56 protein-coding genes (1 of these 56 running past the window's edge) are annotated in these 56492 nt (G+C 70.0%); 35 read left to right on the top strand and 21 right to left on the bottom strand.

What is annotated here, in order from left to right:
• The 10 genes from VMS22_18435 to VMS22_18390 all read left to right on the top strand — a co-directional run.
• A protein-coding gene (locus VMS22_18435; GenBank protein ID HXJ36015.1) for a ZIP family metal transporter crosses the window boundary here: on the top strand, nucleotides 1-10 show its 3' end. 719 nt of this gene lie to the left of the window's left edge; the window shows 10 of its 729 coding nt (coding positions 720-729); the start codon falls outside the window, past its left edge; the stop codon is at nucleotides 8-10.
• 115 nt (nucleotides 11-125) lie between these two features.
• Nucleotides 126-461: a hypothetical protein gene (locus VMS22_18430; GenBank protein ID HXJ36014.1), complete on the top strand. Its 336-nt coding sequence runs from the start codon at nucleotides 126-128 to the stop codon at nucleotides 459-461.
• Between the two features lie 70 nt (nucleotides 462-531).
• Nucleotides 532-1908: a hypothetical protein gene (locus VMS22_18425; protein HXJ36013.1), complete on the top strand. Its 1377-nt coding sequence runs from the start codon at nucleotides 532-534 to the stop codon at nucleotides 1906-1908.
• Between the two features lie 11 nt (nucleotides 1909-1919).
• Nucleotides 1920-2837, top strand: a complete 918-nt coding sequence (locus tag VMS22_18420; GenBank protein HXJ36012.1) for a metal ABC transporter substrate-binding protein — start codon at nucleotides 1920-1922, stop codon at nucleotides 2835-2837.
• Complete coding sequence (locus tag VMS22_18415; protein ID HXJ36011.1) at nucleotides 2837-3550, top strand: metal ABC transporter ATP-binding protein; 714 nt, start codon at nucleotides 2837-2839, stop codon at nucleotides 3548-3550. The genes VMS22_18420 and VMS22_18415 overlap by 1 nt, the downstream gene beginning before the upstream one ends.
• Entirely contained in the window at nucleotides 3547-4431 is an 885-nt protein-coding gene (locus VMS22_18410; protein ID HXJ36010.1) for a metal ABC transporter permease, read from the top strand. Before VMS22_18415 ends, VMS22_18410 begins: the two co-directional genes overlap by 4 nt.
• Nucleotides 4428-6941, top strand: coding sequence for a fused MFS/spermidine synthase (locus VMS22_18405; GenBank protein HXJ36009.1), 2514 nt, complete (start codon nucleotides 4428-4430; stop codon nucleotides 6939-6941). Before VMS22_18410 ends, VMS22_18405 begins: the two co-directional genes overlap by 4 nt.
• Complete coding sequence (locus VMS22_18400) at nucleotides 6941-7531, top strand: hypothetical protein (GenBank protein ID HXJ36008.1); 591 nt, start codon at nucleotides 6941-6943, stop codon at nucleotides 7529-7531. The genes VMS22_18405 and VMS22_18400 overlap by 1 nt, the downstream gene beginning before the upstream one ends.
• A 289-nt stretch (nucleotides 7532-7820) precedes the next feature.
• Nucleotides 7821-8414, top strand: coding sequence for a hypothetical protein (locus VMS22_18395; protein HXJ36007.1), 594 nt, complete (start codon nucleotides 7821-7823; stop codon nucleotides 8412-8414).
• 44 nt (nucleotides 8415-8458) lie between these two features.
• Nucleotides 8459-8959 carry a hypothetical protein gene (locus VMS22_18390; GenBank protein HXJ36006.1) on the top strand — a complete coding sequence of 167 codons (501 nt, stop codon included), beginning with the start codon at nucleotides 8459-8461 and terminating at the stop codon, nucleotides 8957-8959.
• A gap of 3 nt (nucleotides 8960-8962) precedes the next feature.
• Here VMS22_18390 and VMS22_18385 read toward each other — a convergent pair whose 3' ends face one another.
• Entirely contained in the window at nucleotides 8963-9505 is a 543-nt protein-coding gene (locus tag VMS22_18385) for an acyl carrier protein (GenBank protein ID HXJ36005.1), read from the bottom strand.
• A gap of 224 nt (nucleotides 9506-9729) precedes the next feature.
• Between VMS22_18385 and crcB the strand changes: the two genes are divergently transcribed.
• Together crcB and VMS22_18375 are read left to right on the top strand one after the other, a co-directional pair.
• A complete protein-coding gene (gene crcB / locus VMS22_18380) occupies nucleotides 9730-10095 on the top strand; it encodes a fluoride efflux transporter CrcB (protein HXJ36004.1) in 366 nt (121 codons plus the stop codon).
• Nucleotides 10096-10288: 193 nt separating this feature from the next.
• Complete coding sequence (locus VMS22_18375; GenBank protein ID HXJ36003.1) at nucleotides 10289-12073, top strand: malectin domain-containing carbohydrate-binding protein; 1785 nt, start codon at nucleotides 10289-10291, stop codon at nucleotides 12071-12073.
• Between the two features lie 299 nt (nucleotides 12074-12372).
• Here the strand turns inward: VMS22_18375 and VMS22_18370 are convergent, their stop codons facing one another.
• The 3 genes from VMS22_18370 to VMS22_18360 form a co-directional block, all read right to left on the bottom strand.
• Nucleotides 12373-14622 carry a sulfatase-like hydrolase/transferase gene (locus tag VMS22_18370; protein ID HXJ36002.1) on the bottom strand — a complete coding sequence of 750 codons (2250 nt, stop codon included), beginning with the start codon at nucleotides 14620-14622 and terminating at the stop codon, nucleotides 12373-12375.
• Between the two features lie 138 nt (nucleotides 14623-14760).
• The gene (locus tag VMS22_18365; GenBank protein ID HXJ36001.1) at nucleotides 14761-16020 is read right to left on the bottom strand and encodes a VCBS repeat-containing protein; all 1260 of its coding nucleotides are present in this window, start codon (nucleotides 16018-16020) and stop codon (nucleotides 14761-14763) included.
• A gap of 44 nt (nucleotides 16021-16064) precedes the next feature.
• A complete protein-coding gene (locus VMS22_18360; GenBank protein HXJ36000.1) occupies nucleotides 16065-16952 on the bottom strand; it encodes a cytochrome c in 888 nt (295 codons plus the stop codon).
• Between the two features lie 271 nt (nucleotides 16953-17223).
• Between VMS22_18360 and VMS22_18355 the strand changes: the two genes are divergently transcribed.
• The 10 genes from VMS22_18355 to VMS22_18310 all read left to right on the top strand — a co-directional run bounded on the left by VMS22_18355 (nucleotide 17224) and on the right by VMS22_18310 (nucleotide 25233).
• Nucleotides 17224-17433, top strand: a complete 210-nt coding sequence (locus VMS22_18355) for a hypothetical protein (protein ID HXJ35999.1) — start codon at nucleotides 17224-17226, stop codon at nucleotides 17431-17433.
• Nucleotides 17434-17541: 108 nt separating this feature from the next.
• The gene (locus VMS22_18350) at nucleotides 17542-18540 is read left to right on the top strand and encodes a sulfate ABC transporter substrate-binding protein (GenBank protein HXJ35998.1); all 999 of its coding nucleotides are present in this window, start codon (nucleotides 17542-17544) and stop codon (nucleotides 18538-18540) included.
• A gap of 12 nt (nucleotides 18541-18552) precedes the next feature.
• The gene (gene cysT, locus VMS22_18345; GenBank protein ID HXJ35997.1) at nucleotides 18553-19377 is read left to right on the top strand and encodes a sulfate ABC transporter permease subunit CysT; all 825 of its coding nucleotides are present in this window, start codon (nucleotides 18553-18555) and stop codon (nucleotides 19375-19377) included.
• Entirely contained in the window at nucleotides 19370-20263 is an 894-nt protein-coding gene (gene cysW, locus VMS22_18340) for a sulfate ABC transporter permease subunit CysW (GenBank protein HXJ35996.1), read from the top strand. Before cysT ends, cysW begins: the two co-directional genes overlap by 8 nt.
• On the top strand, nucleotides 20260-21318 hold the full coding sequence (locus VMS22_18335) for a sulfate ABC transporter ATP-binding protein (GenBank protein ID HXJ35995.1): 1059 nt from the start codon (nucleotides 20260-20262) through the stop codon (nucleotides 21316-21318). Before cysW ends, VMS22_18335 begins: the two co-directional genes overlap by 4 nt.
• Before the next feature lie 15 nt (nucleotides 21319-21333).
• On the top strand, nucleotides 21334-21525 hold the full coding sequence (locus VMS22_18330; GenBank protein ID HXJ35994.1) for a DUF2292 domain-containing protein: 192 nt from the start codon (nucleotides 21334-21336) through the stop codon (nucleotides 21523-21525).
• On the top strand, nucleotides 21525-22187 hold the full coding sequence (locus tag VMS22_18325) for an XRE family transcriptional regulator (protein ID HXJ35993.1): 663 nt from the start codon (nucleotides 21525-21527) through the stop codon (nucleotides 22185-22187). The genes VMS22_18330 and VMS22_18325 overlap by 1 nt, the downstream gene beginning before the upstream one ends.
• A 105-nt stretch (nucleotides 22188-22292) precedes the next feature.
• Nucleotides 22293-23810: a putative porin gene (locus VMS22_18320; GenBank protein HXJ35992.1), complete on the top strand. Its 1518-nt coding sequence runs from the start codon at nucleotides 22293-22295 to the stop codon at nucleotides 23808-23810.
• A 107-nt stretch (nucleotides 23811-23917) separates the two neighbouring features.
• Nucleotides 23918-24445: a hypothetical protein gene (locus VMS22_18315; GenBank protein HXJ35991.1), complete on the top strand. Its 528-nt coding sequence runs from the start codon at nucleotides 23918-23920 to the stop codon at nucleotides 24443-24445.
• An 83-nt stretch (nucleotides 24446-24528) separates the two neighbouring features.
• Nucleotides 24529-25233 carry a hypothetical protein gene (locus VMS22_18310; protein HXJ35990.1) on the top strand — a complete coding sequence of 235 codons (705 nt, stop codon included), beginning with the start codon at nucleotides 24529-24531 and terminating at the stop codon, nucleotides 25231-25233.
• A 94-nt stretch (nucleotides 25234-25327) separates the two neighbouring features.
• On the opposite strand, the gene VMS22_18305 is transcribed toward VMS22_18310, so the two are convergent.
• From VMS22_18305 to kdpF, 6 genes are read right to left on the bottom strand one after another with little or no spacing between them, the layout of a single operon-like run.
• Nucleotides 25328-26653 carry a sigma-54 dependent transcriptional regulator gene (locus tag VMS22_18305; GenBank protein ID HXJ35989.1) on the bottom strand — a complete coding sequence of 442 codons (1326 nt, stop codon included), beginning with the start codon at nucleotides 26651-26653 and terminating at the stop codon, nucleotides 25328-25330.
• Between the two features lie 5 nt (nucleotides 26654-26658).
• A complete protein-coding gene (locus VMS22_18300) occupies nucleotides 26659-29655 on the bottom strand; it encodes an ATP-binding protein (GenBank protein ID HXJ35988.1) in 2997 nt (998 codons plus the stop codon).
• A gap of 11 nt (nucleotides 29656-29666) precedes the next feature.
• Nucleotides 29667-30239: a potassium-transporting ATPase subunit KdpC gene (gene kdpC / locus VMS22_18295; protein HXJ35987.1), complete on the bottom strand. Its 573-nt coding sequence runs from the start codon at nucleotides 30237-30239 to the stop codon at nucleotides 29667-29669.
• Nucleotides 30240-30255: 16 nt separating this feature from the next.
• A complete protein-coding gene (kdpB, locus tag VMS22_18290) occupies nucleotides 30256-32346 on the bottom strand; it encodes a potassium-transporting ATPase subunit KdpB (protein HXJ35986.1) in 2091 nt (696 codons plus the stop codon).
• A gap of 25 nt (nucleotides 32347-32371) precedes the next feature.
• Complete coding sequence (gene kdpA, locus VMS22_18285) at nucleotides 32372-34174, bottom strand: potassium-transporting ATPase subunit KdpA (protein HXJ35985.1); 1803 nt, start codon at nucleotides 34172-34174, stop codon at nucleotides 32372-32374.
• Complete coding sequence (kdpF, locus tag VMS22_18280) at nucleotides 34174-34284, bottom strand: K(+)-transporting ATPase subunit F (GenBank protein ID HXJ35984.1); 111 nt, start codon at nucleotides 34282-34284, stop codon at nucleotides 34174-34176. Before kdpF ends, kdpA begins: the two co-directional genes overlap by 1 nt.
• 296 nt (nucleotides 34285-34580) lie before the next feature.
• Here kdpF and VMS22_18275 point away from each other — a divergent pair, with 296 nt between their 5' ends.
• From VMS22_18275 to VMS22_18245, 7 genes are all read left to right on the top strand, one after another.
• Entirely contained in the window at nucleotides 34581-34904 is a 324-nt protein-coding gene (locus tag VMS22_18275) for a hypothetical protein (GenBank protein HXJ35983.1), read from the top strand.
• Between the two features lie 413 nt (nucleotides 34905-35317).
• Complete coding sequence (locus VMS22_18270) at nucleotides 35318-36034, top strand: sulfite exporter TauE/SafE family protein (GenBank protein HXJ35982.1); 717 nt, start codon at nucleotides 35318-35320, stop codon at nucleotides 36032-36034.
• A 2-nt stretch (nucleotides 36035-36036) separates the two neighbouring features.
• On the top strand, nucleotides 36037-36738 hold the full coding sequence (locus VMS22_18265) for an urease accessory protein UreH (protein ID HXJ35981.1): 702 nt from the start codon (nucleotides 36037-36039) through the stop codon (nucleotides 36736-36738).
• A complete protein-coding gene (locus tag VMS22_18260; protein HXJ35980.1) occupies nucleotides 36735-37289 on the top strand; it encodes a sigma-70 family RNA polymerase sigma factor in 555 nt (184 codons plus the stop codon). Before VMS22_18265 ends, VMS22_18260 begins: the two co-directional genes overlap by 4 nt.
• Nucleotides 37282-38004: an anti-sigma factor gene (locus VMS22_18255; GenBank protein HXJ35979.1), complete on the top strand. Its 723-nt coding sequence runs from the start codon at nucleotides 37282-37284 to the stop codon at nucleotides 38002-38004. The genes VMS22_18260 and VMS22_18255 overlap by 8 nt, the downstream gene beginning before the upstream one ends.
• Before the next feature lie 10 nt (nucleotides 38005-38014).
• The gene (locus VMS22_18250; GenBank protein ID HXJ35978.1) at nucleotides 38015-38665 is read left to right on the top strand and encodes a glutathione S-transferase family protein; all 651 of its coding nucleotides are present in this window, start codon (nucleotides 38015-38017) and stop codon (nucleotides 38663-38665) included.
• A 65-nt stretch (nucleotides 38666-38730) separates the two neighbouring features.
• Nucleotides 38731-39150: an aspartyl protease family protein gene (locus VMS22_18245; protein ID HXJ35977.1), complete on the top strand. Its 420-nt coding sequence runs from the start codon at nucleotides 38731-38733 to the stop codon at nucleotides 39148-39150.
• Between the two features lie 185 nt (nucleotides 39151-39335).
• On the opposite strand, the gene VMS22_18240 is transcribed toward VMS22_18245, so the two are convergent.
• Together VMS22_18240 and VMS22_18235 are read right to left on the bottom strand one after the other, a co-directional pair.
• Nucleotides 39336-41117, bottom strand: coding sequence for an ATP-binding protein (locus tag VMS22_18240; GenBank protein ID HXJ35976.1), 1782 nt, complete (start codon nucleotides 41115-41117; stop codon nucleotides 39336-39338).
• A gap of 193 nt (nucleotides 41118-41310) precedes the next feature.
• Nucleotides 41311-41742 (bottom strand): Csp1 family four helix bundle copper storage protein, encoded by a 432-nt coding sequence (locus tag VMS22_18235; protein ID HXJ35975.1) that lies wholly within the window; start codon nucleotides 41740-41742, stop codon nucleotides 41311-41313.
• 665 nt (nucleotides 41743-42407) lie between these two features.
• Here VMS22_18235 and VMS22_18230 point away from each other — a divergent pair.
• Both VMS22_18230 and VMS22_18225 read left to right on the top strand, forming a co-directional pair.
• Nucleotides 42408-43700: an ATP-binding protein gene (locus VMS22_18230; GenBank protein HXJ35974.1), complete on the top strand. Its 1293-nt coding sequence runs from the start codon at nucleotides 42408-42410 to the stop codon at nucleotides 43698-43700.
• Nucleotides 43697-44248 carry a response regulator gene (locus VMS22_18225; GenBank protein ID HXJ35973.1) on the top strand — a complete coding sequence of 184 codons (552 nt, stop codon included), beginning with the start codon at nucleotides 43697-43699 and terminating at the stop codon, nucleotides 44246-44248. The genes VMS22_18230 and VMS22_18225 overlap by 4 nt, the downstream gene beginning before the upstream one ends.
• Before the next feature lie 74 nt (nucleotides 44249-44322).
• On the opposite strand, the gene VMS22_18220 is transcribed toward VMS22_18225, so the two are convergent.
• From VMS22_18220 to VMS22_18210, 3 genes are read right to left on the bottom strand one after another with little or no spacing between them, the layout of a single operon-like run.
• Nucleotides 44323-44874 carry a hypothetical protein gene (locus VMS22_18220; protein HXJ35972.1) on the bottom strand — a complete coding sequence of 184 codons (552 nt, stop codon included), beginning with the start codon at nucleotides 44872-44874 and terminating at the stop codon, nucleotides 44323-44325.
• Nucleotides 44875-44924: 50 nt separating this feature from the next.
• Nucleotides 44925-45893, bottom strand: a complete 969-nt coding sequence (locus VMS22_18215; GenBank protein HXJ35971.1) for a hypothetical protein — start codon at nucleotides 45891-45893, stop codon at nucleotides 44925-44927.
• Nucleotides 45890-47095: a hypothetical protein gene (locus VMS22_18210; GenBank protein ID HXJ35970.1), complete on the bottom strand. Its 1206-nt coding sequence runs from the start codon at nucleotides 47093-47095 to the stop codon at nucleotides 45890-45892. Before VMS22_18210 ends, VMS22_18215 begins: the two co-directional genes overlap by 4 nt.
• A gap of 213 nt (nucleotides 47096-47308) precedes the next feature.
• On the opposite strand from VMS22_18210, the gene VMS22_18205 reads away from it, so the two are divergent.
• A complete protein-coding gene (locus VMS22_18205; protein ID HXJ35969.1) occupies nucleotides 47309-48322 on the top strand; it encodes a hypothetical protein in 1014 nt (337 codons plus the stop codon).
• The gene (locus tag VMS22_18200) at nucleotides 48310-49320 is read left to right on the top strand and encodes a hypothetical protein (GenBank protein HXJ35968.1); all 1011 of its coding nucleotides are present in this window, start codon (nucleotides 48310-48312) and stop codon (nucleotides 49318-49320) included. The genes VMS22_18205 and VMS22_18200 overlap by 13 nt, the downstream gene beginning before the upstream one ends.
• Nucleotides 49321-49335: 15 nt before the next feature.
• Here VMS22_18200 and VMS22_18195 read toward each other — a convergent pair whose 3' ends face one another.
• From VMS22_18195 to VMS22_18170, 6 genes are all read right to left on the bottom strand, one after another.
• On the bottom strand, nucleotides 49336-49620 hold the full coding sequence (locus tag VMS22_18195; GenBank protein HXJ35967.1) for a hypothetical protein: 285 nt from the start codon (nucleotides 49618-49620) through the stop codon (nucleotides 49336-49338).
• 89 nt (nucleotides 49621-49709) lie between these two features.
• Entirely contained in the window at nucleotides 49710-50699 is a 990-nt protein-coding gene (locus VMS22_18190) for a hypothetical protein (GenBank protein HXJ35966.1), read from the bottom strand.
• A 10-nt stretch (nucleotides 50700-50709) separates the two neighbouring features.
• Complete coding sequence (locus VMS22_18185; GenBank protein ID HXJ35965.1) at nucleotides 50710-51255, bottom strand: hypothetical protein; 546 nt, start codon at nucleotides 51253-51255, stop codon at nucleotides 50710-50712.
• 25 nt (nucleotides 51256-51280) lie between these two features.
• The gene (locus VMS22_18180; protein ID HXJ35964.1) at nucleotides 51281-52069 is read right to left on the bottom strand and encodes a hypothetical protein; all 789 of its coding nucleotides are present in this window, start codon (nucleotides 52067-52069) and stop codon (nucleotides 51281-51283) included.
• Between the two features lie 49 nt (nucleotides 52070-52118).
• The gene (locus VMS22_18175; GenBank protein HXJ35963.1) at nucleotides 52119-52562 is read right to left on the bottom strand and encodes a CHRD domain-containing protein; all 444 of its coding nucleotides are present in this window, start codon (nucleotides 52560-52562) and stop codon (nucleotides 52119-52121) included.
• 16 nt (nucleotides 52563-52578) lie between these two features.
• Nucleotides 52579-53532, bottom strand: a complete 954-nt coding sequence (locus tag VMS22_18170) for a hypothetical protein (protein ID HXJ35962.1) — start codon at nucleotides 53530-53532, stop codon at nucleotides 52579-52581.
• 315 nt (nucleotides 53533-53847) lie between these two features.
• Here VMS22_18170 and VMS22_18165 point away from each other — a divergent pair, with 315 nt between their 5' ends.
• Nucleotides 53848-54276, top strand: a complete 429-nt coding sequence (locus VMS22_18165) for a hypothetical protein (GenBank protein HXJ35961.1) — start codon at nucleotides 53848-53850, stop codon at nucleotides 54274-54276.
• A gap of 72 nt (nucleotides 54277-54348) precedes the next feature.
• A partial coding sequence (locus tag VMS22_18160; GenBank protein ID HXJ35960.1) for a TonB-dependent receptor plug domain-containing protein occupies nucleotides 54349-56492 on the top strand: 2144 nt, incomplete at its 3' end.

Genomic DNA, 56492 nt, shown 5'->3' with positions numbered 1-56492 from the left:
CATGGGGTGAGGAGGTGCACGAAAGGGCAGCCGAGGCGTTGCGTGCGGGCGCTCATGCCCGCCCGATGACAGCCGACAATACTCCGGAAGTATGCACTACCGAGGAGCGTAGCTCGCTTGACAGCGTGCCAGGCGCGGTCTACCTGCCCTTCGGTTCCATGATCCTCGCGCGGCAGCGGCTGCTCCGACTCGCTGGACCGATCCTCCTGATCGGTCTGCTGCTCGTGCCGGTCGTCGCGGGTGCACACCATCACGCGGCGCACTCGGCGACACAGCCGTGCGCCACCTGCGCCGTCACGCAGCACACGCCTGCGGTGAGTGTGCCGGTCGTCTCCGTCCCTGCTTCGTCGCAGCTCGTCGTTCGCGTCGAGCTCGTCGGACTGGCGGCCCCAGTGGTGTCGGCGGTTGGCTTGCCGACCAGTCGCGGACCGCCCACGATCCTTCTCGCGCTAGAAGCGTAGCCCCACCCCGCACGTCGTCACCGACCGCCGGGGTGGTCACACGTCCCGTGGCAGCAGGAGGAGGCAGGCGATGGCAGCATGGCAGAGGGGCATCCGCACGGTGAGCGCCCTGCTCGTCGTGACCGCGATCCTCGAAGCGCGCGCCGCGTCCGCGGCCGATCAAGGCACCGTGGAGCAGCTCATGCGCGACTTCGAGGCGATGAAGCGCAGGCTCGAGAAGGTGGAGAAGCAGACCCAGGAGCAGCAGGAGGTCATCCGGCGGCAGAACGAGAAGATCCAGCAGCTGACCGGGCAGAGGGTCGCGCCACCCCGCAAGGCTGCCGCGCCCGTCGTCGCGACCGAGGCGCCGACCACCACGCGCGAGGAAGAGCTGAAGAACGAGGTCACGGAGAACATCATGCGCCGCATCCAGCCGAGCCTGGCGGCGGCCAACAAGACGTTCGCGTCACAGTTCAACCCGGCGATCGGCTTCGTCATCGACAGCGTCGCATCGTATAACGACAAGGAGGGCGGCAACTTCGAGTTCCGCTCCGGCGAGATCGGCATCTCGGCGTCGGTCGATCCGTTCGTGCGCGGCTACGGCATCTTCAACGGCACGAACGACGGCGTCGAGGTCGAGGAGGCGGCGATCGTGACGACGTCGTTACCCTACAACCTCGCGTTGAAAGGGGGACGTTTCTTCGCCGACTTCGGACGGCTGTCCAAGTTCCACGACCATGACCTGCCGTTCGTAAACCGCCCGCACGTGCTCGACGAATACGTCGACGGGGAATCGCAGGGCGACGGTATCGAGGCGAGCTGGCTCGTGCCGATCCCGCAGTACCTCACGCTGACGGCGGGGGCGTACAACAAGATCGGCGCCGAGAACGAGCGCGTCAACAACAACGTGCCGCGCAACTACTCGGAGTTCACCTACCTCGGGCGGGCGTTCACCTTCCTGTCTCTCTCGGATTCGAGCTCGATCGACTTCGGCGTGAGCGGCGGCTTCACGCCGGTGGTGAAGGAGGACCAGCGTGACACACGGATTCTCTCCGGCATCGACGTCACATATCGCTACACGCCCCTCAGCCAGGCATCCTACCGCGGTCTGGTGTGGGGCACCGAAGTGCTCATGAACTCCGAGAATCGCCCCATCGGCGGTTTCGGGGACGGCAATACGCCCCTCGTCTTTCGGCACCAGAACGCCGTCGGGCTCTATAGCTACATCGAGCCGCGTCTGACACGCCGCTTCTACCCCGGCTTCCTGTTCGAGTGGGTCCAGGACATCAACCCGGGCGTGGGCGAGACGCTCGCGTACTCGCCGTATCTCACGGTGTGGGCGTCGGAGTTCCAGCGAATTCGCCTACAATACACGCGGCTCGAGTCGCCGGGCGAGCACGCCAACGAATTTTTCCTGCAGTGGACGGTCGTTCTCGGTAGCCACGTCCACAGCTTCAAGGACCGGTGAGGAGGAATCACATGACACGTCCACTGTTCGCTCTCATCGTCGCGGCCGCGCTCGTCGTCCCAGGGCGCGTTCCGGCCGCCGACAAGCTGAAGATCGTGACCACCATCCCCGACCTAGCCGACATGACGCGCCAGGTGGGCGGCGATCGCGTCGACGTGACGAGCCTCGCGACCGGCGTCGAGGACATCCACGCCGTGCCCATGAAGCCGAGCTTCGCGGTCCTGCTGAATACGGCCGACGCCGTCGTGGTCGTGGGCCTCGAGGCCGAGCACGCGTTCATGCCGGCGCTGCTCGAGGCGTCGCGCAACCCGAAGATCCAGCGCGATCAGCCGGGCTACATCGACACCTCGGTCTATATCACACCGCTCGAGGTGCCGGGCCGCATCGACCGCTCGCTCGGCGACCAACACCCGATGGGGAACCCGCACATCAACCTCGACCCGGTGATGGGAAAGGACATGGTGCGGGCGATCGCCGACGGGCTCTCGCGCCTCGACCCCGCGAACGAGGCCACCTACAAGGCGAACCTGGCCGCCTACACTGCGAAGCTCGACGCAGCGATCGCGCGCTGGGAGAAAGAGGCCGCACCGCTTCGCGGCAAGAAGCTCGTGAGCTACCATCCAGACATGGTCTACTTCGCCGAGCGATTCGGGATGGAGCCCGTGGGCACGATCGAAATCCGCCCCGGCGTCGACCCGACTCCGGGACACATCGAGGAACTCGAGGCGCAGATGCGTCGCGAGAAGGTCGACATCGTCGTACGCGAGCTCCACTACCCCGCCACCTTGGCGGAGAGCGTGGCGCAGGCCACCGGTGCCAAGCTCGTCGAGCTGCCCGCGATGGCCGGCGGGCTTCCCGATACGAAGGATTACATCAGCTTCGTCGACCACAACGTGCGGACCATGGTGCAAGCCGTCAAAGGAGGGTGATGTCGAAGCCGATCCTGGCGCTCCATGACGTTAGTCTCGGCTACGACGGCCGCCCGGTGCTGCAACACCTGACATTCGAGGTCGAGGAGGGCGAGTTTCTCGCTCTGCTCGGCCCGAACGGGGGCGGGAAGAGCACACTCCTACGTGGCATCCTCGGACTCATGGCGCCGCTGACCGGGCGCATCGAGCACGGGCTCGACCGCAAGGCGTCGCCCCCGGGATACGTGCCCCAGCGCGACACCCTCGACCCGATCTTTCCGCTGACGGCGTCCGAGGTCGTCCTCATGGGCACGTATGCCCGGTTGGGACCGCTCCGCCCGGTCGGCCGCAGCCAGCGTCGCATCGCCGCGACCGCGATCGAGCAGGTAGGTCTCACGAGCATCGCGGATGCGCCTTTCTGGGCGCTCTCCGGCGGCCAGAAGCAGCGCGTGCTGATCGCGCGCGCGCTCGCGGCCGAGCCGCGCGTGCTCCTGCTCGACGAGCCGACGGCCGGCGTCGATCCGGGCGCGGCCGCGGCCATCATGGAGGTGATCTCGCGCCTCAATCGCGAGCAGGCGATGACGGTGATCCTCGTCACGCACCAGCTCCGCCAGGCCCGCCCCCTCGTCCGTTCCGTCATCTGGGTGGAGGACGGAACGGCCAGGAAGGGGCCCACGGCAACCATGCTGTCGCCCGAGCGCATCGCCGAAGTCTTCGGCGCCGGCGTCGGATGAGCACCTTCGTCCAGATCCTTCGGCCCGACTTCCTGTTGCGGGATGCGCTGATCGGGAGCGTCGTCGTCGGCCTCGTTTGCCCGCTGGTCGGCGCCTATTTCGTCCTGCGGAGGATGATCTTCCTCGGCGTGGCGCTACCGCAGCTCTCGGCGGCGGGCATCGCGTTCGCGTTCCTCGTCTACGGGATGACGTTCGGGCAACACGAGCACGGCGCCATGGGCGAGCGAGCGCTCGCCATGATCGGGTCCTTCGCCTTCACGCTGGGAGGGCTGATCGCGCTGGCGGCACTCGAGCGCCGAGGGCGGGAGACCATCGACGGCCGGATCGGTCTCACCTACGCGATCGCTACCGCGCTCACGATCCTCTTCCTGGCCAGCGATCCCTACGGCGAGGCCCAGATGGTGAACCTGCTGAAGGGCGACTTCCTGGCCACCACTGCCACGAGCCTCCGCGGCGTCGCCATGGTGCTGGCCGCCGTGGTGGTCGTGCTACTGGCGTTTCGGAAGGAGCTGCTCCTGGTCTCCTTCGATCGCGAGCTGGCGCTCGTGTTCGGGAAGCGCGTCTGGGTGTGGGACGGCCTCCTCTATCTCGTGATGGGCGTCACCATATCGCTCGGCGTCACCACGGCCGGACCGATCGTCGCCTTCGGCTTCCTCGTCGTGCCGCCCCTGACGGCGCGGCTCGTGACGCGGCACATGCTGACGTTCTCGCTCGCCGCCTCGGCGTTCGGGGGGTTCTCCGCGTTCGCCGGGTTCTATCTCGCATATCTGGCCGATCTCCCGCTCGGCCCGACGCAGGTGGCCTTCGCCGTGCTCCTGCTGGCTGTGGTCGCGTCCGCGACGACGCTGCGTCGGGCGGCCCTGCGATGGAGCGCCGCGTGACCGCCGTCCTCTGGGCCTGCTTCGTCGTCTCGGGCGCGGCGGCGCTCGCGCTCGAGATGCTGTGGATGCGCTCGGCGTCCCTCGTCTTCGGCGGCACCGCGGCGACGGCCGCGAGCGTCCTCGCGTGCTACTTCGTGGGCCTCGCAGCCGGTGCGCTCCTTGCCAGCCGCGGCAGCGCGCGGCCGGTGCGCCGCTACGGCGCGCTCGAGCTCGGCGCGGCGGCCGGCGCCGCGTGGTCGGTCGTCGCGTTCGCCCTCCTCGGAGGCGAGGATGCGCAGGCCGCGCTAGCCGGAGCGGGCCCGCTCGCACAGCTCGGGGCCGCCGCGTGCGCGATCCTTCCGGCGACGATGTGTCTCGGCGCCACGCTTCCGACCCTCGGCCACGCGCTCGCGCGCGACGCGGTCGGGCGGCGCGGTGGCCTTCTCTACGCCCTCAATACCCTCGGGGCCGCGGCGGGCGCGGCCGCGGCGGGCTTCGGGCTTCCGGCGTTCGTCGGCGTGCGGGCGAGCTATGCGATCGCGATCCTTTGCGGCGCCGGCGCGGGCGCGGCGGCCCTCGTCGTCGGCGACCGGACGACCCGGTGCGCACCTGACGCGCGACCGCCCGCGCGGGACCCGCTGCCCGCGCGCCTCGTCCTGGTCGCGGCCGCGACCGGAGCGCTCGGCCTCGGTCTCGAAGTGCTGTGGACGCGCATCTTCGCGCAGGTGCTCCACAACTCGGTGTACTCCTTCACCACCGTCGCGCTCGTCTTCCTCGTCGCCATCGCCGCCGGCGCGGCGCTGGCGGGACTGCTCCTCGCCCGCGTTCCGGCAGAGCGCATCGCGGCGACGGCGCTCGTCGTCGCCGGCGTGGGCACCGTCGGCGGCTACTGGCTCTTCGTGTGGCTCACCGATGGCCTCGCATACGTCGGCATGAAGGCAGGCCTCGCGGAGTACGTCGGCCGCATCGTCGCGTTGGCCGCCGCGACCGCAGGCCCGGCGGCGCTGGCTGGCGCCGCGGTCCTCCCGGCGCTGTGGGAGGAATTCGGCATCACCAGGGGACCGGCGCGGCCGATGGGTCTCCTCACCGCCGCGAGCTGTCTCGGCGGCGCAGCCGGGGCGCTCGTCGCGGGCTTCGTCGTCGTGCCGGCGCTCGGTGTACGCGGTGGCCTCCTGCTCGCCGCGGTCGGCTACGTCGTGCTCGCCGACGTCGCGTCGCCGGCGCGCGGGACCTGGCGGCTCCTCGCCTACGCCGGTCTCCTCGCCGTCATCGTCGCCGATCCGCTCCGCGCCCCGCTGACGCACCTGCGGAATTCCGTCGAGACGATTCGCGCCACGCTCGAAGGTCCGTCGGGTATCGCCACGGTCGTCGACAGCGGCGTCGACACGCAGCTCCGCCTCGACAGCTTCTACACGCTCGGCGGCAGCGCCTCGGCCGCCAACGAGCGACGCCAGGGGCTCGTCCCGCTGCTCCTGCATCCCGATCCGCACCGCGTCGCCTTCATCGGCCTTGCGACCGGCATCACCGCGAGCGCGGCGCCGGCGCTGGGCGTCCGCGAGACGACCGTGATCGAGGTCGTCCCCGAGGTGGCGACGCTCGCGCGCACGCACTTCGGCGTCTGGAACGACGGGCTGCTCGAGCGCGACGGCGTGCGCCTCGTCGTCGGCGACGGGCGTCGCCATCTCGCCGCGAGCGACGAGCGCTTCGACGTCGTCGTCTCCGACCTCTTCATACCCTGGCACGCCGGCGCGGGCAGCCTCTACGCCCGCGAGATGTACGAGACGGCCGCGCGCCGGCTTGCGCCGGGCGGGCTCTTCTGCCAGTGGCTGCCGCTCTATCAGTTGACGCGCGAGGAGCTCGACGTGATCGCGCGTACCTTCCTCGCCGTCTTCCCCCACGTGACGCTGTGGCGGGACGACTTCTACGCGGACCGGCCCGTCGTCGCGCTCGTCGGCCTGCTCGAGCCGCGCACGCTCGATCTGGAGCAGGTGGGCGAGCGTATCGCGGCGCTGCCCGAGGCCGCGCGGGACACCGTCGTCCAGTCGCCGCGCGGGCTCGCCATGCTGTATGCCGGCGACCTCACGGCCGCGGCCGACCTCTTCACCGCCGCACCGCTCAACACCGACGACCGGCCGGTGATCGAGTTCCTGGCGCCGCGTCTCACACGCATGTCGAGCGCCGGCGACAAGGACTGGTTCACGGGCGAGGCGCTGGAAGCCTTCTATGCATCGCTGGCCGACCAACCGCCCGCGCTGCTGCCCCCAACCGACGACACCGGGCGCGGGCGCCGCGCGGGCCTCGCGCTCTTCCGCTACGCGCTCGCGAGCGCGCGCCACGACGACCAGGCGGCGGCACGCCATCAGGCGGACGTGCAGCGCCTCGTGCCCGAGGTGGTGGCGGCGGCCGACCGCTCGCCGGCGGTCGACCCTGATGACGCGTTCGCGCGCCTCCGCCGCGAGGAGTCCCAGCTTCGGCGCCAGGTGAGCGAGATGGAGCGGCGCCTCGCCGATCTCGCGGGAGGTGACGAATGATGTCCCGTGCGCTGACGTACCTGCTGCCGGCGCTGCTCCTCGCATGCGCGGCGCCCACGCCGGATCCCCCTCCGAGCACGGTACGAACGATCGCCGTCATGCCGCCGGGCAACCGGACCGGCGACGGCCTCCTCGTTACGGGCACTTCGCTCCTCGAGAAGTACGCCTTCGACACCGCCCGCACGACGGTCGGCGACGTCCTCGCCGCGGAGCTCCGCATGCAGCTCGCGCGCCGGGGGTTCGCGGTCGTGCGGCCGGACGTCGTCCAGGAGGCCACGCAGGGCCGGGCGGTCGGCAGCCCCGACGCGGCGGTCGAGATCGCCCGTCACGGGCATCTGACGGAAACGCTGCTCGTGGTCGCGATCGAGCAATGGGAGCCGAACGGCGGCACGAATCCCGACTTCGTCATCGTGGCGCTCGAGGCGTCGCTCGTCGATCCCGGCACGGGCGCCGTGCTGTGGCACACGCACCGGCGCGCCAGCCCGATCCCGACGCCGGGCTCGGTGACCCTCGCGTCGGGCTACGAGATCGCCGCCGCGAAGGCGGCCGAGGAGCTGGTCGGGTCGTGGCAGGCGCCCGCGGGGCCGTAGGCTCGTCTCGGACTGCCTGCAATCGCCTGCTGCGCAACGCCCCGCGCATCGCCTGGTCGGCGTCATCGTTCACCACGGGTGACGCGAGCGCGCGACATGACGACGGCGCGGCGGAACGCTATCAAGAGGATGTGCGCCGCCTCGTGCCCGGAGTCGTAGCTGCAGCCGAAGGTCCACCCGCGATGGATCCGGACGACGGGCTCGTGCGCCTGCGGCGCGAGGAATCGCAGCTTCGCAGTCAGGTGAGCGAGATGGAGCGGCGCCTCGCAGAGCTGACGAGAGGAGACGAATGACGTCGCGCGCCACGCTGCTGCTGTTGCCGCTCCTCCTCATGGGTTGTGCGCTGCTGGCACCCGCCCCTCCTGCGGACCCGATGCGAAGAATCACGGTGCTGCCACCCGGCAACCGCACCGGCGACGACCTCCTCGTCGAGGGCGCGGCGCTCCTCGAGAAGTACGCTCCCGATACGGACCGCGTGACCGTGGGCGACGTCCTCGCCGCCGAGCTGCGCGCGAGACTCGCGAAGCGCGGCTTCGCGGTCGTGGCGCCGGACGTCGTCCGCAAGGCGACCGAAGGGCGCGGCGTCGCCAGCCCCGAGGCGGCCGTCGAGCTCGCGCGCAACGGACACCTGACCGCTCCGCTGCTCGTCGTGTCGATCGACCGATGGGAGGCGAAGCCCGGCACGCATGCCGACTTCGTCATCGTCGGGCTCGACGTGTGGCTCGTCGATCCGGCGAGCGGCGCCGTGGTGTGGCACGCGCACCGCCGTGCGAACCCGATCGCTACGCCGGGCGCGGTGACGCTCGCATCGGCCTACGAGATGGCGGCCGCGAAGGCGGCCGAGGAGCTGGTCGGGTGGCTGGGTGCGCCCGGGCCGTGGTAGCCCCCGCGGGGCTCGCAGTCCCCTGGGGCCCCGTGCTAGCACGCGTGATCCCTCGACTTCTCGGCATTGCCATCGTCGCGGCTCTCGCCGGCTGCGGCGCCGCGCCGACGCTCCCACCGCCACCGACCGACGTCACGGCGGTTTCCGTAGCGCCGGTCGTGAACAAGACCAAGTGGGAGCTCGTCACCTCGGGCGACTTCATCGGCGCCAAGTTCCTCGGCGTCTCGAAGAAGACGGTGATGGACGTCATGCGCGAGGACACGGGCAAGATGCTGCGCGATCGCGGCATCAAGGTCGACGTGGCCGGCGCACCCGTTTTGAAGATCACGCTCCAGCACTTCGATCTCAATACGCCGCAGCTCGACTGGGTCGACGTCGGGCTCACGGTGACGCTCACCGATCCCGACGGCACGGTGCGCTGGAGCGCCGAACGATCGAACTGGCTCGTATCGACGCAGCTCTCGCCGTCGATGCCCGCGGCCTACGAGACCGCGGCGCATGCGGTCGTGCGCCAGCTCTTCGAGGACTGGGGTACGAAGTCCTGAGGTTCAGGCGACGGCGCGTGCCTGCGCCGTGCGGTGCACCCACACCTGCACGCCGCGCGCGCCGAGCGTGCCGAGGCGACCGCAGAAGCCGACGAGCGAGCTCCACGATGTGTCGGCCGGCACCCAGACGTCGACGCGGCCGCCCGTAGCGAGCCGCCGGGCGTCGTCGACGGCCGTCGCCGTGAGATAGGGCGTCAACACCCCGACGTGCTCCACGAAGGGCGCGGTCGCCGCAGCGGCGGTCGTGAGGCGCACGCGCACCATCGGCGTGGGCTCGTGCTCGGTTCGACGGTGCCCGAGGGCGCGCACGATCGCGTCGACCAGATCGGCCTGCGTCCGCACGCGACCCAGCACCTGGGTCGGAAGGTCGACGCCGAACGCGTGGCCGATCTCGCCGGCCAGGCGCGCGAGGTCGGCGGGCGTCGCGCCGAGATCGTCGCGGAGCCGCGTCGTTGGGCGCACCTCCTCCCACACCCGGCCGAAGTAGCCGCACACGATGCGTCGCAGGCTCGGCTCGACGTGCTCCTCGAGCCCGAGCCAACCCATCGCGCCCGAGCGCTCGGGCGCGTGGGCGGTTCGGTGCGGAGTGGGGCGGGTGGACAGCGCGGGCATGCTCCTTCAGCACGCAGCGTGCCGGCGCGAAATCTCGAGATGCTGCGCGGTCGGCCGCGTTTGGCGGGGCGAAACCGTCCGCACGGGGCGCTTCGACACGGCGATGATTCCACATCGCGTTGCCCTGTCCACCGTCCGTCCACTACAAGCAGGCGCGAATGAACTACCTCCTCGTCGGCGTCGGCGGCTTCGTCGGTGCCAACGCCCGCTACATCGTCGGCCTCTGGCTCGCGACCGCTCTGGGCGCCGCCTTCCCGTACGGCACGATGGCGGTGAACCTCACCGGCAGCTTCGTTGCCGGCGTTCTCCTGGGCGTAGGCGACACGCGCGGCCTGGCCGACGAATCCCGCCTGCTCCTCGTGACCGGGTTCCTCGGCGGCTATACCACCTTCTCCGCCTTCACCGTCGAGACGATGCGGCTCGCCGAGCAGAGCGGGATCGCAGCGGGGATCAACGTCCTCGCGAGCGTCGGCGTCGGGCTGGTCGCCGCGGTGGCCGGCCTCTACGTCGGGCGCGGGCTCTGAGGCAGCCCGGAAGGCCCGTCGCACACCTATGAGGCGCGTGATCGGACGGCCTCGGGGTGTCCCCAATCCGGGCTGACCAACTGCGCGAGAGGCTTCCTTTCTCGGCAGATCGGCATGGGGAATGACCCCCCGCGTCACTCGGGGAGCTATCTTGCGCGGCGAGGACCTGATCGCGTACACCAAATGGAGACCCGTGAAGGACCTACGACCGACCGTCCTCGCCGTCCTCGCGTGTCTCGCGATCGCAAGCCCGTTCGTCTCGTCTGCGGGAGCCGTCGCCATAGACGCCGGGGGCGCGGGGTCCGGCTCGTTTTCGGCCGACGCGTTCTTTTCTGGCGGCTCGACCGGTCGCTCCACGACGACGTTCGATCTGAGTGGCGTCGCCGACCCGGCGCTCCAGGACGTCTACCAGTCGATCCGCTTCGGGACCTTCTCCTATTCGTTTCCCGGTCTGGCACCCGGCGCGTCGTACCGGGTCCGCCTGCACTTCGCGGACAGCTTCAACACCGTTCCCGGGCGGCGCGAATTCGACGTCGCGATCAACGGCGCCCAGGTCCTGACCGACTTCGACATCGTCCGCACTGCGGGCGGGCCACGCCGTGCCGTGGTTCAAGAGTTCGTCGCCCAGGCCACCGCAGGAAACATCGTCGTCAGGTTCACGCCCGGTTCCGTCGGTAATCCCCAGGTGTGCGGGATCGAGGTCCTCGCGATCGCGTTGCCGCCCCCCGACATCGACCTCGCCCTGTCTCGGAGCGTGATCCGGATGGGCCGTCCCGGAAGCGCGACGGCAGGCGTCACGGTCACCTCACTGAACGGCTTCGACGGCGACGTCGCGCTCGTCGCCTCCGGCTTGCCGGCGGGCACGACCGGCACGTTCACGCCGGACCACCTCCTGCAGGGAGGCGCCTCGGTCCTCACCTTCACCACGTCCCCGACCACACCCTCGGGCGCGTATCCCGTCGTGGTCTCGGCGACGTCGGGGAACGTCACCCACACGGCCGGCCTGACGCTCAACGTCATCCAGGCCCGGAGCTTCGACCTGTTCGCGTCGCCGCAGTCACAGTCGCTCGATCCGGGAGTCGCCGCGGTCATCGACGTCGAGCTCGACGCGATCAACGCCTTCACCAGCACCGTGGCGTTGAGCGTGCGCGGCATTCCGGCCGGCGCGGTCGGCTCCGTCGCCCCGAACCCCGCGCCCGTCCCGGGCACCTCCATGATCCTCGTCGCCACCGCGTCGACGACGCCGCCGGGCTCCTATGCGTTGACGATCACCGGCAACGGTGGAGGCGTGTCCCGCACGCAGGACGTCACGCTGGTCGTGACGGCGCCGGGCGGAGAGAACCCGCCACCCCCACCGCCCGGCGATTTCACGTGCACCGAGGTCATCGGCTTCAGCCAGACACTCATGTGGCACGAGACGCCCGAGTTCCAGCAGCACATCGACGATGCCAGGTGGCAAATGCGCTTCCAGGCCGGCGGCGACGTCGACGTATGGGCCGACCCGACGTCCGACGGCTGGAGCCCGCCGGTCGCCACGCAATGTCTGGGCTCCGGCTCCCCGGTCCTGTGCTCGCCGTGCGCGCAGGGCTCGAGCTCGCCGGACCGGGTGATCCTCACCATCACGTCGCACACCTACGATTCGAGCGTGCCGACGTGGGCGCAGCGGATTCGCGCCGCGATCGCCACGATCCGGCTACAGCACCCGCAGGCGAGACAGATCGTGCTCCAGTCCGTCGTCGGGGGTCCCGGCGGCGCGGTCTGCCCGACGTCTGCCAACAGGCAAGGCATCCGTGCCACCTTCAACCATCCCTACATCGATCAGGCGATAGCCGCCGTCGTCCCGGACAGCCCGGATCTCGTCGCGGGGATCTCGCCCGTGGTGGAGACGTGCGCCCAATTTACGGACGACCTCGGTCACCTGGCAGCAGCAGGACGCGCGTTCGTCGGGCAGGAGATCGGGCAGTACTACGCGCAGTAGCCGCCGGACCGCGGCGCGAGACCCCGCAGAACTACGCGCGCAGATGCCCGTGCGTAGTAATCCCGGATATCGAAGTCTCGAACGCAGGAGTACGGTCCGTCGCAATGCGGGCTTTCACACGGCTCCTTCATGGCGAGCGCAAGCGCGGGCGGGTCGGTCCGGCAACCGGCCGGAGTCCGCGGGCGCCGTCCTCCTCCTGCCCGGAGGCCCTACCCACCCCACGGTGAGTCGCCGCGACCCGGCCACCTCCAACCGGCCGGAGCCCGCGGCGGCGGCCGTGGCGTCACCTTTCGGGGCGCCTACTCGTTGCAGGTGAGCTCGGCCGGGCAGCTCTCGCCCGCGCCGCACAGCGACCCACCGCGCAACTCCGCGTCCCACCAATCGTCGAGGCAGCAGGCCATCCGTCGCAGCGTCGCACCGTAGGGCCCGCTCTCGTCCGAGAAGAGCGCTGCGACCGGACCGCTGGCGTGCACGTCCTTCTCGTCCGGATCGAGGAACAGGTCCGTCATGTCCGCGCCGCCGACGGTGTCGTACATCTTCAGCATGCGCGGCGCGCACAGCCGGCGGCAGGCGGTCGCGTGGCCGTTGACGGTCGGACACTCGGGGCAATCGGTCGCCGTCGCGCACGCGACGTCGGGCGCGTTCGCGCACCAGGTCGTGTCCTTGGCGACGCACGCCGCAGGCGCCTTCAGCAGCGTCGTGCAGGTGGCGTCGTCGATGCACGGCGGCCCCGCCTGACATTTCCCGCCGAGGCACACGGTGCCCGACGGGCAGGCGCCGCACGCCTGTCCGCCGTGCGCGGCGCAGAATCCGCCCAGGCAGAACCCGGACGCGCCGCAGTCGGCGTCGGCGGCACAGACCGTCCCGCCGGTGAGCGTGCATCGGCCGACCGCACCCGCACCGGCGAGGAGGTAACGCCCCCGCGACGGCCGCACGGGGCGCTGCGTCTCGTGGCCGCACAGGGCGCGGCGCAGCGCGGTCGCCGGCGCCGGCCCGCCCGGATTCGAGACGAGCTGCGCGCGGAAGTCGCGCCCGTCGCACGGCGTGCCGTCGTAGTCGCTCTGCGGGCAGCTCTGCGTCCCGGGCGCCGTGCCGAGCGCGAAGCCGAGCACGCTCGGCAGCACGTCGGTCGAGTGCGCGAGCGCGAGGCTCGTGATGCCCGCCGGCGCGACGGCGGTCGGACCGGCCGTCTGCCCGCGCGGATCGAGCACGATGAGACGCGTGCGGTAGCCGTTCTCCGTGAAGTTGTGCTTCGAGTTCGGGAGCTGCCACCCGTTGTCCGAGAGGTAGACGAAGATCGTGTTCGCCGCCGGATCCGGCGCGACGCTCGTCACCCACGTGCCGCGGCAGGCCTGCTGCGTCGTCTCCTGGAAGCGGCTCTGCCCGTTCGGACCGATGCAGTGCGGGGCGCTCGTCGTCTGCAGGAACTTCTGGAACTCGCGCAGGCTGGCGTCGGCGAGATAGACGTTGGCGTAGTACTCGCGCACGGTGCCGAAGTTGTTCTCGTCGAACGCGCGCACGCTGGGCGCGCAGGTCCCGCCGCTGCAGAGCTGACCCAGCTGGAAGAAGCCCGACTGCCCGTCGGCGCCGAAGAGGTAGCGCCCGATCGCGTCCGGAGCCCGCAGCGGCTGGTGCGGAATGCGCGGCGCGTACCACAGGAAGAACGGCTGCATCGAGAAGTCGCCGGGGCCGCCGCCCGGCGTCTTGTAGACGAGCGAGTCGAGGAACGTGAACACGTCCCGCATGTGGCTGATGGTGAACGGATTGTACGTCGCCTGCGTATCCGAGCCGCAGAGCGGCGTGCCGCCCTGGGGACTGGACAGACAGTCGATCCTGCCGATCGTGCGCTCGCCCACGTTGATGCGCGCGTCGAAGCCCGTGTCGCGTCCCGACGAGGCGGTGAACTTGCCGCCCTGGAGCGAGCAGTAGCCGCCGATGCTGGCGTCGGGGTCGAACGGATCCGCGACCGTGCCCGGCGCCCGGCCGAGCTGCCGCAGCGTGCGCGGGATCGTGAGGTAGCGCTGCGCGATCTGGCTGCGGAAGCCGCCGAAGCTCTTCTGGTAGCGGCCGGTGAGGATCGAGTTGAGCGACGGGTAGCACCACGCGGCCGTGTTGTGCGCGACGGCGAACACCGTGCCGGTCGCGGCGAGCGAATCGAGGTTCGGCGTCACGGGCGCGGGAATCGGCGTCCCCGACTGCGCGCTCCGGCACTCGCCGGCGCTGCCGTAGAAGCACTCGCCCTGATCGTCGGAGATCATGAGAATGACGTTCGGACGGCTGGTGACCGTCGGCACGCAGCGTGTGCCGCCGACGGCGCACACGCCGCTCGCCGGGCACGGGTTGCCGCCGGGGCACGCGCCTTCCTGCGTCGCGCAGCACGGCGTCGCACCGGCCGCGTGGCGACTCGAGTAGAAGACGCTCGGCGGCTCGCAGAACGATCCCTTCTTCGGGCCCCACACGAGGCTCGCGTGTCCGAGCGACGGGATGGCGAGAGCGAGTGCGACGGCGAGTGCAAAGCTCGACCGCACGCGGCGCGGACCGCGGAGCATGGTTCGTCTTGGGTACGTCGACCCCCGAATCGGTGTCAAGAAGAATTGTCGTGGAAGTGCGAGGGGTTCCGCCCCTTTCGTGCACCTGCGCCCGATTCCGGCGCGCCGCTGCGACTCAAGTAGTAGCCGGCCCGCGGCTCACAGCTTCCCGTGCGTCACGTTCCAGGTGATGTCGCCCTTCTTGAGTGGGACGAGCACCGTCTTCGCGAACCCGCTGCCGTTCCATTTGTACTGTCGCAGCTCGGCCTGGTCCTCGGACGCGACGTAGATCTCGAGCGCGCCGTCGCCGTCGAGGTCGGCGAGGTCGACGGGCTGCTCGAAGCCGGTCGATTGGGCGTCGATGAGCTTCGGGGTCCAGCCCTGCGGGCCCTGCTCGATCAGCCACAGACCCGACGCGAGCGCGCCGGCGACGAGATCGATCTTGCCGTCGCCGTTGACGTCGCCCGCCTGGATCGCGCGCATCTGGCGGTCGGGAATGGTGGTGACGACCGAGGACGTCCACTTCCCGTCCTTCATCTTGTACTGCTTGATCGTGACCGGACGCACGAGCGCGCCGCCCTGGCCGACCGCGCCCTCCCAGACGACATAGAGCTCGTCGATGCCGTCGCCGTCGACGTCGGCGGTGAGGATCTCCTTCGCGTGCGTGTCACCGGGCGCGTCGACGACCGACTTCTGCCAGCCGCTCGGCGTGTGCTTGTACATGCGCACCTCGCCCGGCTGCTCCTGGTCCAGCTTGTTCGGCTTGGACGGTGTGGCGAAGAACTCGGCGACCTTGTCGCCGTCGACGTCACCGATCTCGATCTCGTGCACGAACGTGTTGGGCTCGCGATCGACCTCTTCGACGCGCCAGCCGTCGTCGGGATGGAGGACGGCGATGACGCCCTGATCATGCGTCGCGATCACCCATTCGGGCTTGCCGTCGCCGTCGACGTCGCCCTGCTCGATGTCGCGCAGGCGATCGAACTTGCCGCCGAACTTCGGGTTCCAGTGCGTCGCCGCCGTCCACGCGCCGTCCTTGAACGTCCACGTGCGCAGGAGCGCCTGCTGGCCCCCGATCGTGAGCAGCCCCTCGGGCGTCTGCAGCGCCTTGTGGAAGACGTTGCTGTCGGGGTCTTCGAGGACGGTCGCCGTCCACCCCTTTTCGCCCTTGCGGACGATCGTGAGCTTGGCGGCGCCGGGGATCGACGCCTTCTTGCCGTCGGCGCCGACCTTGTCGACGAACTGCGCCTCCGCGACGAAGAGCGCGGGGAAGGGACCACCGGCGATCGGATCGCGGCGCGGCTCGGCGGCCGGTGCCGCCGTCCCCTGGGTTGTCGACGCCGGCTCCTCGCCGCCACCGCACGCGGCGAGCGCGAGCGACATCGCGAGGGTCGCGCTTCCCCATCCGAGCTTCGTCATCGAATTCCTCCCGCGCGCCTGGCTGCCGGCTGCCTGCCCGAAAGTCAACGCGGAGCCGCCGAGAGGCTCGGCGCGCGATAGATCGGCGGCCACATCTGCTGCGTGTGCGTGTGCTCGCCGATGAAGCCATCGAACTCGAGACCCAGGGCCTGCGCGGTGGGATTCTCGACGAACGCTTGCAGCGCGGCGGGGTCGCGGAAGCCGAAGATCGACGTGTAGGGGTTCTGCTCGCGCGTGAAGTCGACGTAGGTGTCGATGCTGATGACGCCCTGCTCGAGGAAGCGCCGTCCGCCGCTCTCCTTCATCCACTGCTCGAAGGGCTCGAGCTGCCCGGGCTTCACCGCGTACGATTGCACGAAGAACGCCTTCGCCGGCTGCTCCGGCGCTTGGGGGCGCGCGAACACGTTGGCCGGGACGACGGGCGCATTGCCCATGACGTGCCCCGCATGCGCGCCGCCCGTCCGGAGCGAAGAGAGGTACGTGACGATGTCGCCGAGCTGGCGCACCGTCATCTCGGGATAGTCGGGCATGACGGAATGGCCGTCCGGTCCGATGTACCCGGGGCCTTCGATCAGCACGGCGTCGGGGGAGAGAATCGCTTCGGCGAAGTAGGCGGGCGGATGGTGCGCGCCCATGCCGGTCAGATCGGGGCCCACCTGCTCGGCCGTCGCCTTGTTGGAGAACGATTCGCCCTCGACGCGGTGGCAGGACGGGCAACCGAAGTCGACGAAGGCCTGGCGGCCCGCCGCGATCTCCCCCGCCGGCGGCGTGAGCTTCCAGCCCGGAGGAACGCCGCCCATCCGATGGAGCGCGTCCATGGTGACGCGGATGCCCGGCGTTCGCGTCCGTGTCGCCGTGTCCCCTGGCCCGCCGGAGCTCCCTCCGCACGCGGCCAACACCGCAAGCAGCATGAGCCAAGGCATGCGGGTCATGCTGGCGGTGCACCTCCAGGCTGTAAAGCGCGCGCACGCGCTTGACACGGAACGTCCATCCAAGGCATTGTCACCCACAGTGACGAGACCGCTCGCAGCGATGTGTTGTCGTTGTATCGAGGCCCGGGGGGCTTCCTGCGCGCGCGGTCACTTCGATCGAACGTCCTGACCATCGTTCCAACGTCGTGAACCAGGCCCGGGAGGCTCATGCCCCCCGGGCCTTTTCGTTTCCGCGACCGAACGAACGACACGACGACGAAAGGACGATTCGATGAAGCCTCAGACTCCCAAGACCGAACTGCAGCTCCGCTGGCTCCGCCTCCGCCGGCATCTGCGCTCGTGCAACACGAGCGCGCGCGCCCTGCGCGACGCGAGCCGTGCCCTCTCGGCCACGTCCGAAACCGACGTCGGCATCGTCCTGCCGGCACGGAGCCGACTTTGTCGTGGCTCCGGCGCCCCGGCGGGTCTTCTGGCGGCCTAGCCGCATCGTCTTCCCCCAGCTCCGCTTCCTACCCGAGCACGCCGCCGCCACCGCGACCGGCGTCCAGCCCGCGCCCTGGACCGCGGTCCAGGGCTGATGGAGACCCCGATGTCGAAGCACGCTCTTCTGGTATTCGTCGCCGCGGCGCTGCTCGCGGCCGCTCCGCGCCGCGCCGGCGCGCTCGAGCTCCTGAACGTGTCCTACGACCCGACGCGCGAGCTCTACCGGGCCGTCAACGAGGCCTTCGTTCCCAGGTACAAGGCCCAGACCGGCGCCGTCGTCACCGTCAGGCAGTCGCACGGCGGCTCGGGCAGCCAGGCGCGCGCCGTGCTCGACGGCCTAGAGGCGGACGTCGTGACCCTCGCCATGTGGACGGACACCAACGCGATCGCGAAGGCGGGCCTCATGCCGCTCGGATGGGAGAAGACGCTCCCGAACGACTCCCTGCCCTACACGTCGACGATCGTCTTCGTCGTCCGCAAGGGCAACCCGAAGAACATCCACGACTGGCCCGACATCGTGCAGCCCGGCGTCGAGATCGTGACGCCGAACCCGAAGACCTCGGGCAACGGCAAGCTCTCGTTCCTGGCCGCTTGGGGATCCGTCGTGACCCGCGGCGGCTCGGACGCCGACGCCCTCGCGTTCCTGAAGAGGCTCTACGAGCAGGTGCCCGTGCTCGACCTGGCGGCGCGCGCCGCGACGACCACCTTCGTCCAGAAGAACATCGGCGACGTCCATCTCGCCTGGGAGAACGAAGCGGAGCTCGAGGTGCAGGAGGCGAACGGCGCGGTCGAGATCGTCTATCCGCCGACGAGCTTCCTCGCCGAGCCGTACGTCGCGATCGTCACGAAGAACGCCGAGAAGAAGGGCAACCTCGACGCCGCCAAGGCCTACCTCGAGTTCCTCTACACGCCCGAGGGCCAGGAGATCATCGCCAAGAACTTCTACCGGCCCACCGACCCGCAGGTGCTCGCGAAGTACAGGTCCCAGTTCCCCGATCTGAAGCTCTTCAAGATCGACGCCGTGGCCAAGGGCTGGGACGACGCCTCCGCCAAGTTCTTCGCGGACGGCGGGCTCTTCGACAGCTTCTACAAGCCGAAGAAGTAGGAGGCGCCTCCGATGGTCGACGTCAATCGCCGCGTGCTGCCCGGGTTCGGCCTCTCGCTCGGCTACACCATGCTCTACCTGAGCCTGGTGGTGGCCGTGCCGATGGCCGCCGGGTTCGCGAAGGCCGCCCACCTCTCGCTCGACGAGTTCTGGGCTGCCGCGTTCTCGGACCGGGCGCTCGCGGCGTACTGGCTCACGATGTGGACGGCGTTCGCGTCCGCCGTCGTGAACCTCCTCCTGGGCGGCCTCGTCGCGTGGGTGCTGGTCCGCTACGAGTTTCCACTGAAGCGCCTGTTCGACTCGCTCGTCGATTTCCCGTTCGCGCTGCCGACCGCCGTCACGGGGCTCGTCTTCTCGAGCCTCCTCGTGAAGGACGGGTGGTACGGGCGCTTTCTCGTACCGCTCGGCATCCAGGGCGCGTACTCGCGGCTCGGCATCGTGATCGTCCTCGTGTTCATCGGCTTTCCGTTCGTCGTGCGGACCCTGCAGCCCGTCCTCGAGAGCCTCGATCGCGACGTCGAGGAAGCGTCCGCCTGCCTCGGGGCGAGCCGGCTCCAGACGGCGCTCAAGGTGACCCTGCCCTCGATCATGCCCGCGCTCATCACGGGCTTCGCCCTCGCGTTCGCGCGCTCGCTCGGGGAGTACGGCTCGGTCGTCTTCATCTCCGGCAACATGCCCTTCCGCACCGAGATCGCGCCGGTGCTGGTGGTCGCCCGCCTCGAAGAGTTCGCCTACGGCGAGGCGGCGGCGATCGCGGTCGTGCTCCTCGCGATGTCCTTCGTGACCCTGTTCTCGATCAACCTCCTCGAACGTTGGAGCGCGCGCCAGCATGGCTGAGACAGCAGGACATCGCCCCGTTCCCGTGCGAGCCCACGAGGACCCGCGCTGGGTGCAGTGGACGCTCACGCTCACGGCCGTCACCGTCATGGTGCTGCTGGTCGTCGTCCCGCTCGTGAACGTCTTCGTCGAGGCGTTCGCAGCCGGACCGCGCGTCTACCTGAAGAACCTCTTCCAGGACCCCGACACGTTCCACTCGATCAAGCTGACGCTCATGGTGGCGCCGACGGCGGTCATTCTGAACCTCGTCTTCGGCATCGCCGCCGCCTGGGCGATCGCGCGCTTCAAGTTTCCGGGGCGCGCGTTCCTGACCGCTCTCATCGACCTGCCGTTCACCGTCTCGCCGGTCGTGGTCGGTCTCTTCCTGCTGCTGCTCTTCGGGCTCCAGGGCTTCTTCGGACCGTGGCTCCGCGAGCACGACATCCACATCGTCTTCGCGTTCCCGGGGCTCGTGATGGCGACGTGCTTCGTCACGTTCCCGGTCGTCGCCCGCGAGCTGATCCCGCTCATGGAGGCGCTCGGCGCCGAGGAGGAGATCGCCGCCGTCAGCCTCGGCGCCCGCGGCTGGCAGCTCTTCCGCATGATCACGCTCCCCAACATCAAGTGGGGCCTGCTCTACGGCGTGATCCTCTGCAATGCGCGCGCCATGGGCGAGTTCGGCGCCGTGTACGTCGTCTCCGGCCACATCGCCGGCAAGACCGACACCATGCCGCTGCGGGTCGAGAAGCTGTTCCAGGAATACAACCTGCCCGGCGCCTTCGCCGTGGCGTCGGTGCTGGCCATGCTCGCGCTCGTCACGCTGCTCGTGAAGACGACGCTCGAGTGGAAGACGCGCCGCGAGCTCGAAGAGAACAAGCGAATGCTGACTCTAGGAGGAGAGGCATGAGCATCACGGTCAAGAACGTCACGAAGAGCTTCGGCACGTTCGTCGCGCTGAACGACGTGACCCTGGAGGTGCCCGCCGGCGAGCTGCTGGCGCTCCTCGGTCCGTCCGGGTCGGGCAAGACGACGCTGCTGCGCATCATCTCGGGACTCGAAGCGCCCGACTCGGGCACCGTCTTCTACCACGACGAGGACGTGACCGACGCCGCCGTGCGCGAGCGCAACGTCGGCTTCGTCTTCCAGCACTACGCGCTCTTCCGGCACATGACCGTGTTCGACAACGTCGCGTTCGGCCTGCGCGTGCGCAACCGGCCGAAGGCCGAGATCCGCGACCGCGTGCACGAGCTGCTGCGCCTGGTCCAGCTCGACGGCTACGAGCGCTCGCTGCCGTCGCAGCTCTCCGGCGGCCAGCGCCAGCGCGTCGCCCTCGCCCGGGCGCTCGCGGCGCAGCCGAAGGTGCTGCTCCTCGACGAGCCCTTCGGCGCGCTCGACGCGAAGGTGCGACAGGAGCTGCGCCAGTGGCTGCGCCGCCTGCACGACGAGATCCACGTGACGAGCGTGTTCGTCACGCACGACCAGGAGGAGGCGTTCGAGGTGTCCGACCGGGTCGTCATCATGAACCACGGGAAGATCGAGCAGATCGGATCGCCGGCGGAGATCTTCGAGCATCCGGCGAACCCCTTCGTCATGGACTTCCTCGGCAACGTGAACGTCTTCCACGGCAGCGTGCAGTCGGGCCGCGCGACGCTCGGCAACATCGAGGTGGCGTACCCCGAGTACACCGACTCCGAGTCACGTCAGGCCATGGCGTTCGTGCGCTCGCACGAGCTCGAGATCCTGCGCACGAAGAACGGCCGCCCGAGTCTCGAGGCCAAGGTGACGCACATCAACCCGGCCCGCCCGGTGGTGAAGGTGCGCGTCTACTCGGAGACGTTCGGCGTCGTGCTGAACGTGGACCTCTCCTGGGACCGGTTCACCGAGCTGAAGCTGGTGCCGGGCGACGTCGTCCAGGTGTCGCCGCGGCAGATGCGCGTGTTCGTCCAAGACTACATCATTTGAGGGGATGGGGATTGTATGCGAAACGACCAATCGACGACCGACGTGCCGACCCCGCTCGATCGCACCCGCGATGCGCTCGAGCGCATCCAGACGGCGCTGCGGGGCCTGCGCTTCGGGACGGTGACGGCAGTGGTGCAGGACGGGGTGGTGGTGCAGGTCGACCGGACCGAGAAGATCCGTATCGAGAAGCGCGAGCGAGGATCGTGATGACGACGCAGCTCCCGACGATCGACGACGCCCTCGAAGAGACCGTCCGCGACGAGCGGGCGGAAGCGGTCCGGGGGCCCGACAGCCCCGAGGGCCGTGCGCTCGCGGCGGCGGTCGGGAGCAACATCGAGCGCCATCGTCGCAAGCGGGGCGTGACGCTCGGCGAGCTCGAGCGGCGCACGGGCATCGACGTCCCGATCCTCGAACGGCTCGAGCGTGGCGAGCTCATCCCGAGCCTGCGCGCGGTGTGGACGCTCGCGACGGCGCTGGAGGTGCCGTTCGGCGCCCTGGTCGCGTATCCCGGGCGGCCCGACGTCGCGTTCAGCATCCGCCGCTCCGGGCAAGGACGCGTCGTCGCCTCGTCGGACAACGGCTTCCGTTCCCGCGCGCTCTCGCCGCTGGGACAGGCCGACGCGCCCGAGGTCTACGAGATCTCGCTCGCGCCCGGCTGCGTGGAAGAGGCGCACGCGCATGCTCCGAAGACATACGAGCATTTGACCATTCTGAGTGGCACGCTCGTCGTCCAGGCCGGCGACGATCTCGCGCGGCTCGAAGCGGGCGACGTCCTCTTCTTCCGCGCCGACGTTCCGCATCGCTACGAGAATCCCGGCGACGTCGAGGTCGTCGCCCATCTCGTCATGACGTACGCCGCACGTTCGTAGATTCCATCGTGGTCGACCCTGCGCAGGGAGACCCACCGACTGAAACATACGCGCCGCTGACCGGACCCACCGGAGGCACGCAGATGCTCGAACAAGGAGTGTCGCATGTCCATCTGGGGGTTTGGAGAGAAACGCTGGACCGTCATCGTCATCTCGGCGCTGCTCGGCCTGGCCACGATCGCTAGGGCCGCCGAGCCCGATGCGGAGCGGCGGCTGCGTCTGCTCGAACAGCAGCTGCAGCGGACGCAGGAGGAGATGCGGCGACAGCAGGCCGAGCTGAAGCAGCTCCGCGGCGAGATGTCGCAGCAGAAGGCGGTCTCACGCGCGACGGAGGAGCAGGTCCAGCACGCGGCCGACGCCGCCGACATTGCGAAGGCCAAGACCTCGAAGATGCCCGACTGGCTCAGCTCCCTGACACCCTTCGGCGACGTTCGCTTTCGCTACGAGGGCTTCTACAACCAGCCGCATCTGGAAGACCAGGTCGTGACGGCCAACAACCGCGAGCGCGTCCGAGCGCGGGTCGGCTTGCGCTTCAACTACAGCGACGAGGTGGGAGCGACGGTGCGCATCGCCACCGGCAACGTCAACGACCCGATCTCGACCAACCAGACGCTCACCGGCAACTTCACGCCGTTCACGGTCAATCTCGACTGGGCCTATCTCACGCTCGCGCCCGGCAAGACCTTCAACATCCGCCCCGGCCTCGTGACGGTGAACGCCGGCAAGTTCCCCAATCCGATGTTCCGCGTCGGCGAGCTGGTCTTCGACGAGGACCTGGCCCCGGAGGGCTTCAACGAGACGCTCGCGCTTCTCGACAAGCCGATCGGCGACCCGAGCATCCTCAGTCTCGATCAGCTGAAGCTCAACGCCGAGCAGTGGACCTTCAGCCAGGTGAACAACCGGGCGGACGGGTGGATGTTCGGGGGACAAGTGAACCCGAGCATGCACATCGGCCCGCTCATGCTCGAGGCCGGCATCGGCCAGTACTGGTGGCTCAATCCCGACGAGATCGCGCAGGCCACCAGCAGGAACACGACCTCGTACACCGCGTCGGGTGCGCCCGTCGCGAACCCGAACTTCAACTCCAGCCTCGTGAACACCAACCAGATCGTGCTCCAGAAGATCCAGCCTCCGACGCAGAAGGGCGGCAAGCAGCCCGCCGCGTTCGCCGCCACGACGGGTTTCCTCAGCGACTTCAATCAAACGAACGTGACGCTGCAAGGCACGCTGCCGAACGTCGTGCGGGCCCAGCCGGTGAAGTTCTTCCTCGACTTCGTGAACAACTGGGGGGCGGTCAGCAAGGGCTTCGGCTGGCAGGGCGGCGCGCAGCTCGGACAGACGAAGACCCAGGGTGACTGGGCGGCCTACGCGCTCTACGAGTACATCCAGCAGGATGCGGTCATCTCCGCGTTCACCTGGAGCGACTTCGGCGTCGGCGGGACGAACCAGCAGGGGCCGGTGGTCGGCTTCGCCTATCAGCTCTTGAACCCGCTCACGATCAGCACGAAGGCCTACTTCACCAGCTTCATCGACCGGCCGTGGGTCGCGAGCCAGGGGACGGCGAACTTCGTGAACAACCCGACCCAGACGCGCTTTCAGATCGACGCCCTCGTGAAGTTCTGACCGAGGACCGGGACGACACCATGAACGCCACCACAAACGCTCGCGGCCCCGGATGGACCGGAGGCACGCAGATGGAGACTTTCGCGATGTTTCGAGTATCGAAGTGCATGACAGTGGGGGTCCTGGCGATCGCCGTGCTCCTGCGCGGCACGGCGCACGCGCAAACCGCCACGACCACCACGTCCACCAGTACCAGCACGACCACCACGCTGCTCCCGCACCCGTTCAGCCCCGAAACGCGGGCCTGCATCAAAGCTGCGAAGCAGGCGTACCGGCAGTGCCCGGGCACGAAGGACGACTGCTTGAAGCAGTATCAGACGGCGTACGCCCAGTGCTTCGCGGCCGGCGACGGGGTCAAGTGCGCGACGAAGTGCCAGACGAACCTGTCGAAGTGCCTGACGAACGTCCCGACGACCCGCAAGACCTGCATGAAGACGTGCCGGACGAACCGCAGGAACGACACGAAGGCCTGCAAGACGATTCCGGACGGCGACACCATCTGGGCATCGGGGGATCAGGGATGCCTCGTGACCAAGAGCTTGACGTTCAAGCTGTGCAAGTTCCAGTGCTCGGAGGCAAAGCAGGTCTGCCACACCAACTTCACGTTCTGCATCGCGGACTGCCCCAACCAGTAGCCGGCTGATGCGAACCGGACGGGTCCGGCCCTCGGGCCGGGCCCGTCCGGGCATCGAGCGTATCCAAACCTCGACGAGGCGCGATGAGAGTCTTCCTCTTCATCCTGACGTCACTCGGCCCGGTCGTCGCCTGCGGGTGCGGCCTGCACACGATCCCCCTCGATTCCGACGTCACCTTCGCGGCACACCAGGAGAGCCAGGTGTTCGTCGTGGATCGCCCGCTGTCGGGCAAGCCGGCTCTCGTGACGGCTCCGCAGTTCCTGCGTCTCCCCGGCGATCCCGCCTGGGCGCTGCGCCACGATGGGAAGACGCTGGCGGCCTACTGGATCGACGGCAATGCCGGCACGAGCGCGCGGGCGGGCCTCGAGGTCTCGGACCAGTCGCTCGGCGACGTCCGCCCGAGCTGGGACGACAACGCCGTGCGTCTGCACATCGAGCCGCCCGGGGGCGAGCCCATCCAGTCCGACGTCTTCGCAAGGACCGACGGCAACGCCGCAACGACCACCCTCACCCGGAGCGCACAGACGATCCTCGACGTCCGTGGCAGGTACCAGTCGGCGCTCCGCGACACGAAGGGCACCGAGGTGGGCTGGCTGCGCCTTCGCATCGGTCCGTACGAGGCCGCTCCGCGAATCTACGAGGCCGCGCTTCCCGCCGGCGTGAGCGAGGAGCTGGCCGTCGCCGCCGTCATCTCGCTCGCCAGCGAGATCGACTGGATCGAGGGACACACACTCAACGTCTACCAGGGCGATCGGGGGCCACTGATCCAATCCCTCCCGATGCGCTGACACGGGCGCTTCGGGCTTGCCGCCGCACGCCCGTCCCTCCCCCCAGCATACGCTGGTGGCGGGCGTGCGGTGGCACCTCCCCGGTCGGTCGGCGTCAGTCGAGGTTCCAGCGCTTGCGCTTGCGCCAGAGCGTCGTGACGTTGATGCCGAGCCGCGCCGCCGCCTCTTCGAGCGTCGCCGACTCGGCGAGCACGGTCTGCACGTGCCGCCGCTCCATGTCCTCGAGCGACGACGTCCCGCCAGTCGGCGGAGGCGGGCCCGGGCGCGTCACGTGATCGGGCAGGTCCTCCACCTGTACCGCGTCGCCGCGGCAGAGCACGAGCGCGCGCTCGAGAACGTTCACCAGCTCGCGCACGTTGCCGGGCCAGCGCGACGCCAGAAGGGCCTCGCGTGCGGCCGGGGCGAGCGCGACGTCGGGGCGCGCGTGACGGACCCGCAGCGTGCCGAGCAGGTGATCGACGAGCGCCGGCAGGTCCTCGGGACGCTCCCGGAGAGGCGGAAGCCGGAGCCCGATCACGTTCAAGCGGAAGAAGAGGTCTTCGCGGAAGCGCCCTGCATGCACCTCGGCTTCGAGGTCCCGGTTCGTCGCCGCTACGACGCGTGCGTCGACCTCGATCGTGTCCGCCCCGCCGACGCGCTCGAACTGCCGTTCCTCCAGGAAGCGGAGCAGCTTCGCCTGCAGCTCGGGCGGCAGCTCGCCAACCTCGTCGAGGAAGACCGTGCCCCCCTGCGCGCGCTCGAGGCGACCGGGCTTGTCCTTCCAGGCACCCGTGAAGGCTCCTCGCACGTGTCCGAAAAGCTCGCTCTCGAGGAGGTGATCGGCGAGCGTCGTGCACGCGATCACGACGAACGGCCGCGTGCGGCGCGGGCTCCAATCGTGGATCGCGCGCGCGAGCACGTTCTTTCCCGTTCCGCTCTCGCCGCCGAGCAGCACGGTCGCGTCGGACGCCGCCGCCTGTAGCGCCGTCTCGAGCACGCGCCGCATCGCCGGATTCGCCGACTCGAGGAGCGCAGGAGGATCGACCGCGCGCCGCAGGCTGCGATTCTCCCGCCGGAGCCCCTGCACCTCGAGCGCGCGCGCGATCACGACCTCGACCTCGTCCATCGAGAAAGGCTTCACGAGGTAGTCGTGAGCGCCCTCGCGCATGGCTTCGACCGCTCCCGCGACCGTCGCGAAGGCCGTCATGAGGATGACGAGCGCCTCGGGTCGCCGGCTCCGCAGCTCGCGCAGGAGCGTCATCCCGTCGAGGCCGGGCATGCGCACGTCGGACAGCACGAGGTCGACCGCCTCCCGCTCGAGCCGGCGCAGGGCATCGGTCCCGTCGGCGGCCACGAGGGCACGGTAGCCCGCCCGCTCCACGACGCTCGCGAGGTGCGTCCGGATGTTCTTCTCGTCATCGACGATGAGGATGGTCGGCATCCTGGTCACCCCCGCGGAAGCTCGATCGTGAAGCGCGTCCCGTGGCCGACCTCACTCTCGACGAAGACCCGGCCGCCGTGAGCCTGCACGATGTCGCGCACGATGGCGAGCCCGAGGCCGGCGGCGCCCGGCTCGGTGTCGCCCCCACCCTGCACGAACCGCTCGAAGATCCGCTCCCGCAGCTCGGGGGGGATCCCGGGCCCGGTGTCGGCGACCACGAGGCGCACGGCGCCGTTGGCGGCCCCGGCTTCGACCGTGATCCGCCCGCCGCGCGGCGTGTAGCGGAGCGCGTTGGCGATCAGGTTCGAGAGCGCCCAGGTGATCTTCGTCGGGTCCCCCGCCAGACGGAGGTTGCCCTCGGCGATCGCGGGGGTGACCGTCACGTCCCGCTCACGGGCCTGCAGCGCAAACAGACGCACGACGCGCGTGACCACGTCCGGCAGGTCGAGGTCGCGCCGCTCGAGCGCAATGCTCATCGCCCGCGACCGCGACACGTCGAGGAGCCGCGCCGCCACGTCCTCGAGCCGCGCCACGTCCTCGCGCGCGGCCGCGACGAGCTCCGCGGGCGGCCCGTCGGCCGAGGTGCCCGACCGGTCCAACAGGTCGGTCGCCAGCCGAAGCGATTGGAGCGGGGTGCGGAGCTCGTGGGACAGCGTCGCCATGAGCTGCTCGCGGCGTGCCTCCTGGTCGCGCAGATAGGTGACGTCCTGGAGGACGACGATCAGCCCCGCGGGCCCGCCGCCGGGGAGATGGAGTGGCGTCGGGCGCAGCACGAAGTAGTGGTCGCGCCCGCGCAGGTAGAGCGCGAGCTCGACCGGCTCGTGAGGCTGCTCGGGGTGCGCGAGGAGGTTGGCCACCACTCCGCGCAGCCGCAGGTAGTGCGGGTGATTCGAGCCGAGCTCGGCGAACGCGGTTCCGAGCGCCTGCGCCCGCTCGACGCCGAGGATCGCGCACGCCACCTCGTTCACGTGGACCACGTGCCCCGTGTGATCGAGAACCACGAGGCCGTCCTCGATGCTCTCGATGACCGCCTCCGTCTTCGCCTTTTCGGCGAGGACGACGTCGATGCGGCTGCGCTCGATCGCGACGGCGGCCTGCCCCGCGAACGCTTCGAGGAGCTGGCGCTGCTCGAGCGGAAGCACCTGGTCCGCGGTCGCGCGCAGCGCGAGCACCCCGACCGCGCCGCGCGCCGTCGACAGGGGCACGTGCAGCCACCCGCCCCCGGGCAGCGTGTCCGTCCCCCGCCCGGCCGGCTGGTCGTGCTGCCACACCCACGCGGCCGTCCCCCGCTCGGGCTCATCGAGCTCCGTCCCCGGAGGATCGATGCCTTGCACGGTGAGACGCTCGCCCTCGGGGAGCAGCACCGCCGCCGGCGCCCCGAGCACCCGGCTCACGTGCTGGACGGTCCGCCCGACGACGTCTGCGAGGGTCGCCGCGGCGGCCATTTCGCCGGCGAACGCCCGCAGGGCGGTCATCCGCGCTTCGCGTCGCCGCGCCGCTTCCGCTTGCGCCCGCACGCGCGAGGTGAGCTCGGAGAGGACCACGGCCACCACGAGGAACACCATGAGGGAGAGAATGTCCTGGGGTTTTGCGACCGTGAACGTGTAGTACGGCTCGACGAAGAAGAAGTCGTACACGAGGAGCGCGACGATCGAGGCGGCGATCGACGGCCCGAGCCCCGTTGCGATCGCGCTCACGAGCACCGCGGCCAGGAACACCATGCCCGGATCGGGGAGCGGCAAGACGAGCTGGAGCCCGCGCGCGATGAGGCCCGCGGCGACGACGATGCCGCCCGCCATCGCATAGCGGCGCGGGCTACCCCAGCGCCGCGGCGGCGGCGCCGGCGCGACCGCCTCGGCGCCTCCGGACACCACGCGCACGTCGATCGACTCGCTGAGACGAATGACCCTGTCCACGACAGAGCGGCCGCGCAGCGCGTGCCAAGCGGGGCGAACCGGGCGTCCGACGATGATTTCCGTCGCGTCGTGCTCGCGCGCGACGCGGACGAGCTCCCCGGCGACGTCGTCCCCCGGCACGGTCAGCGCCTCGCCGCCGAGCCGCTTCACCAGTGCGAGCACCTGCGCCGGCCGCGCGCGCTCCTCCTCGGACGCCTCATGGAAGCGCGACGGCTCGACGAAGACGGCCATCCATGGCGCGTCACGCCGCTCGGCGATCCGCCGCGTGATGCGGACGAGCCGTTCCGAGAGGGCGCCGCCACCGACCGCCACGAGCAGCCGCTCCGCGACGCCCCAGGGCTCCGCGACGCCGCGCGCCCGGCGATGCGTCTGCACCTGCTCGTCGACGTGCTCGGCCGTCTCCCGCAGCGCGAGCTCTCGCAGCGCTGTCAGGTTGGCGGGTTGGAAGAAGTGCTCGAGCGCGCGCTCGGCCTGCTGGGGCACGTAGACCTTGCCGTCGCGCAAGCGTTGGAGCAGCTCTTCGGGCGGAAGGTCGATCAGCTGGACCTCGTCGGCGCGATCGAGGATCGCGTCCGGCACCGTCTCGCGGACGCGCACGCCCGTGATCTGCGCGACGACGTCGTTCAGGCTCTCGAGGTGCTGGATGTTGACCGTCGTGTAGACGTCGATGCCCGCGTCGAGAAGCTCCTGGACGTCGAGGTAGCGCTTCGGATGCCGGCTACCGGGCGCGTTCGTGTGCGCGAGCTCGTCGACCACCGCCAGCTCGGGCCGTCTCGCGAGCAGGGCGTCGAGGTCCATCTCGGCGAGCATCTGCCCGCGATATGGGATGGCGCGGCGCGGGATGACCTCGAGACCCTCGAGCAACGCCGTGGTCTCGGAGCGCCCGTGCGTCTCGACGACGCCGACGACGACGACGATGCCCTCCGCCCGCCGCTGGCGCGCGGCCTGCAACATCGCGTAGGTCTTGCCTACCCCCGGCGCCGCCCCGACGAAGATCTTGAGCCGCGCGCGCGTCTCTCGCGCCGCCGTCGCTAGCAGGGCCTCGGGCGACGGACGCCGGGCGTCATCCGAGGTGCGAGAGGGCACGCGGCGAGATTCTACTTGGTCGCGGCGTCCAGCGCGAGGTTCAACGCCAGAACGTCGACCACGGGCTCACCGAGCATCCCCAACTGGCGACCGTGCGTGTGGCGCGTGACGAGCCCTTCGACCGTCGCCTCGGGGAGCCCGCGCACCCGCGCCACGCGGGCCACCTGATAGGTGGCGGCAGCCGGACTGATGTGCGGGTCGAGCCCGCTTCCGGACGCGGTGACGAGATCGACCGGAATGGGCCGCGGGTTCGCCGGATCGGCGTTCTTCAAGGCGTCGACGCGCGCCTTCACCGCGTCCACGAGCGCGTCGTTCAGCGGACCCAGGTTCGATCCCGAGGACACGGCGCCGTTGTACGCGACTGGCGAGGTCGCCGAGAGCCGGCTCCAGAAGTACTTCGGATCGTCGAAGGGTTGACCGATCAGGGCCGAGCCGACGGGCTGGCCGTCCTTCACGATCAGGCTGCCGTTCGCCTGCGACGGGAAGAGCACCTGGGCGATGCCGGTCACGACGAGCGGATAGACGACTCCCGTGAGGATCGTCAGCAGCGCGAGGGACATCAGGGCTGGACGGAGTTGTTTCATTGGTCGTCTCCCGTGGTCAGGCGAGCCCGAGCCCTACCAGCAGCATGTCGATCGCCTTGATGCCGATGAAGGGTGCGACGATGCCGCCGAGGCCGTAGATGAGCAGGTTGTCGCGCAAGAGGACGGACGCCCCGACCGCCCGATAGCGTACGCCGCGCAGCGCGAGGGGGATCAGGAGGATGATGATGATGGCATTGAAGATGACGGCCGAGAGGATGGCGCTCTGCGGAGTCGCGAGGCCCATCACGTTCAGGCGGTTGAGGACCGGATAGGTGGTCGCGAAGGCCGCCGGGATGATCGCGAAGTACTTCGCGACGTCGTTCGCGATGCTGAAGGTGGTGAGCGCGCCGCGAGTCATCAGGAGTTGCTTCCCGATCTCGACGATCTCGATCAGCTTGGTCGGGTTCGAGTCGAGGTCGACCATGTTGCCGGCTTCCTTCGCGGCCTGGGTTCCGGTGTTCATCGCGACGGCGACGTCCGCCTGGGCGAGCGCGGGGGCGTCGTTGGTCCCGTCGCCCGTCATGGCGACGAGCCGGCCGCCGCGCTGATGCTCGCGGATGAGGTCGAGCTTCTTCTCGGGCGTGGCCTGCGCGAGGAAGTCGTCGACGCCGGCTTCGGCGGCGATCGATGCGGCCGTCAGCGGGTTGTCGCCGGTGATCATGACCGTCTTGATGCCCATGCGCCGGAGCTCGGCGAAGCGGTCCTTGATGCGCGTCTTGACGATGTCCTTCAGCTGGATGACGCCCATGACCTGTGCGCCCTCGGCCACGACGAGCGGCGTCCCGCCCTCGCGTGCGATCGTCTCGACGCTCGTGTGGACGACGGCCGGGAAATGCCCGCCCAGCGCCTTCACGTATTCCTCGATCGCGTCGGATGCGCCTTTGCGTACCTGGCGGCCGTTCAGGTCGGCGCCGCTCATGCGGGTCTGGGCGCTGAAGGGCACGAAGGTGGCTCCGAGCGCGTGGATGTCCCGCTCGCGGAGCCCGTACCTCTCCTTGGCGAGGACGACGATGCTGCGGCCCTCGGGCGTCTCGTCGGCGAGCGAGGCGAGCTGCGCGGCGTCGGCGAGCTTCTCGACGCTCACGCCGTCGGCCGGCATGAAGGCCGTGGCCTGCCGGTTGCCGAGCGTGATCGTGCCGGTCTTGTCCAGCAAGAGCACGTCGACGTCGCCGGCCGCCTCGACGGCGCGGCCCGACATCGCGATGACGTTCGACTGGATCATGCGGTCCATGCCGGCAATGCCGATGGCGGAGAGGAGCCCGCCGATGGTGGTCGGGATCAAGCAGACGAGGAGCGCCGCCAGCACGGTCACCGTGATCGGCGCCCCCTGCCCGACCTCGTTCACGCTGTAGATCGAGAACGGCAGCAGCGTCACGGTCGCGAGCAGGAAGATGATCGTGAACCCGGCCAGCAGGATGTTGAGGGCGATCTCGTTCGGCGTCTTCTGCCGCTTGGCGCCCTCCACCATCGCGATCATCCGGTCGAGGAATGTTTCGCCCGGGTCGCTCGTGATCGTGATGACGAGCCAGTCGGAGAGGACGCGCGTGCCCCCCGTGACAGCGCTCCGGTCGCCGCCGGCCTCGCGGATCACGGGTGCGCTCTCCCCGGTGATGGCGCTCTCGTCGACCGACGCGATGCCGATCGTGATCTCCCCGTCGCTCGGGATGAACTCGCCCGCCTCGACGAAGACGAGGTTGCCCTTCCGTAGGTCCGCGCTGGTCACCGACGTGAACTTGGCGCGCGTGGGGTCGAAGGAGCCGTTCGAGGGAGCTCGGTCGAGCTTTCGCGCGACGATGTCGCGGCGCGCCTTGCGGAGCGCGTCGGCCTGCGCCTTGCCGCGGCCCTCGGCCATCGCCTCGGCGAAGTTCGCGAAGAGCACGGTGAACCACAGCCAGAGCGACACCGCGAGGATGAAGCCGGCGGGCGCCTCGCCGTGACCACCGAGCGCCTGCACGAAGAGCACGGTCGTGATGACGCTGCCGACGAGCACGACGAACATCACGGGGTTTCGCACCTGATGGCGCGGGTCGAGCTTCGCGAACGACGCCACGATGGCGCCGCGCACGATCTCTGGGTCCAGGAGGGGACGAGCCTTGGATTGTGTCATCATCGACTCCGCTTGTGCGTCTCGATCACGCAGTCATCATGAGGTGCTCGACGATGGGGCCGAGCGCGAGGGCGGGAATGAAGGTGAGGGCGCCCACGATGATCACGACTCCGATCAGCATCACGACGAAGAGCGCCGTGTGCGTCGGGAGCGTGCCGGGGCTCGCCGGAACGACCTTCTTCTGCGCGAGCGAGCCGGCGATGGCGAGCGTCGGAATGGCGAGCCAGTAGCGTGCGAACAGCATCGCGATCCCACCGCTCGTGTTGTAGAAGGGATTGTTGGCGCCGAGCCCGGCGAAGGCGCTGCCGTTGTTGTTGCCCATCGAGCTGAACGCATAGAGGATCTCGCTGAAGCCGTGGGCGCCCTTGTTGAAGCGCCCTGCGAGACCGGCCTCCGTCGCAACGCCGAGCGCGGTGAATCCGAGCACGACGATGGGTGGGATCAGGATGACGAGCGAGGCCATCTTCATCTCGTAGGCCTCGATCTTCTTTCCCAGGTACTCCGGCGTGCGCCCGACCATGAGCCCGGCGACGAACACCGCGATGATCGCGAACACGAGCATGCCGTAGAGCCCCGAGCCGACGCCGCCGTAGATCACCTCTCCCAGCTGCATCATGAACAGCGGAACCAGGCCGCCGAGCGGGGTGAACGAGTCGTGCATCGCGTTCACCGAACCGTTCGAGGCGGCGGTCGTGGCGGTGGCCCAGAGCGCCGAGTTGGCGACGCCGAAGCGCACCTCCTTGCCCTCCATGTTGCCGCCGGGCGAGAGGTTGCTCGCGACGGTGTCGACCCCGAGCGCCGCGATCCTCGGATTGCCCTGGTATTCGGCCCACACGCAGAGCGCGAGCAGGACGATGAAGATCGCCGTCATGGCCGCGAGCACCGCCCAGCCCTGGCGCGTGTCGTGGACCATGACGCCGAACGTGTAGCAGAGCGCCGCACCGATCAGCAGGATGGCGAGCATTTCGAAGAAGTTGGAGAGCGGCGTCGGGTTCTCGTAGGGATGGGACGAGTTGACGTTGAAAAATCCGCCGCCGTTCGTGCCGAGCTGTTTGATCGCCACCTGCGACGCGGCTGGGCCCATGGGCAACGTCTGCTCCGTCACCGCCTTCGTCTCCGTCTTCGGCTGGCCCTGCTCGTCGAGCACGGGGTTGCCGTCGGCGTCCGTCACGGGCGTCGTCATGGACGTCGGCTGGAGGAGCGGGACCGTCTTGTAGGCGGAGAAGTTCTGCACGACTCCCTGGGAGACCTGCACGAGCGCCAACACGAGCGCGAGGGGGAGCAGGATGTAGAGGGTGCTGCGCGTGAGGTCGACCCAGAAGTTGCCGATGTCCTTGGTCGTGACGTTGCGGAAGCCGCGGATGAACGCGACGAGCGTCGCCATCCCGGCCGCGGCGGAGACGAAGTTCTGCACGTTGAGGCCGAGCATCTGCGTCAGGTAGCTCATCGTGGCCTCGCCGCCGTACCCCTGCCAGTTCGTGTTGGTCGCGAAGCTGACGGCCGTGTTGAACGACGAGTCCGGCGTCACGGCGGCGAACTCTTGCGGGTTGAGAGGCAGGAATCCCTGCAAGCGCTGCAGGAGATAGACGACGAGGAGGCCGAGCAGATTGAAGAGCATCATCGCGACCGCGTACGTCTTCCACGTCATGCCGTCGTCCGGACGGACGCCGCACAGTCGATAGATGAGACGCTCGATGGGCCCGAGAACCGGACCGAGGAACGTGGGCTGGCCCTCGTAGACGCGCGCCATATAGCCGCCGAGCGGCTTCGCAAGCGCGAGAAGGACGACGAGGTAGAGTCCGAGCTGCAGGAATGCGTTGGCGGTCATTAGAACCACTCCGGCTTCAGCAGTGCAGCAAAGAGGTAGACGAAGAGCACGAGCGTCACGATGCCACCGATGGCGTAGAGCATGGCCGGGGCCCTCCTAGAGGCGCTCACAGGCCACGATGAAGGCCCACGAGAGCGCGAAGAATCCGACGGCCAAGCCGATGTAGAGCACATCCATTCGTTCACTCCTCCTTAGTGCTCGCCCACGATCCGCGATGAGCGACGCATCTTGCCTCACGCACGAAGCATGCCACCTGACGCGTCGCGAAATTCCTTATGCCCCATGGTGGGACTCCGACTTGGATTGCAAAGTGAAACATGCCCCTCGTGCGATTCGCATTCTCCGCCCGGGTTCCGCCGCCGATCGCAATCTGCATGGTGGTCGTGCTGCACCCTGCAGGCCCAAGATGGCCGATACCTCGATTTCCCTAGCAACCTCGCAGGCCTGTCCGTGGCACAGCCGATGCTCTTTCGAGGCATCGATGACCGCGGGGATGTTCATGTGGATCGGGCTGGTGGTTGCCTACGGCCTCGCCGTCCGCGGGCTGATCGGAAGCGACCGGCGCGATCCCGGCGAGATCGGTCACGCCGCCGTCGCGGGCGGGCGGAGCCTGGAACTGGTCGCGAGCCGTCCGCAGACCATCGCCACGCCCTCCGGCCCGACCTCGATCGGTTGCCCGCGATCGATCTCCGCACCGTCGTTGACGGCCTCGCGGCGAGCGTCTCTCTGAGCGTCTCCAGAACGTCTCGACGACGAAGAGCAGCTCGTGCGGGGTGCCAGCGGCCGCGCCCACGCGGATGCGGTCGATCGCGCGGCTGCGTGCGATGTCGAGCAGCCACGCGAGCGGCGAGCCACGCCCGGCGTCGCAGCCCCCCGGCCTGGTTTCCACGCCTGACGACGGACGTCGCCCGTCACCTCCTCCGCGATGCCGTCGCCGCCCACGATCCGGCCGACGAACGCGTGCCCCGATCGTTCGATCTCTGGTCGGCTGCTGCGGGCTGACACTTGGTTCCTCCTACAGAAAAACACACTCGGATGGCCGGATTGGGTCGGCCCCGACCGACTACGAGTGTGCCGGCACACATCCGACCGCCGGGCGCTTCCGTATGAGCGGGTGAACCGCGCGCGCATCCCGTCAGCCTCATGGCGAGCGCGCTCCTCGTGGCCCTGGTGCTCGGCGCCTTCCACGCGCTCACACCGGGGCACGGCAAGACGATCGTCGGCGCGTACCTCGTCGGCGCGCGCGGAACGTGGCGCCACGCCGTCTTCCTCGGCCTCGTCGTCACGGCGACACACACGCTCGGCGTCTACGTGCTCGGGCTCGCGACGCTCGTCGCGTCGGCGTGGGTGCTCCCCGAGCGACTGCTGCCGTGGATGAGCGCCGTCTCCGGCCTGCTCGTGGTCGCGGTGGGCGCGTCGCTCCTGCGAAGCCGTCTCGAGACGGCGCTCCACGGCCACCCGCACGACCACGGCCACCATCACCACCATCATCACGACGGGGAGCACGATCACGGCCACAGCCACGTACCGCCCGCCGACGCGGCGCCGACGGCGCGGAACCTCCTCGCCCTCGGCGTCTCGGGAGGCATCCTTCCCTGCCCGTCCGCGCTCGTCGTCATGCTGGGCGCGATCGCGCTCGGCCGCACGGCGTTCGGCCTCGTGCTGATCCTCGCCTTCAGCGCAGGTCTGGCGGCGGTTCTGACCACGATCGGTCTCGCCCTCGTCTACGCGCGCGGGCTGTTCGATCGGTTGCCCATCGACGGCCGCGTCGCGCGCTACATGCCGGTGGCGAGCGCCGCCGTCATCTCCCTTGCAGGCCTCGCCATCCTGGTGGAGGCTCTCGCCCGGATCGGAGCGTGATCATGCCGACCTCTCCTCTCGCCATTCTCGGCCTCGGCTTCGTGCTCGGCCTGCGCCACGCCCTCGACGTCGATCATCTGGCAGCGGTGTCGACGATCGTGAGCCAGCGCCGGAGCCTCTTGCGTTCGTCGCTCGTGGGCGCGCTCTGGGGCCTCGGACACACGGTCTCGCTCGTGGCGGTCGCGGTCGCGGTGATCGGCCTCCACACCGAGATCCCGCCGTCGGTGGGTCACGTGCTCGAGCTCGGCGTCGCGATCATGCTCGTCGTCCTCGGCGTGAACCTCCTGCGCAGCGTCGCCGCCGGCCAGGTGCATCTCCACGCGCACACGCACGGCAGGCGGACGCACGTGCACCCGCACCTCCACGCGCACGAGAGAAGCGATCACGAGCACGCTCCGAGCCGGCGCCGGCCGTTCCTGGTCGGCATGGTGCACGGCCTCGCGGGCAGTGCGGGGCTCATGCTCGCCGTCGTCGCGACGATTCCGAGCCCCGTGCTGGCGCTTGCCTACGTGGTCGTGTTCGGCATCGGTTCCGTCGGCGGCATGACGGCCATGAGCGCGCTCCTCGGCATTCCGGCCCTCCTCACGACCGAGCGCTTCGCCGGCGCCGAGCGCCTGCTGGGCATCGGCGCCGCCGTCGCGAGCGTCGTGATCGGGCTCCAGCTCGCGTGGCAGATCGGCATGGAGGCGGGGCTCCTCGCGTGAACGAAGCCGACCTCCTCGCGCGCATCGCGCGCGGCGACGAGCCGGCGCTCGCCGAGCTGTACGACGCCACGTCGTCGCTCGCGTACGGCCTCGCGCTCCGCATCGTGGGCGACGCCGACACCGCCGAGGACGTCGTGCAGGACGCGTTCATGCGGATCTGGCACCGCGCCGATCGCTACGAGCCGGCGCGCGGCGCCGCGCGGCCGTGGCTGCTGCGCGTCGTGCGCAACGTCGCGATCGATCGCCTGCGCACGGCGGATGCGCGCAGCCGCGCCGAGACGCGCAGCCAAACCGACGTCGCCCTGGCGCCCGTATCCGAGCGTCCGGAAGACACGGTCGGGCGAGCGGAGCGAGCGCGGGTGTTACGAGCCGCGCTGGCCGAGCTGCCGGCCGATCAGCGGCGCACGATCGAGATCGCCTACTTCGAAGGTCTGTCGCACAGCGAGATCGCCGCGCGCGAGAAGATGCCCCTCGGAACCGTCAAGACGCGCATTCGCGACGGTGTGCTAAAGCTCAAGGAGAAGTTCGTGGGAGTTCCGGTCCATGCGTGACGACGAGCCGATCGGCGTCGACGAGCGCGAGCTCGACGACCTGGCGCTCGAAGCGCTCGCCGAAGCGCACGCGCGACGTGCGCCCGCGCCGCTGCGCGAGCGGCTCGTCGGCGCCGTTCGGACCGAGGCCCAGATCGCGGGCACCCGCCGGGCGCTCACCCGCTGGCGCATGGTCGGCGCGCTCGCTGCCAGCGTGGCCGTCGTCGCGACGGGTCTCCTCGCGCGCGAGCTACGGTACGCGCAGGGGCAATCGGCCCAGATCGCGGGTCTCGCGACCGCGAACGCGGACCTCGAGCGCCGGCTCGACGAGCAGGGCAAGACGCTCGTCGGGCTGCGCGAGGCGCTCGATGCGCAGACCGAAATCCTGCGCGTCATCGGCGGCCCGCGCACCCTCACGGCGCAGCTCGCGCCGAAGGAAGGTTTCGCCGGCAGCGGCCGCGTGCTGGTCGATCAGGAGAGCGGCGAAGCCCACATCGTGCTCGCGGGGCTGCCGCCGGCCGGCGCCGGGAAGACGTACGAGCTGTGGGCCATCCGCGGCGATCATCCGCCGGAGCCTGCCGGGCTGCTGCGGGTCGCGGGCGGTGTCGCCGTCGCGACGCGCCTCGAGCGCGTGAAGGCACCCGGAGACGTCTCCGCGTTCGCCGTCTCGATCGAGCCCGAGCAGGGATCGACGAGCCCGACGGGACCCATTGTACTGGTCGGTAAGCTGACGTAGGCCCTCGGGCATGAAGGTCTACGACTCGTTCGGCCCGAATCCGCGCGCGCTGCGCATGTTCCTCGCCGAGAAGCAGCTCGAGCTGCCCAAGGCCGACGTCGATCTCCTCGGCGCCGAGAACCGGCGGCCGCCCTACACCGAGAAGAACCCCGGCGGGCAGATCCCCGCGCTCGAGCTCGACGATGGCCGCACGCTCGGCGAGACGGTCGCGATCTTCGAATACCTCGAAGAGAAGCATCCGAAGCCGGCGCTGGTCGGTACGACGGCCGAGGAGCGCGCCGAGACGCGTCAGTGGCAGCGCCGCGTCGAGCTCAAGATCACCGAGCACCTCTACAACGGCTTCCGCTTCGCCGAGGGCCTGGCGCTCTTCGAGCCGCGCATGCGCGTCCTGCCCGAGGCCGCCGAGGGCTTGAAGGCGACCGTGCGCGACAACCTCCAGTGGCTCGACGGCCTGCTCGCCGGCAAGCAGTACGTCGCCGGCGATCGCTTCACGATCGCCGACATCATCCTCTACTGCGCCCTCGACTTCGGCCGCGGCGTCGGCCAGCCGTTCGATCCCAGCCTGAAGAACCTCTCGGCGTGGTTCGAGCGCGTCGGCAAGCGCCCGAGCGCGACGTCGAGCCTCCACCCGATGTCCGCGGCGATCGGGTCGGCGGGCTGAACGCGACGGCTCGGTAGTAACCACAGTGCTTGTCGCCCGAACACTGCGGGGCTACTGATTGCGTCGTGTCACTGACGATCGTACGCCGGCTCCGACGGGGGAAGTGCAACGTGGGGCTGACGACGGTCGTGGTGCGAATCAGCCGTGTGGGTGGGAAGCGGGCGGTCGAGGAGCCGATGCTCGTCGACTCGGGGGCGATCTACGCGGTCGTTCCGGCCCCGCTACTGCGGAGGATCGGCGTGCGACCGCACGGCCGCGAGACGTTCTCTTTGGCCGACGGCAGCACGGTCGAGCGCGCCGTGGGCAGCGCCTTTTTCGAGATCGGCGATCGCCGTGGCGCCGCGCCCGTCATCTTCGGCGAACCCGGCGACGCGAGCCTGCTCGGCGCGATCGCCCTGGAAGCGCTCGGCCTCATCCTCGACCCGCTCAAACGCGAGCTCCGTCCGATGAAGCTCTCGCTCGCCGCTGCGCGCCTCGCGAGCTGACCGCGTCAGCGAAGTGGCGTAAGCCGCGAGCCCGGCGGGGCGGCGGGCATCGCCCTCGGCGCGACTCCGCAGGCCCTTGCGCGCGCAACGATTGGCGGCTGGGCAGCTCCAGCTTACGCGACGCGCATGGGCCGAGGACGCGGAGCGCAGAGGGCGATGCCCGCCGCCCCGCCGTGCACAGCGACTCACGCCGCCGCAGCCCCGATCGAGCCCCCGAGCGGGAGCCGCAGCGTGAACGTGGTGCCCTTCCCGACCGTGCTCGCGACTTCGAGCGTCACGCCGACCTGCTCGGCCAGCTTGCGCACGATGTAGAGCCCGAGCCCGACGCCGCCGTACGGCCGCTGATCGGAGCTGTCGACCTGGCGAAACATGTCGAAGATGTGCGGGAGCTGATCGGGTGGAATGCCGATGCCAGTGTCGCGCACCGTCACCAGGCAGTGGTCGACACCGCCGCGGACGCTCACGACGATCTCGCCCGCGTGCGTGAACTTGAGCGCGTTCCCGACCAGGTTCTTCACGACGATCTTCAGCTTGCGGCGATCCGTGAAGGCGGTCGGCTGGCCGTGCGCCTCCCAGCGCAGGACGACTCCGGCCCGGCGGGGGATGGCCTCGTACTGACCTTCGAGCTCGTCCCACAGCTCGTGCATCGAGATCGCCTCGCAGTGCGCCGGATCCTGCCCGGACTCGAGACGGTTCAGGTCGAGCGTCGCCTGCACCAGGTCGAACAGATCGCGACCCGCGGAGCGGATGCGGTCGACGGCGACCCGGCCCTCGACGTCCGTGACCGCCTCCTCGAGGACGTCGATGTAGCCGAGCATCACGCTGAGCGGCGTGCGCAGCTCGTGCGACATCGTCGACACGAACTCGGTCTTGACGCGGTTCGCCCGCTGCAGGTCGGCGACGAGCTGCGCGTTCGCGAGCGCGATCGCGCATTGCGACGCGAAGCCCTGCGCCAGGCGGAGCTGCTCGTCGCCGAAGCCGCCCGACTCCCCGCGAAGGTTGAAGGCCAGATAGCCGAGCACCCGGCTCCCGTGCGCGAGGGCAACGTACAGACTCTCGACGACGCCGAAGTGATCGCGGACGAGCTCGCTCATGGCCGCCAGCGACTCGGACGGCGTGCGTGCGAACCCGCGGGCGGCGAGCTCGCGGAGCAGCGGCTCCACCGCCACCAGCGGCACGTCGAGCCCGATGACCTCGCGCTCGGCCTCGGTGAGATCGCCCACCATCGAAACGGTCCGCAATAGTTCGCGCCGTTCGTCGACGAGCCCGAGGGCGACGGTGTCACCGCCGACCAGCGCGTGGCCGACTCGCGTGATCGTCGCGACCGTTTCGTCGAGATCGAGGCTCGCGTTGAGCTCGCGATTCGCGTCGAGCAGCAGCTCGCGCTGCGCGGTCATCGCGCATGCCTTCTCGCGCTCGAGGAACGCCGTACGGCGCTGGCGGTCGAGCACGTAGGCGCCGACGGCGGAAAGCGCCACGCAATCGGCGAGCGAGAACCCGAGGTCGACGATGTGGCCCTCGGCAAAGACGTTCCACCCCGGCAGCAGGGCGTAGGCGCACCCCAGCACCAGCGCGACGACGAGCTGCGGGCCGAGACCCCACGGGATCACGATCGCCGCGCCCATCATGAGCGCCGAGACCGCGCCGACCTTGACGTCGTGCCCCTGCGGCGCTTCGACGAAGATGCCGAAGAGGAGCAAGCCCAGCGCCAGCACGAACGCGATCGCGATCGGGATGGCGCGCCGTCCCGCCGAGCGCTCGCTGACGACGGCGTGCGTCAGCGCCGCGAGGGCGAGCATGCCGATCAGTGCGAGCGCCCGGATCGGCGTGCCGTCGCCGAAGACACGGATGTTGACCGCGAGCGCCAGCGTGAGCGGCGGCAGGAGCAGGAACGTCGTTCGGCGCAGCCGCCCAAAGGCCTCGACGCGTCGGGCCTCCTCGAAACGGGCCCGCGTCTTCCCGTCCATGGGGCGGCTGTGGGCTAGCGTCCCGGGGGTGATGCTCACCGACGAATTAGTCACGGTCGTCGTCCAAATGCCGCGCCCACCCCCCCAAGCGAGGCCGAAAAAGGGCCTGGGGGGCTGGCAACGCGACCTTAGAGCAACCGCCATGCCGACCGCCGGGCAGTTCCGGGGCCGGCCCATTCAAGGCCGCGGTGGACTACGCGAGGACCTTCTTGCACTCGACGATGACGCGAGCGCACGCGTCCGCGCACTCCTTGCAGACGGCGTGATGCGCTTCGTGCTTGCGACAGACCTGCTCGCAGTCGGTACAGACGTCCAGGCAGACGCGGGCCGTACTCTTCAAGTATTTGCCGCCGGCGGCGGCGATTGGCCCGACGGCGGCGCAGATCGCGAGCATCTGGCGCACGCTCTGCGCGCACTCGGCGAGCGTAGTGTCGCCCTTGCCGAGCAGGTCGAGGCAATGCTGCAAGCAGGCGTCCCCGACGACGACGCACTTGCCCGCGGCGTCCGCGAGGGCTCCGGCGGGCGCGGCGGCCGGAGCTTCACCGGCCGCAAGCGCCCGGCTCGCCGCCTGCGCCACGACGGCGCTCGCTGCCGCCAGCAACACGGTCCTTCGTGTCACGTTCATGTGGTCCTCCTTCCGGGATGCTGGCCCGGGTTAGCATGGACCCGCGACCTTACCCAGGGGCGCTCGGACGGTGGGAACCCACGGCACGGCCGCCCGTCCTGCGACGATGTGTCGCAGTTGTTCGCGCCGGAAGCGCAGTGGTATGGCCGGGACCATGGACGGCCGGCGCGCGTGCGCGATCGTACTCGTGCTGGCGCTGGCCTCTGCCGGTGCGATCACCCCGCTCGGCTCCTGCGATCGCTGTCCGCCCGGTTGCCCGATGCACGGCCGCACTGAATCGAGGCGCCTCGGCTGCCACCACGGGAACCGAGCTGCGCCTCACGGTCCCGGAGCGGCGGCCGCCAACGACCGCGACGGCTCGCAGTGCGCGTTCGGTGCCCGGTGTGGCCGGACGCCCGCCGACGCGACCGGCGCTCTGGTCACCCTGCCGCCCGACGACGGTCGCATCGAGCCGCTGCTCGTCGCCGTCGCCGGACCGCGTGACGTGACGGGCGGACGGCTGGCCCCGGGACCAGCCCCGCCCGTTCCCCCACCGCGGCGCGCGGGCTGACCCTCACCCGACGTCTTTTCCCACTCAACGCAGCCAGAACAACGAGTGTGGTCCGTCGGCACCGGACTGCTCCGCACGTCCGGTGCGTAGCCGCGGCGCACTTCGGGGAACCGTCATGCACGTCACCGATCGAACTGCGGTGGGCCTTCCATGGCTCACCCGTCTGCGCTGGGGCGCGGCGGCCGGTCAGCTCGCCGCCGTCGCCGTCGTCCATCAGTTCGCGGAGCCCATGCCGCTCGCGCGAGTGCTGTCCATCATCGCCGCGGGGGCTGCCAGCAACCTCGCGCTCGCCGTGTGGCTCGCGCGGGGGCACGTGGCTACGCGCCCGTTGTGCGGCGCCGTGCTCGCGCTCGACACCGTGCTCCTGACGGGACTCCTCCAGGCCACCGGCGGTCCCCTCAACCCGTTCAGCATCCTCTACCTGGTCCACATCACGCTCGCGGCGGTGGTGCTCGGCGCGGCATGGACCTGGGCGCTCGCCGGGCTCGCCGTCGCGTGCTACGGCGCGCTCTTCCTGGCGGTTCCATTCCCCGCCATCGCGCCCATGCACGCCCATGACGGCGGCATGCTGTCGCTCCACCTCCAGGGGATGTGGATCGCGTTCATGCTGGCCGCCGCGCTCACCGCGTACTTCGTGGTCCAGCTCTCGGCGGCGATCGAGGGGCGCGACGCGGAGCTCGCGCGCGTGCGGGAGCAGGCGAGCCGTGCGGAGCGTCTGGCCTCTCTCACGACGCTCGCCGCGGGCGCGGCGCACGAGCTCGGCACGCCGCTCGCGACCATTGCCGTCGTCGCGACCGAGCTCGAGCGAGCGGTCGCGACGCTTCCCGAATCGCGCGCCATCGCCCTCGGCGACGACGCGCGTCTCATCCGGTCCGAGGTCTCCCGCTGCCGCCGCATCCTCGATCTGCTGGCGAGCGACGCGGGCGGGCCGGCCGGCGAGGCCCCGACGATGGTCGACCTGCGATCGCTCATCGACGACACCCTCTCCGCCTTGCCGCCCGGAAACGTGTCACGTGTCGCCGTGTCCCTCCCGCGTCCGGTGCTCCGACTGAACGTGCCGCGCCGCGCTCTGGTCCAGGTGCTCGCGAACCTGGTCCACAACGCGCTCGACGCGAGCACCCCAGACGGAGCGGTGCGCGTCGCGGTCGATCTCGGGCCGGCTACGCTCGAGTTCGCGATCGAGGACGACGGGCCGGGCATGCCGCCCGACGTCCTCGCGCGCTGCGGAGAGCCGTTCTTCACGACGAAGGGGCCGGGACGGGGGCTCGGGCTCGGGGTGTTCCTCGCCCGGACGCTCGCCGAGGAGCTTGGCGGATCGCTCGATCTGTCCTCGCCGCCGGGGCGCGGCGTCCGGGCGGCGCTCCGGCTCCCGACGGCGGTTCTCGTCCACGGGAAACGCGCCGCATGAGCGAGGTCGCGAGCCCTCCGACCATCCTCCTCGTAGACGACGACGAGGTCTTCCGCGTCCGGCTGGCGCGGGCGTTTCGTGACCGCGGCTTCGAGGTGCGTCAGGCCGCGAACCGGCGCGCTGCGATCGCTTCCGCGCACGCCGATTCGCCCGAGTACGTCGTCGTCGACCTGCGCCTGCCCGACGCCTCGGGGCTCGACGTGGTGCGCGAGCTGCACGCACTCGATCCCGGCTCCCGCATCGTCGTGCTGACGAGCTACGGCAGCATCGCGACCGCGCTCGACGCCGTCCGGCTCGGCGCAACCCACTACCTGACGAAGCCCACCGACGTAGACGAGATTCTCGCGGCGTTCGCGCGGGTCGATGCGCCCGCGACACCGATCGCCGACGTACCGTCCGATCCGCTCTCGCTCGCGCGCGTCGAGTGGGAGCACATCAACCGCGTCCTCGCCGACTGCGGGGGCAACATCTCTGAGGCGGCGCGGCGACTCGGCATGCACCGCCGATCCCTGCAGCGCAAGCTCGCGAAGTTCCCGACGAGACGCTGACGTCGACGCGTGTCGCCGTGCGCCACCGTCCGGGGGAGAACGGGGCGCACGGCGACGAGCGCCCTGGGGCCCCTCTAGGGCACCATGACGCCACAGGCGAAGGCGTCGAGCGCGCCGTGCCGGACCCCGCAGGTGAGGATCGTCATCTCGCTACCGGCGCCCGCCGAGTAGCCGCTCGGGATGGCGGTCGAGATCGAGCACTTGCCGCCCGCGACGGTGCACGTGCCGCCCGTGACCTCCTGATCGATGACGGTGCAGTGACCGCCCGGGCAATCGTCGGTCGTGGTGCGCACGCCGAGCGCGATGGTGAGCGTCTCGCCGTCGCACGCCGGGGAGAGACCCTTGAGGCTCGCTTTCACCTTGAGATCGGTCTTGCTGATCGCGACGGTGAGCGAGCCCTGGCTCTTCGACGCGAACGTGCACTGCGTGTCGACGGGATCGGGCTCGCCGCCGCAGGCCGGCGTCCCGCCGTTCGTCGCCGTGTCGGGAGCCAGGCACGGGGCGTAGTTCTGGACCAGGCTCGACTTCAACTGCTTCGCCTTGGTCGGGAACTCGTGGGCGTCCGCGGGGACGCTGTTGAAGGCGATCGCCGCGGCGATCGCGAGGGCGGGGGTGATACGCTTCATTCCTTCCTCCTTCGTTGGTGTACGTTGAACGCGAGCGGCGCGCGCGGTCCTCAGCCCGGCGAGGCGCTCCAGATGGTCAGTTGGTCGTAGGCGGAGCTCGCGAGATCGCGCAGGACGTCGGCTCGCGGTCCCGTGAAGAGCCCGGCGCGCACGGCCGTGTCCACGAGCGGCGTCAAGCGACTCACGAGCTTCTTCGCGTGGTGCAGGCGACGCGTCGTGGGCCCGCCGGCGGCCGCCTGGACGCTCGCTCGCGCCCTGCCGACGGCTCGGTAGAGCCGTACGAAGGCGCGGCGGCCGGCCCGGGAGGTCGTCGTGACGTCGTTGAGCGCGGCCGAGAGGTCCTCCAGCCGACAGAGCACCGCGTCGACGCCTGCGACCGGATCGAAGCGACAGGCGCCGTCCACGCAGACGTCCGTCGTGCACGCGTCGCCGTCGTCACAGCCCGCGACCGTGCAGTCGAGCGGGAGCGTGGTCGTGGTCGTGGTGGTGACGCCGTCCGGCAGCGTCGTCGTGGTGCTGGTCGTGTCGGGGACGTTGGTCACGACGCCCGTGTAGACCTGCGACGGCTGGTAGCCCTCGCCTCGCACGAGAAACGACACGTGGCGGGAGCCGACGGTGCCGGGCGGAAGCGTCAGCGTCCACTGGGGATGCTGGTGCAGGTACGGCATGCTCCCGATCACCACCCGGTCGTTCGGCGCCTGCAGGGTCTTGCCGTTGAAAACGACGGTCAGGTCCGGATCGATCGCCGTGATCTGCATCGTGATCTTGCGTCCGTTCTTGATCCGGTAGAGGCCGCGCGCCGGGTCGTCGGCGGCGAACGCATCGAAGGACGGATCGACGCCGATCGACGTTCCGGGCGCGTTCGGAAGCTCGACCACGGGGAAAGGGCGGGCGAAGTCGTAGTCAGCCAGAACGAGCGTTCCCGAGCCCGATGCAGTCGATGCGATGTACATGTGCTCGTGGGCCCCCGCCGAGGAGGCGACGGCAAGGACGAGAACCGCCCACGGCGCCGCCCTCATGGCGTGCACGTCGCGGGCGCGGGTGCGTCGGTCGCCTTGAACGAGCGGCCGGCGCGGAAGCGGACGTCGCCCCCAAACGACAGACAGTGTCGATGGTGCCCGATCGTGAGAACGACCGTGACTGGGTACGGGCTCGCCGCCAGATCGAGCGCCAGACCGGGCCCCTTTGCGGTCACCTTGAAGATCTTGTCGCGCTTCACCTGGACCGCGGTGACCGGACCGTGCGCACGCGGCTTGTCGGCATAGGCGAACCCGCTCGGCGTGGCACCACCCAGCGCCCGCCAGCGCGCCGACGGCAGATCGAACGTGAGGTCGAAGGTCGCTCCGGCGATCCGGAGCCGGGCGCCCGTCGTCGTCGGGTCGTCCGCCCCGGCCTCGCCGAGGGTGATCGGCGCCGTCTTCGCGACGGCGGTGAAGGTTCGGCGAGCCGTGACGGCGGGTTTGTCGGCGATCGCCAGGGACGTTCCCGGCAGTGGCTCGTCCGTGAACGCCGGTGCGATCGTGGTCGACGACGAGCTGGTCGTGGTGGAGGTAGAGGCGGCGGGCGTGGTCGTCGAGCTCGTCGATGTCGTGGTCGACGTGCTCGTCGTCGTCGAGGTGGGCGAGCTCGTCGAGGTCGAGGTCGTCGTCGTGGTGGCCCCCGGTCCGCTCGTCGTCGAGGTCGTCGTCGTGGGCACGCTGGTCGAGCTCGTCGTCGGCTCGGGCTCGGTCGTGGTCGTCGTGGTCGGGACGTTCGACACCCACCCGACGTAGACGGGCGAGTCGTCGTAGTCGCGGCCCCGGATCTGCAAGGAGACCGGGAACTCGCCGATCGTGCCGGGTGGAACGGCGAGCGTCCACGTCACGTGGACGTGCAGGAAGGGCATGTTCCCGATGACGACGCGGTCCCCTGGTGCGTCGAGCGTCTTGTCTTCGATGGTGAGGCTCACGGCGGGGTCGACGTCCACGAGAAAGAGCGTCACCTTGGTGCCGTCGGTGACGCGGTAGAAGCCGTTTGCGGGATCGTCCGCGAGCAGGGCCGCGAACGCCGGATCGTCGCCCTCGAACACACCGGGGGTGGCGGTGGGCAGGACGGGGAAGCGGCGAGCGAAGTCGTACTCGAGGGCGAGGGCGCCCCCGCCCGGGGCGTCGGAGGCGATCATCATGTGCTCGTGCGCACCGGCCTCGCGCGCCATCGTCGCGACCAGTAGGCCGAGCAGCACGCGGGCAAACACCCTCACCCCGTATCGCGCAGGTCCCCATCCGGGAATGCGACCGATTGTCGCGCCCGGTCGAATCAAGGATCGCCAGGGTGCGTCACGTTGTCGCACCCCCCGATCGCGGTGCCGATTGGCGGCTCCAGTGGCGCGTGCGGCAATCGGTCGCGTTGTGGCGGGTGCGACGTCCGGATAAGCGGGGGGACATCTTCCCGCCCGATGATTCGTCTTTGCTTCTTGATCGTACTCGGCATCGCGGCGCGGGCCGCGGCGTGCGACATCTGTGCCGTCTACACCGCCACCGAGCAGCGCGAGGCGCAGCCCGGCTTCTGGTTCGGCGTCGCGGAGCAGTACAGCTACTTCGGAACCGAGCTCCAGGGCGGCCACGAGGTGACGCTGCCCGCCAAGGAGCACATGGATAGCTTCGTCACGCAGTTCGTGCTCGGCTACACCTTCACGCCCCGGCTCTGGCTCCAGCTGAACATTCCCTACATCTACCGGAGCTTCACCCGCATTCACGACCACGAGCTCCAGAGCGGGACGGTGAGCGGCGTCGGCGACATGACGCTCCTCGGCGACTTCCTCGCCTACAGCACGATCATCGGCGACGCCCTCTTGCGCTTCTCGATCCTGGGCGGGATCAAGTTCCCGACCGGGAATCCGAGCGAGCTCGGCGAGGAGTTCGTCGAGCCCACGACCGCACCGGTGCGGCGCGCGACGTCCGCGGCCCAGCGCATGGGTACGTACGCGGCCGCGCGGACGCCGTCGGATCTTCTGCCGTTCGAAGGCGGGCTCCACGGCCACGACCTCGCGCTCGGCTCCGGATCATACGACGGCATCGTCGGCGGCCAGATCTTCTGGAACTGGCACCGCGCCTTCGTCGCCGGCGGCATGCAGTACGCTATTCGCAGCACCGGCGCGTTCGACTACCGCTACGCCAACGACCTCACGTGGGTCGGCGGACCGGGCTGGTACCTCCTCCTCGAGCACGACCACACGCTCGGCCTGCAGGCCGTGCTCTCGGGCGAGACCAAGGGCAACGACACGCAGCAGGGGCACAAGGCCAACGACACCGCGATCACCTCCCTCTACATCGGGCCGGGCGTGAGCTTCACCTGGGAGACGTCGCTCAGCGCGGACGTCGCCGTCGATCTGCCGGTGCTGCAGCACAATACGGGCCTCCAGCTCGTTCCCGACGTGCGTGTCCGGGGAGGGGTGACGTGGCGCTTCTGAACCGTCTCGGCATCGCCGCGCTCGCGCTCGGCGTCGTCATGGTGACACGGCCGGCATCGGCGCACGTCGTGCCGATTCCGCCGAGCCTGTGCACGATCGATCCGCTCGGCCTCGAGATCCCCGCCTCGGGGACGACCGGCAGCGCCGGTGACGCAGGTGATGGAGCGTTGCGCGGCGTGTACGACGCCAACGCGAGCGTCGTCCGGTTCTGTGCGGCGACGCCGGCCGACCCCGGCGACTGCAGCGCTTCCTCGCCGAGGAGCTTCGCGCTCGGCGCCGCCGGCGGGACGCTCGCGCTACCGGCGCGCTTCACCGCCCTCATGATGTCGAGCGGCGATCTCATCGCCGACGACGTTCCCGTCACGATCACCACCGGTACGAACACCGTCACGGTGCCGCTGTCGCTCACGACGGGCCTCGTCGCGGCGGGTGGGATCGTGATGGCAGGTGCGCCGCTCGAGGGTCTCGGTAGCTGGGTGATGCTGGGCGTGATCCCGGGCGGCGCGCTGCCCCCGCCGCTCCCGAGCGATGCGGTCGTGGTGCGGCTGTCGTGCGTGCCCCGTCCGGTGCCCGACAAGGACCAGTTCGTGCGCCCGAGCGTCGTGCGACGTCTCGCGGGTACGATCGGCGCCCGTGAGGTCGACCTGCGCGCGAAGCTCGTCCTCGGCCCCGCCGACCGGCAGACTCTCGCGGGACAATCGGCGCTGCTGGTTCTGCGGGTCGACGGCGAGCCGCTCGCTTCGGGGATCGTGTCCGGATGGACCCGCGCGAAGCGACGGAACACCGCGAGCAGCGCCGATGGACGCGTCGTCGTCACGGTGAAGTGGGGCTCAGCCAACACCGCGGCCCTGACGATCAGGATGCTCGACGTGACGGGGCTGAAGGTGGCGCAGGGCGGGCCGTCGCTGGTCGGCCTGACGTTCGACACCGGTCGGCTCCTCGCCCGTGGCGAGCGCCTGTTCCACCCGGACCCGGAGGGAAACGCCCTGCGCCGCTGATCGCGCTGGCGGTCTTCAGTCGCCGGGCGGGCAGAGCTCGAAGCCGTAGCCGGGATCGAGCTCACGCGCGTGGGGGGCGCCGTTTGCGCCGAACGGCAGCATCACGCCGCTCGGGTGCCCGCTGGCGTTCCAGCACACGACGCAGCCGGCGCTCGACGTGCACCGCCAGTCGTCGGGCACGACGAATCGGATGACGCCGGACTCGTCACGCGACGACAGAGGAGTCGCGACGACAGCCGCGGGCGTCCAGCCCACGAGCCCCGCTGCCGCGCACACGATGGCGATTCCGAAGCGGGACATCGGGCTGCACGCTTACCCCAAGCGGTCCCGGTCGGGCGATGCGGCATGTGGTCGCAGCGGGCCAGCAACCGATCACTGCCGGCTGGGCGTCAGGAAGCGCGGAGCTGCGTGCGATGGGCCGCGGCGCGGAAGCGACGCTCGCTGCGAGCGATCCCGTTGCCGAGGTCTGCCGTGAACCCGACGATGGCACCCGCGCCATCGATTGCCGGGAGCGTCGGACCCGCCACATCGAGGGTGACGATCCAGCGCGCGTGCTTGCGCGGTGTCGCGACGACCTTCCATCGCCCGCTCGCATCCCCGCCGGCGAGGCCCTTGCCCTGCGGGGCGAGCGACACCGAGCCCGTCGCGATGGTCGACGCGCCCGCCACCAGCCGCAGCAACAGCGGGCCGGCTGCCAGCGTACGTGTGGGATCCGGAAAGTCGATCGTCGCTTTCAGCCGCGCGCGGTCCGGCGCCAAGCGGCCCGCGAGACGGACGACGCGGGGCGGACTCGTGAACTGGTCGACGTCGGGTCCCGGAATGGGTGCGCATGCGACCCGCAGAACCAGCGGAATGCCGCCCAACGGCGGATCGAGCGGCGCCATGACGACGCCGACGAGCTCGACGTGATCGAGCCCCGCGATGGGACTGCCGGCGATCACGGCGTCGCCGGCGACCGCGAGACCCGTCGTGAACGTCACCGGCACGGTGGCCGACGAGGCTCCCGCCTGCAGGAAGATCGGTACCCCGGGGATGACGAGATCGCCGCTCGACGACAACGCGCCGCCGAAGAGCGTGGGTAGCTGGAGCGACCCGGCGATCGATCCGAGCGAGAAGGCCACCGGCAGAGACGGCTGGCACTCCGCGGCACCGTCGCTCGACGCTGCGGGACAGATCTGCACGCGGCCCGTCCCGACGTCGTACACGAGCCGCAGCGCGTCCCCGCCGGCCGGCGCCGTCGCGACGGCGCTCAGCCCCAGCGCCGGCACGTCGACGGCGATCGGGTCGAACGTGCAGCGACTCGGATCGACGGGGACGACGTGCGCCGACGCGCGCGAGGCGAGGGCGACGAGGACGAGGAGGAGACGGCGCGCGCGCACGATCTCGATTCTATCGAACCATCACCCCGCACGTGAAGGCGTCGAGCATGCCGTGACGTATGCCGCAGGTGCGGACCGTCATCTCGCTCCCCGCGCCGGCCGAATAGCCGGTCGGGATGGTCGCCGCGAGCGCGCACTTGCCCTTGGCCACGGTACAGGTGCCGCCGGTGATCTCGTCGTCCACGACCGTGCAGTGGCCGTCCGGGCAGTCGTCGGTGGTCGTGCGCACGCCGAGCGCCGCGGTGAGCGTTTCGCCGTTGCACGCGGGGGACAGCCCCTTCAGCGCGGCCTTCAGCTTGATCGAGGTCTTGCTGATGGTGGCCGTGAGCGTCCCCTGGCTCTTCGACGCGAAGGTGCACTGCGTGTCGACGGGATCGGGCTCGCCGCCGCAGGCCGGCTTGCCGCCGCTCGTCATGGTCGTCGGGGCCGTGCACTGCGCATAGTTCTGGACGAGGCTCGACTTCAGCTGCTTGGCGACGGTCGGGAACTCGTGGGCCCGAACGCTGGTCGCTGCGAGGATCAGGGTCGCGACGACGACGATGGTGGTACGCTGCATGCTCTCTCTCCTCTGGGGTTGGGGGTCAGTCGGGCGCGCCACCGGCGATCCAGCCGACGATGGCGGCCTTGTCGGCGGGGGTGAGGCAGCCGCCGGCGGGTGGCGTCTTCGGACAACCGTCGGGCATGAGCCGGCTGCGGTCGACCAACCGGCGTCCGAGGATCTTGCGGGCGAGCCAGCTCGCCGCGACATCGCCGGGGGCCACGAGCTTCAGGCTCGGGACGTCCAGCGACGGCACGTCGAGCACGGCCGATCGCGCGACCGTCGTCTCCAGCGGCGGCGTGCTGTTGGGGAGCGTGACGGTGTGACAGCCGAGCGTCGCGCATCGCGCGGCGAAGATCGGAGCCACGACCGCGAACGACGGTGCCGCCGCGCTCGGCGTGCAGCCGAGCACCAGGCGGTCCCGGTCGGTGCGACGACCCTTGGCGCTCACCACGATACGCGCCGTCGCGGGCGCGAGGCCGTGCAGGCCGGCGCGCAGCGGCACCGGCACGCGCGCGGTCGCACACCCCGGGCGGCGTGGATCCAGTCCGGCCACGCCCGCCGCCAGCGCGCGTGCGGCGGAGCTCGCCGCCGGTCCGACGACGGGCCCCACGACCGCATCGGGCGTGCAGCCCGGGCCGGGCACGTTGATGCAGACGGTCAGCTCGAAGGTGCACGTCCCGTCGACGACCCCGTCGGCGTCGCACGCCGGATCGCCGTCGGCGCACGTCGTTCTCGCCGCGCCGATGCCGCCGAACTGCACCAGGCAGTCGGCCGCGGCGACGCCGCCGCCCGCGAAGCAGTCGGGCGGACACTGGGCCGCGGTCGACACGGACCCAGCCAGCGCCAGCGCCACCAACGTTCTCGCGATCCGACGCACGCTATCGGCCGGTTCGCATGGGCAGCACCTGGCCGCGGATCTCGCCGGCGGCCCAGGGCACGGTGTGGATGTTGATGTACGTGTCACCGTGCATGAGGAGCTTCACTTCCTTCGTCTTCAGCGGGCCGACGCAGCCGAGCTTCGGACCGCCGAGGGGCGTGAGGTCGTAGAACACGGCGTCCGTCTTGCCGGGCTCGCCGCCGTGCAGATGCGCGTCGGTCTCGAGACCGTCGAGCGTCGAGTACGTGATCGTGTAGCACAGGCGGCGCAGCGCCTTGTCGTACGTGAGATAGCCGACGCCGAAGGCGCGGCTGCTGCTGGGTGGGACGACCTGCCCACCGTTCAGGACGGCGATGAACTGCTGCGTGCCCGAGGCCGCCAGCGCGGGCGCGGCAAAAGCGAGCGCTGCGCAGGCGAGCAGTGGACGAAGTCGGGGAAACGCCATCGAAGCCTCCAGCACCTCAGCCACGTGAGGCGCGCCAAAGAGCGAACGCGTCGTATGCGGTGCTCGCCAGGGTGCGTATCTCGTCGCCGACCGATCCGACGAAGAGGCCCACGCGATCCGCCGCGTCGGTGAGCTGCGTGAGCCGGCTCACCAGACGTCCCGCCCTCGGCGACGGCTTCCCCCGGCTGGCCGCCGCTTGCATGACCGCTCGGGCCTTGCCGGTCGTCCGGTACAGACGGACGAGCGCCGCGTGTTGCTTGGAGCCGCTCGCGGTGATCGTGTTGAGCTCGGTCGCCATCTGCTCGAGACGACACAGCACGGCATCGGCGTCGGTCACCGGGTCGTAGCGGCAGGTGCCCGCGTCGCAGACGTCGGTCGTGCACGGATTCCCGTCGTTGCAGGGTGTCACGGTGCAGTCGGACGGGACCGTCGTCGTCGTCACGCTACCGGGCAGGGTCGTGGTCGTCGCGTCGCCCACGTTGCTCACCGTGCCGGTGTACACCGGGGACGCGACGTAGCCGGCGCCCTTCACCTTGAACGAGACGTGGAACGTGCCAACGCTCCCGGGCGGGATCGTGAGAGTCCACTGGGGGTGTTGATGCAGATATGGCATCTTGCCGACGACGCCCACGTCGCCCGGCTGGCGTAGGGTCTTTCCGTTTAGCACGACGCTGAGCTCCGGATCGATCGCGGTCAGGACCATCTTGATCTTGCGGCCCTTCTTGATCTGGTAGGCGCCGTTCGTGGGATCGTCGGCCATGAGCGAATTGAACGACGGGTCGACGCCGATCCAGGTGTCTGGAGCGTTCGGAAGCTGGGCGACGGGGAAGGCGCGCGTGAAATCGTAGCCCACGAGTTCGAGCGCGCCCGAGCCGGGCGCGGCGGACGCGATGTACATGTGCTCGTGGGCGAATGCGGCCGTGCGCGGCAGCATGGCGAGCACGATGAGGAAGCACGCTCTGCGCCGCATCGTGAAAAACGCTACCGGACGTGCACCAACCGCGCAATGCAACCGTGCGCGCCGCCGGCGCGATCCGTCGGAACGGTCGCCGATCGGCTGCCCTAGCCCACCATGCGGTTTCGGCGGCCCTTTCCGGTCGTGGGCGCGGCGGAGCGCACCGGGACGATCGCCGGGGCGCAGGTGCGACACGATGTCGCATGCCCCCTGCGATGGGGAGCGCCCTCGACAGCGGCGAACCGCCATCCGGCGACCTACCCCGGCCCGTAGGACCGGGAGGAACAAGTCCGTGACCGTGACCTCGACAGCGTGGTAGGGCAGACACCGGTGAGGCAGAACGCCCACATCGCCGTCCTGGTGCTGGCGGCCTTCGCCGCCACGACGGCCGTTCCCGGCCCGCAGGTGGTCGCGCACCGCCACGCCGGCGGCGACCACGATCACGTGCACGCGTTCCTCGTGCACGGCGACGACGATCACGACCACGCGGATCATCATCACCATCACGACGCCGAGGCGGCGCACGCGCGGCGCCATCGGGGCCACGCGCACCGGCCGCGGATCGCCCACGGGACCGCGGACCCGCTGCACCATGCGCACGTCGTCTCGCCGTTCCAGCCGGCGACCCCGCCGGCGACGCCGCACGTCGAGCTCGCGCTCCACGTCATGACCGAGGGTCCCGCGGCGCTTCCCGCCGTCCGCGCACTCGCCCTCGGGACGATCCGCTCGCGCGGTCCGCCTCCGCTCGCACGCTTCTGATCCGAATCGTCCCCGATCACGAGCGTGCGCGGATCGTGTCTCGTCACGATCCGCCGGAGGGAGGAGAGCGCCATGCTGCGATCCTGCAGGGGTCGTGTGCTCGGCATCGTCGTGTGGGTCGCGTGCGCGGTGGCTGTCGCGCGCGCGGCGGACGACACGGCTGCGGACACGACCACGACGACGAGCGAACAGATGACTGAAGAAGGCGACGGAAAGCCCGATCCGGGAGGGGATTCGTCCGACCAGGCACCGCCGGCGAGCAAGAACGAGACGCGGCTCGAGGAGCTGGTGGTCGAATCGAGGAAGCCGATGAGCGCCGCGTCGGCGCAGGACATCCGCGCCCACGATTTCGACGTCCGCCCGCACCAGACGATCATGCAGATCCTGAACAACCTGCCGGGTGTCGTGGTGGCGCAGCATCAGGGTGGATCGAAAGCGCCGCAGTGGTTCCTGCGCGGCTTCGACGCGGACCACGGCACCGACGTCGCCGTCTCGGTCGACGACATGCCGATCAACTTTCCGACCCACGCCCACGGGCAGGGCTACGCGGATCCGAACTTCCTGATCCCCGAGGTGATCGACCGCGTCGGCCTCTACAAGGGCCCGTACTTCACGCAGTTCGGCGACTTCGCGACCGCCGGGGCGATCAACTTCGTCACCAAGGACGTGTTCGCCGAGAACTTCTTCCTCGCCGAGGGCGGGTCGTTCGACACCATGCGCTACGTCGTCGGCGCCTCGCCGCAGGTCGGGCAGGTGAAGACGATGATCGCGGCGCAGGCCTACTACACGAACGGGCCCTTCGAGCACCCGGAGAACCTCGCCCGCTACAACGGCTACGCCAAGATGAGCTTCGACCCGACGCCGCTCTCGCACATGTGGCTCACGACGATGGGCTACCAGGCGGACTGGGACGGGTCGGGGCAGGTGCCGCTGAGCCTCGTCTCGGCGGGGAAGCTCGATCGCTTCGGCTCGCTCGATCCGACCGAGGGCGGCCACACCGACCGCGAGATCATGGACCTCCACTGGCGCTACACGCCGACGGCCGCCGACACGTGGGAGGTCCAGACGTACGCCAACCGCTACAAGCTGCGCCTGTACTCCGACTTCACGTTCTTCAACTCGACGGGCCTGCGCTTCGTCCAGCTTCCGAACGGCGCCGTCGTCGACACGCGCGCGAAGCCGGTGCGCGCCGGCGCCCACTACATCCCCGGCGACGGCATCGCGCAGGACGACTCCCGCTTCTACTACGGCGCGAAGGCGCGCTTCACGCGCAACTGGTTCCTCGCCGGCATCCCGCTCCAGTCGCAGCTCGCCTTCGAAACCCGCAACGACGACGTCGACGTGGCGCTGCACCGGCAGGTGCGCCGGACGATCTTCTACGACATCAACAAGGTCTATGTCCGCGAGCATTCGTTCAGCGGCTACTGGAACCAGCAGATCTTCTTCAACGACTGGGTGCGCTTCGACGGCGGGCTGCGCGGCGACTTCTTCATCTTCGACGTGAACAACCGCCTCCCCCAGCAGGGCACCGATCCGAACTTCAGCCCCGTCTACCTCGACGGCTACCAGACCCAGGGTCAGGTGAGCCCCAAGGCGAACCTCATCATCACGCCCGTGCGCGACACCGAGATCTACCTCAACTTCGGCGAGGGCTTTCACTCGAACGACGCGCGCGCGGCGATCGGCGGCGCCGCGTTCACGGGCGTCACGAACCCCGGCGAGGGCGTGGGCGAGGACCAGACGGTGACGCCGCTCGCGCGTGCGATCGGCTACGAGTTCGGCGCCCGGACCCGCCAGTTCGACAGCCTGGATCTCGCGGCGTCGCTCTGGCTCCTCGACCTCGACAGCGAGCTCGTCTTCTCGGGCGACGCCGGCACCGACGAGCCGAGCCCGTCCAGCCGCCGCTGGGGCATCGACTTCGAGACGCGCTACCAGATCACGCGCTGGCTGTTTGCCGACTACGACCTCTCCTACGCCGACCCGCGCTTCGACAACGGCGGCGCCATCCCCCTGGCGCCCACCCTGCTCATGAACGGCGGCCTCACGGCCGAGTTCGGCAACGGCCTCTCGGTCGGTCTCCGCGCGCGCTACCTCGACGATCGCCCCGCCAACGAGCAACGTACGCTCGTCGCGCGCGGCTATTTCCTGCTCGACCTGATCGCCCGCTACCGCTGGCGGAACGTCGAGCTGTCGCTGCAGCTCCTGAACCTCACCGA

The sequence above is a fragment of the Candidatus Eisenbacteria bacterium genome (genome assembly GCA_035577985.1).
Lineage (GTDB): Bacteria > Desulfobacterota > Binatia > DP-6 > DP-6 > DATJZY01.
The sequence above is the reverse complement of the archived record's forward strand: the minus strand, read 5'-3'. Positions and strand labels throughout refer to the sequence as shown.

Excerpts from the sequence above, each read along its gene's own strand:
- VMS22_18425 (HXJ36013.1), top strand. The coding sequence starts at position 532 with ATGGCAGCATGGCAGAGGGGCATCCGCACGGTGAGCGCCCTGCTCGTC.
- VMS22_18420 (HXJ36012.1), top strand. The coding sequence starts at position 1,920 with ATGACACGTCCACTGTTCGCTCTCATCGTCGCGGCCGCGCTCGTCGTC.
- VMS22_18415 (HXJ36011.1), top strand. The coding sequence starts at position 2,837 with ATGTCGAAGCCGATCCTGGCGCTCCATGACGTTAGTCTCGGCTACGAC.
- VMS22_18410 (HXJ36010.1), top strand. The coding sequence starts at position 3,547 with ATGAGCACCTTCGTCCAGATCCTTCGGCCCGACTTCCTGTTGCGGGAT.
- VMS22_18400 (HXJ36008.1), top strand. The coding sequence starts at position 6,941 with ATGTCCCGTGCGCTGACGTACCTGCTGCCGGCGCTGCTCCTCGCATGC.
- VMS22_18395 (HXJ36007.1), top strand. The coding sequence starts at position 7,821 with ATGACGTCGCGCGCCACGCTGCTGCTGTTGCCGCTCCTCCTCATGGGT.
- VMS22_18385 (HXJ36005.1), bottom strand. The coding sequence starts at position 9,505 with ATGGGTTGGCTCGGGCTCGAGGAGCACGTCGAGCCGAGCCTGCGACGC.
- crcB (HXJ36004.1), top strand. The coding sequence starts at position 9,730 with ATGAACTACCTCCTCGTCGGCGTCGGCGGCTTCGTCGGTGCCAACGCC.
- VMS22_18370 (HXJ36002.1), bottom strand. The coding sequence starts at position 14,622 with ATGCTCCGCGGTCCGCGCCGCGTGCGGTCGAGCTTTGCACTCGCCGTC.
- VMS22_18365 (HXJ36001.1), bottom strand. The coding sequence starts at position 16,020 with ATGACGAAGCTCGGATGGGGAAGCGCGACCCTCGCGATGTCGCTCGCG.
- VMS22_18360 (HXJ36000.1), bottom strand. The coding sequence starts at position 16,952 with ATGACCCGCATGCCTTGGCTCATGCTGCTTGCGGTGTTGGCCGCGTGC.
- VMS22_18355 (HXJ35999.1), top strand. The coding sequence starts at position 17,224 with ATGAAGCCTCAGACTCCCAAGACCGAACTGCAGCTCCGCTGGCTCCGC.
- VMS22_18350 (HXJ35998.1), top strand. The coding sequence starts at position 17,542 with ATGTCGAAGCACGCTCTTCTGGTATTCGTCGCCGCGGCGCTGCTCGCG.
- cysT (HXJ35997.1), top strand. The coding sequence starts at position 18,553 with ATGGTCGACGTCAATCGCCGCGTGCTGCCCGGGTTCGGCCTCTCGCTC.
- cysW (HXJ35996.1), top strand. The coding sequence starts at position 19,370 with ATGGCTGAGACAGCAGGACATCGCCCCGTTCCCGTGCGAGCCCACGAG.
- VMS22_18335 (HXJ35995.1), top strand. The coding sequence starts at position 20,260 with ATGAGCATCACGGTCAAGAACGTCACGAAGAGCTTCGGCACGTTCGTC.
- VMS22_18330 (HXJ35994.1), top strand. The coding sequence starts at position 21,334 with ATGCGAAACGACCAATCGACGACCGACGTGCCGACCCCGCTCGATCGC.
- VMS22_18325 (HXJ35993.1), top strand. The coding sequence starts at position 21,525 with ATGACGACGCAGCTCCCGACGATCGACGACGCCCTCGAAGAGACCGTC.
- VMS22_18320 (HXJ35992.1), top strand. The coding sequence starts at position 22,293 with ATGTCCATCTGGGGGTTTGGAGAGAAACGCTGGACCGTCATCGTCATC.
- VMS22_18315 (HXJ35991.1), top strand. The coding sequence starts at position 23,918 with ATGACAGTGGGGGTCCTGGCGATCGCCGTGCTCCTGCGCGGCACGGCG.
- VMS22_18310 (HXJ35990.1), top strand. The coding sequence starts at position 24,529 with ATGAGAGTCTTCCTCTTCATCCTGACGTCACTCGGCCCGGTCGTCGCC.
- VMS22_18305 (HXJ35989.1), bottom strand. The coding sequence starts at position 26,653 with ATGCCGACCATCCTCATCGTCGATGACGAGAAGAACATCCGGACGCAC.
- kdpC (HXJ35987.1), bottom strand. The coding sequence starts at position 30,239 with ATGAAACAACTCCGTCCAGCCCTGATGTCCCTCGCGCTGCTGACGATC.
- kdpB (HXJ35986.1), bottom strand. The coding sequence starts at position 32,346 with ATGACACAATCCAAGGCTCGTCCCCTCCTGGACCCAGAGATCGTGCGC.
- kdpA (HXJ35985.1), bottom strand. The coding sequence starts at position 34,174 with ATGACCGCCAACGCATTCCTGCAGCTCGGACTCTACCTCGTCGTCCTT.
- VMS22_18275 (HXJ35983.1), top strand. The coding sequence starts at position 34,581 with ATGGCCGATACCTCGATTTCCCTAGCAACCTCGCAGGCCTGTCCGTGG.
- VMS22_18270 (HXJ35982.1), top strand. The coding sequence starts at position 35,318 with ATGGCGAGCGCGCTCCTCGTGGCCCTGGTGCTCGGCGCCTTCCACGCG.
- VMS22_18265 (HXJ35981.1), top strand. The coding sequence starts at position 36,037 with ATGCCGACCTCTCCTCTCGCCATTCTCGGCCTCGGCTTCGTGCTCGGC.
- VMS22_18255 (HXJ35979.1), top strand. The coding sequence starts at position 37,282 with ATGCGTGACGACGAGCCGATCGGCGTCGACGAGCGCGAGCTCGACGAC.
- VMS22_18250 (HXJ35978.1), top strand. The coding sequence starts at position 38,015 with ATGAAGGTCTACGACTCGTTCGGCCCGAATCCGCGCGCGCTGCGCATG.
- VMS22_18240 (HXJ35976.1), bottom strand. The coding sequence starts at position 41,117 with ATGGACGGGAAGACGCGGGCCCGTTTCGAGGAGGCCCGACGCGTCGAG.
- VMS22_18235 (HXJ35975.1), bottom strand. The coding sequence starts at position 41,742 with ATGAACGTGACACGAAGGACCGTGTTGCTGGCGGCAGCGAGCGCCGTC.
- VMS22_18230 (HXJ35974.1), top strand. The coding sequence starts at position 42,408 with ATGCACGTCACCGATCGAACTGCGGTGGGCCTTCCATGGCTCACCCGT.
- VMS22_18225 (HXJ35973.1), top strand. The coding sequence starts at position 43,697 with ATGAGCGAGGTCGCGAGCCCTCCGACCATCCTCCTCGTAGACGACGAC.
- VMS22_18220 (HXJ35972.1), bottom strand. The coding sequence starts at position 44,874 with ATGAAGCGTATCACCCCCGCCCTCGCGATCGCCGCGGCGATCGCCTTC.
- VMS22_18215 (HXJ35971.1), bottom strand. The coding sequence starts at position 45,893 with ATGAGGGCGGCGCCGTGGGCGGTTCTCGTCCTTGCCGTCGCCTCCTCG.
- VMS22_18205 (HXJ35969.1), top strand. The coding sequence starts at position 47,309 with ATGATTCGTCTTTGCTTCTTGATCGTACTCGGCATCGCGGCGCGGGCC.
- VMS22_18195 (HXJ35967.1), bottom strand. The coding sequence starts at position 49,620 with ATGTCCCGCTTCGGAATCGCCATCGTGTGCGCGGCAGCGGGGCTCGTG.
- VMS22_18185 (HXJ35965.1), bottom strand. The coding sequence starts at position 51,255 with ATGCAGCGTACCACCATCGTCGTCGTCGCGACCCTGATCCTCGCAGCG.
- VMS22_18175 (HXJ35963.1), bottom strand. The coding sequence starts at position 52,562 with ATGGCGTTTCCCCGACTTCGTCCACTGCTCGCCTGCGCAGCGCTCGCT.
- VMS22_18170 (HXJ35962.1), bottom strand. The coding sequence starts at position 53,532 with ATGCGGCGCAGAGCGTGCTTCCTCATCGTGCTCGCCATGCTGCCGCGC.